This is a genomic window from Zoogloea sp., assembly GCF_044344315.1.
Taxonomy (GTDB): Bacteria; Pseudomonadota; Gammaproteobacteria; order Burkholderiales; family Rhodocyclaceae; genus Zoogloea.
Map to the genome: position 1 here is coordinate 1 of NZ_JBIJDC010000009.1, position 54,888 is coordinate 54,888.

Annotated in this window: 59 protein-coding genes (1 of these 59 only partly in view); 38 read left to right on the forward strand and 21 right to left on the reverse strand. The window is 64.5% G+C overall.

Going from position 1 to position 54,888, the window contains the following annotated elements:
* Both ACIQ09_RS03215 and map read right to left on the reverse strand, forming a co-directional pair.
* A partial coding sequence (locus ACIQ09_RS03215) for a [protein-PII] uridylyltransferase (RefSeq protein WP_398306015.1) occupies positions 1 to 2,306 on the reverse strand: 2,306 nt, incomplete at its 3' end.
* Positions 2,307 to 2,323: 17 nt separating this feature from the next.
* On the reverse strand, positions 2,324 to 3,145 hold the full coding sequence (map, locus tag ACIQ09_RS03220; protein ID WP_398306018.1) for a type I methionyl aminopeptidase: 822 nt from the start codon (positions 3,143 to 3,145) through the stop codon (positions 2,324 to 2,326).
* Between the two features lie 281 nt (positions 3,146 to 3,426).
* Here map and rpsB point away from each other — a divergent pair, with 281 nt between their 5' ends.
* From rpsB to ACIQ09_RS03305, 17 genes are read left to right on the forward strand one after another with little or no spacing between them, the layout of a single operon-like run.
* Entirely contained in the window at positions 3,427 to 4,179 is a 753-nt protein-coding gene (gene rpsB / locus ACIQ09_RS03225) for a 30S ribosomal protein S2 (RefSeq protein ID WP_398306021.1), read from the forward strand.
* 40 nt (positions 4,180 to 4,219) lie between these two features.
* Entirely contained in the window at positions 4,220 to 5,116 is an 897-nt protein-coding gene (gene tsf, locus ACIQ09_RS03230; RefSeq protein WP_296402352.1) for a translation elongation factor Ts, read from the forward strand.
* A 15-nt stretch (positions 5,117 to 5,131) separates the two neighbouring features.
* Positions 5,132 to 5,848 carry a UMP kinase gene (pyrH, locus tag ACIQ09_RS03235; RefSeq protein ID WP_296402354.1) on the forward strand — a complete coding sequence of 239 codons (717 nt, stop codon included), beginning with the start codon at positions 5,132 to 5,134 and terminating at the stop codon, positions 5,846 to 5,848.
* A gap of 10 nt (positions 5,849 to 5,858) precedes the next feature.
* On the forward strand, positions 5,859 to 6,416 hold the full coding sequence (gene frr / locus ACIQ09_RS03240) for a ribosome recycling factor (RefSeq protein ID WP_398306026.1): 558 nt from the start codon (positions 5,859 to 5,861) through the stop codon (positions 6,414 to 6,416).
* A 53-nt stretch (positions 6,417 to 6,469) separates the two neighbouring features.
* Complete coding sequence (gene uppS, locus ACIQ09_RS03245) at positions 6,470 to 7,258, forward strand: polyprenyl diphosphate synthase (protein ID WP_398306029.1); 789 nt, start codon at positions 6,470 to 6,472, stop codon at positions 7,256 to 7,258.
* Positions 7,251 to 8,075: a phosphatidate cytidylyltransferase gene (locus ACIQ09_RS03250; RefSeq protein ID WP_398306032.1), complete on the forward strand. Its 825-nt coding sequence runs from the start codon at positions 7,251 to 7,253 to the stop codon at positions 8,073 to 8,075. The genes uppS and ACIQ09_RS03250 overlap by 8 nt, the downstream gene beginning before the upstream one ends.
* A 4-nt stretch (positions 8,076 to 8,079) precedes the next feature.
* Complete coding sequence (ispC, locus tag ACIQ09_RS03255) at positions 8,080 to 9,273, forward strand: 1-deoxy-D-xylulose-5-phosphate reductoisomerase (RefSeq protein ID WP_398306035.1); 1,194 nt, start codon at positions 8,080 to 8,082, stop codon at positions 9,271 to 9,273.
* Positions 9,274 to 9,278: 5 nt separating this feature from the next.
* Positions 9,279 to 10,643, forward strand: coding sequence for an RIP metalloprotease RseP (gene rseP / locus ACIQ09_RS03260; RefSeq protein ID WP_398306038.1), 1,365 nt, complete (start codon positions 9,279 to 9,281; stop codon positions 10,641 to 10,643).
* Between the two features lie 6 nt (positions 10,644 to 10,649).
* Positions 10,650 to 12,941 carry an outer membrane protein assembly factor BamA gene (gene bamA / locus ACIQ09_RS03265; protein WP_398306042.1) on the forward strand — a complete coding sequence of 764 codons (2,292 nt, stop codon included), beginning with the start codon at positions 10,650 to 10,652 and terminating at the stop codon, positions 12,939 to 12,941.
* A 47-nt stretch (positions 12,942 to 12,988) separates the two neighbouring features.
* A complete protein-coding gene (locus ACIQ09_RS03270; protein ID WP_296572139.1) occupies positions 12,989 to 13,483 on the forward strand; it encodes an OmpH family outer membrane protein in 495 nt (164 codons plus the stop codon).
* A 12-nt stretch (positions 13,484 to 13,495) separates the two neighbouring features.
* Positions 13,496 to 14,524, forward strand: a complete 1,029-nt coding sequence (lpxD, locus tag ACIQ09_RS03275; RefSeq protein WP_398306045.1) for a UDP-3-O-(3-hydroxymyristoyl)glucosamine N-acyltransferase — start codon at positions 13,496 to 13,498, stop codon at positions 14,522 to 14,524.
* 5 nt (positions 14,525 to 14,529) lie between these two features.
* The gene (gene fabZ / locus ACIQ09_RS03280; RefSeq protein WP_398306231.1) at positions 14,530 to 14,964 is read left to right on the forward strand and encodes a 3-hydroxyacyl-ACP dehydratase FabZ; all 435 of its coding nucleotides are present in this window, start codon (positions 14,530 to 14,532) and stop codon (positions 14,962 to 14,964) included.
* Entirely contained in the window at positions 14,961 to 15,734 is a 774-nt protein-coding gene (gene lpxA / locus ACIQ09_RS03285) for an acyl-ACP--UDP-N-acetylglucosamine O-acyltransferase (RefSeq protein WP_398306048.1), read from the forward strand. The genes fabZ and lpxA overlap by 4 nt, the downstream gene beginning before the upstream one ends.
* Before the next feature lie 3 nt (positions 15,735 to 15,737).
* Complete coding sequence (gene lpxB, locus ACIQ09_RS03290; RefSeq protein WP_398306051.1) at positions 15,738 to 16,889, forward strand: lipid-A-disaccharide synthase; 1,152 nt, start codon at positions 15,738 to 15,740, stop codon at positions 16,887 to 16,889.
* Positions 16,890 to 16,946: 57 nt separating this feature from the next.
* Positions 16,947 to 17,555, forward strand: coding sequence for a ribonuclease HII (gene rnhB, locus ACIQ09_RS03295; RefSeq protein WP_398306054.1), 609 nt, complete (start codon positions 16,947 to 16,949; stop codon positions 17,553 to 17,555).
* Positions 17,552 to 18,007 carry a CopD family protein gene (locus ACIQ09_RS03300; protein WP_398306057.1) on the forward strand — a complete coding sequence of 152 codons (456 nt, stop codon included), beginning with the start codon at positions 17,552 to 17,554 and terminating at the stop codon, positions 18,005 to 18,007. The genes rnhB and ACIQ09_RS03300 overlap by 4 nt, the downstream gene beginning before the upstream one ends.
* A gap of 2 nt (positions 18,008 to 18,009) precedes the next feature.
* Positions 18,010 to 18,795: a TrmH family RNA methyltransferase gene (locus ACIQ09_RS03305; protein WP_398306060.1), complete on the forward strand. Its 786-nt coding sequence runs from the start codon at positions 18,010 to 18,012 to the stop codon at positions 18,793 to 18,795.
* On the opposite strand, the gene bioD is transcribed toward ACIQ09_RS03305, so the two are convergent.
* The 7 genes from bioD to ppk1 form a co-directional block, all read right to left on the reverse strand.
* Entirely contained in the window at positions 18,784 to 19,452 is a 669-nt protein-coding gene (gene bioD / locus ACIQ09_RS03310) for a dethiobiotin synthase (protein WP_398306063.1), read from the reverse strand. The two genes, ACIQ09_RS03305 and bioD, sit on opposite strands and share 12 nt — an antisense overlap.
* Positions 19,449 to 20,225 carry a malonyl-ACP O-methyltransferase BioC gene (gene bioC / locus ACIQ09_RS03315; RefSeq protein ID WP_398306066.1) on the reverse strand — a complete coding sequence of 259 codons (777 nt, stop codon included), beginning with the start codon at positions 20,223 to 20,225 and terminating at the stop codon, positions 19,449 to 19,451. The genes bioD and bioC overlap by 4 nt, the downstream gene beginning before the upstream one ends.
* The gene (locus ACIQ09_RS03320) at positions 20,218 to 20,952 is read right to left on the reverse strand and encodes an alpha/beta fold hydrolase (RefSeq protein WP_398306069.1); all 735 of its coding nucleotides are present in this window, start codon (positions 20,950 to 20,952) and stop codon (positions 20,218 to 20,220) included. The genes bioC and ACIQ09_RS03320 overlap by 8 nt, the downstream gene beginning before the upstream one ends.
* Positions 20,949 to 22,133: an 8-amino-7-oxononanoate synthase gene (bioF, locus tag ACIQ09_RS03325; protein ID WP_398306072.1), complete on the reverse strand. Its 1,185-nt coding sequence runs from the start codon at positions 22,131 to 22,133 to the stop codon at positions 20,949 to 20,951. Before bioF ends, ACIQ09_RS03320 begins: the two co-directional genes overlap by 4 nt.
* Positions 22,126 to 23,457 (reverse strand): adenosylmethionine--8-amino-7-oxononanoate transaminase, encoded by a 1,332-nt coding sequence (bioA, locus tag ACIQ09_RS03330; protein ID WP_398306075.1) that lies wholly within the window; start codon positions 23,455 to 23,457, stop codon positions 22,126 to 22,128. The genes bioF and bioA overlap by 8 nt, the downstream gene beginning before the upstream one ends.
* A 111-nt stretch (positions 23,458 to 23,568) precedes the next feature.
* Entirely contained in the window at positions 23,569 to 24,852 is a 1,284-nt protein-coding gene (locus ACIQ09_RS03335; protein ID WP_398306077.1) for a hypothetical protein, read from the reverse strand.
* Positions 24,853 to 24,975: 123 nt separating this feature from the next.
* Entirely contained in the window at positions 24,976 to 27,063 is a 2,088-nt protein-coding gene (gene ppk1 / locus ACIQ09_RS03340; RefSeq protein WP_398306079.1) for a polyphosphate kinase 1, read from the reverse strand.
* Positions 27,064 to 27,221: 158 nt separating this feature from the next.
* On the opposite strand from ppk1, the gene ppx reads away from it, so the two are divergent.
* From ppx to ACIQ09_RS03375, 7 genes are read left to right on the forward strand one after another with little or no spacing between them, the layout of a single operon-like run.
* On the forward strand, positions 27,222 to 28,733 hold the full coding sequence (gene ppx / locus ACIQ09_RS03345) for an exopolyphosphatase (RefSeq protein WP_398306081.1): 1,512 nt from the start codon (positions 27,222 to 27,224) through the stop codon (positions 28,731 to 28,733).
* A 9-nt stretch (positions 28,734 to 28,742) separates the two neighbouring features.
* Positions 28,743 to 29,876: an MlaE family lipid ABC transporter permease subunit gene (locus ACIQ09_RS03350; protein ID WP_398306084.1), complete on the forward strand. Its 1,134-nt coding sequence runs from the start codon at positions 28,743 to 28,745 to the stop codon at positions 29,874 to 29,876.
* On the forward strand, positions 29,873 to 30,649 hold the full coding sequence (locus ACIQ09_RS03355) for an ABC transporter ATP-binding protein (RefSeq protein ID WP_398306087.1): 777 nt from the start codon (positions 29,873 to 29,875) through the stop codon (positions 30,647 to 30,649). The genes ACIQ09_RS03350 and ACIQ09_RS03355 overlap by 4 nt, the downstream gene beginning before the upstream one ends.
* Positions 30,649 to 31,593 carry an MlaD family protein gene (locus ACIQ09_RS03360; RefSeq protein ID WP_398306090.1) on the forward strand — a complete coding sequence of 315 codons (945 nt, stop codon included), beginning with the start codon at positions 30,649 to 30,651 and terminating at the stop codon, positions 31,591 to 31,593. Before ACIQ09_RS03355 ends, ACIQ09_RS03360 begins: the two co-directional genes overlap by 1 nt.
* 29 nt (positions 31,594 to 31,622) lie before the next feature.
* Positions 31,623 to 32,246: an ABC-type transport auxiliary lipoprotein family protein gene (locus tag ACIQ09_RS03365; protein ID WP_398306093.1), complete on the forward strand. Its 624-nt coding sequence runs from the start codon at positions 31,623 to 31,625 to the stop codon at positions 32,244 to 32,246.
* A 54-nt stretch (positions 32,247 to 32,300) separates the two neighbouring features.
* On the forward strand, positions 32,301 to 33,101 hold the full coding sequence (locus ACIQ09_RS03370) for an enoyl-CoA hydratase (protein ID WP_398306096.1): 801 nt from the start codon (positions 32,301 to 32,303) through the stop codon (positions 33,099 to 33,101).
* Between the two features lie 19 nt (positions 33,102 to 33,120).
* On the forward strand, positions 33,121 to 33,897 hold the full coding sequence (locus ACIQ09_RS03375) for a TatD family hydrolase (protein WP_398306099.1): 777 nt from the start codon (positions 33,121 to 33,123) through the stop codon (positions 33,895 to 33,897).
* Here ACIQ09_RS03375 and ACIQ09_RS03380 read toward each other — a convergent pair.
* Positions 33,887 to 34,480, reverse strand: coding sequence for a TetR/AcrR family transcriptional regulator (locus ACIQ09_RS03380; protein WP_398306102.1), 594 nt, complete (start codon positions 34,478 to 34,480; stop codon positions 33,887 to 33,889). The two genes, ACIQ09_RS03375 and ACIQ09_RS03380, sit on opposite strands and share 11 nt — an antisense overlap.
* Before the next feature lie 231 nt (positions 34,481 to 34,711).
* Here ACIQ09_RS03380 and ACIQ09_RS03385 point away from each other — a divergent pair, with 231 nt between their 5' ends.
* From ACIQ09_RS03385 to ACIQ09_RS03400, 4 genes are read left to right on the forward strand one after another with little or no spacing between them, the layout of a single operon-like run.
* A complete protein-coding gene (locus ACIQ09_RS03385) occupies positions 34,712 to 35,461 on the forward strand; it encodes an electron transfer flavoprotein subunit beta/FixA family protein (protein WP_398306105.1) in 750 nt (249 codons plus the stop codon).
* Positions 35,461 to 36,402, forward strand: a complete 942-nt coding sequence (locus ACIQ09_RS03390) for an electron transfer flavoprotein subunit alpha/FixB family protein (RefSeq protein WP_398306108.1) — start codon at positions 35,461 to 35,463, stop codon at positions 36,400 to 36,402. Before ACIQ09_RS03385 ends, ACIQ09_RS03390 begins: the two co-directional genes overlap by 1 nt.
* Before the next feature lie 29 nt (positions 36,403 to 36,431).
* Positions 36,432 to 37,097 (forward strand): energy-coupling factor ABC transporter permease, encoded by a 666-nt coding sequence (locus tag ACIQ09_RS03395; protein WP_398306111.1) that lies wholly within the window; start codon positions 36,432 to 36,434, stop codon positions 37,095 to 37,097.
* Positions 37,098 to 37,149: 52 nt separating this feature from the next.
* A complete protein-coding gene (locus ACIQ09_RS03400; protein ID WP_398306114.1) occupies positions 37,150 to 38,946 on the forward strand; it encodes an acyl-CoA dehydrogenase in 1,797 nt (598 codons plus the stop codon).
* Between the two features lie 133 nt (positions 38,947 to 39,079).
* Here ACIQ09_RS03400 and ACIQ09_RS03405 read toward each other — a convergent pair whose 3' ends face one another.
* From ACIQ09_RS03405 to ompR, 8 genes are read right to left on the reverse strand one after another with little or no spacing between them, the layout of a single operon-like run.
* Entirely contained in the window at positions 39,080 to 39,859 is a 780-nt protein-coding gene (locus tag ACIQ09_RS03405; RefSeq protein ID WP_398306117.1) for a peptidyl-prolyl cis-trans isomerase, read from the reverse strand.
* A gap of 34 nt (positions 39,860 to 39,893) precedes the next feature.
* Positions 39,894 to 40,157 carry a BolA family protein gene (locus ACIQ09_RS03410; RefSeq protein ID WP_398306120.1) on the reverse strand — a complete coding sequence of 88 codons (264 nt, stop codon included), beginning with the start codon at positions 40,155 to 40,157 and terminating at the stop codon, positions 39,894 to 39,896.
* A complete protein-coding gene (locus ACIQ09_RS03415) occupies positions 40,154 to 40,456 on the reverse strand; it encodes a YciI family protein (protein ID WP_398306123.1) in 303 nt (100 codons plus the stop codon). Before ACIQ09_RS03415 ends, ACIQ09_RS03410 begins: the two co-directional genes overlap by 4 nt.
* Positions 40,456 to 40,992: a septation protein A gene (locus tag ACIQ09_RS03420; RefSeq protein WP_398306126.1), complete on the reverse strand. Its 537-nt coding sequence runs from the start codon at positions 40,990 to 40,992 to the stop codon at positions 40,456 to 40,458. The genes ACIQ09_RS03415 and ACIQ09_RS03420 overlap by 1 nt, the downstream gene beginning before the upstream one ends.
* A 58-nt stretch (positions 40,993 to 41,050) precedes the next feature.
* Positions 41,051 to 41,449 carry a group II truncated hemoglobin gene (locus ACIQ09_RS03425; RefSeq protein WP_398306129.1) on the reverse strand — a complete coding sequence of 133 codons (399 nt, stop codon included), beginning with the start codon at positions 41,447 to 41,449 and terminating at the stop codon, positions 41,051 to 41,053.
* Positions 41,439 to 42,149, reverse strand: coding sequence for an MBL fold metallo-hydrolase (locus tag ACIQ09_RS03430; RefSeq protein WP_398306132.1), 711 nt, complete (start codon positions 42,147 to 42,149; stop codon positions 41,439 to 41,441). The genes ACIQ09_RS03425 and ACIQ09_RS03430 overlap by 11 nt, the downstream gene beginning before the upstream one ends.
* A gap of 39 nt (positions 42,150 to 42,188) precedes the next feature.
* Entirely contained in the window at positions 42,189 to 43,547 is a 1,359-nt protein-coding gene (locus ACIQ09_RS03435) for an ATP-binding protein (RefSeq protein ID WP_398306135.1), read from the reverse strand.
* A gap of 10 nt (positions 43,548 to 43,557) precedes the next feature.
* Positions 43,558 to 44,286 carry a two-component system response regulator OmpR gene (gene ompR / locus ACIQ09_RS03440; RefSeq protein ID WP_398306139.1) on the reverse strand — a complete coding sequence of 243 codons (729 nt, stop codon included), beginning with the start codon at positions 44,284 to 44,286 and terminating at the stop codon, positions 43,558 to 43,560.
* Positions 44,287 to 44,477: 191 nt separating this feature from the next.
* On the opposite strand from ompR, the gene ACIQ09_RS03445 reads away from it, so the two are divergent.
* The 7 genes from ACIQ09_RS03445 to ACIQ09_RS03475 all read left to right on the forward strand — a co-directional run bounded on the left by ACIQ09_RS03445 (position 44,478) and on the right by ACIQ09_RS03475 (position 49,060).
* Positions 44,478 to 44,798 carry a hypothetical protein gene (locus ACIQ09_RS03445; RefSeq protein ID WP_398306142.1) on the forward strand — a complete coding sequence of 107 codons (321 nt, stop codon included), beginning with the start codon at positions 44,478 to 44,480 and terminating at the stop codon, positions 44,796 to 44,798.
* A 58-nt stretch (positions 44,799 to 44,856) separates the two neighbouring features.
* On the forward strand, positions 44,857 to 45,549 hold the full coding sequence (gene tsaB / locus ACIQ09_RS03450) for a tRNA (adenosine(37)-N6)-threonylcarbamoyltransferase complex dimerization subunit type 1 TsaB (protein ID WP_398306145.1): 693 nt from the start codon (positions 44,857 to 44,859) through the stop codon (positions 45,547 to 45,549).
* Between the two features lie 46 nt (positions 45,550 to 45,595).
* Positions 45,596 to 46,048 (forward strand): ribosomal protein S18-alanine N-acetyltransferase, encoded by a 453-nt coding sequence (rimI, locus tag ACIQ09_RS03455; protein ID WP_398306148.1) that lies wholly within the window; start codon positions 45,596 to 45,598, stop codon positions 46,046 to 46,048.
* Between the two features lie 10 nt (positions 46,049 to 46,058).
* A complete protein-coding gene (locus ACIQ09_RS03460) occupies positions 46,059 to 46,901 on the forward strand; it encodes a uracil-DNA glycosylase (RefSeq protein WP_398306151.1) in 843 nt (280 codons plus the stop codon).
* Positions 46,902 to 47,039: 138 nt separating this feature from the next.
* Positions 47,040 to 47,663: a LemA family protein gene (locus ACIQ09_RS03465; protein ID WP_398306154.1), complete on the forward strand. Its 624-nt coding sequence runs from the start codon at positions 47,040 to 47,042 to the stop codon at positions 47,661 to 47,663.
* A 9-nt stretch (positions 47,664 to 47,672) separates the two neighbouring features.
* Positions 47,673 to 48,560, forward strand: a complete 888-nt coding sequence (locus tag ACIQ09_RS03470) for a TPM domain-containing protein (RefSeq protein WP_398306157.1) — start codon at positions 47,673 to 47,675, stop codon at positions 48,558 to 48,560.
* 5 nt (positions 48,561 to 48,565) lie between these two features.
* Positions 48,566 to 49,060 (forward strand): TPM domain-containing protein, encoded by a 495-nt coding sequence (locus tag ACIQ09_RS03475; protein WP_398306160.1) that lies wholly within the window; start codon positions 48,566 to 48,568, stop codon positions 49,058 to 49,060.
* A 14-nt stretch (positions 49,061 to 49,074) separates the two neighbouring features.
* Here ACIQ09_RS03475 and ACIQ09_RS03480 read toward each other — a convergent pair whose 3' ends face one another.
* The gene (locus tag ACIQ09_RS03480) at positions 49,075 to 52,296 is read right to left on the reverse strand and encodes a PAS domain S-box protein (protein ID WP_398306163.1); all 3,222 of its coding nucleotides are present in this window, start codon (positions 52,294 to 52,296) and stop codon (positions 49,075 to 49,077) included.
* Between the two features lie 117 nt (positions 52,297 to 52,413).
* Here ACIQ09_RS03480 and tadA point away from each other — a divergent pair, with 117 nt between their 5' ends.
* From tadA to ACIQ09_RS03495, 3 genes are read left to right on the forward strand one after another with little or no spacing between them, the layout of a single operon-like run.
* On the forward strand, positions 52,414 to 52,899 hold the full coding sequence (tadA, locus tag ACIQ09_RS03485) for a tRNA adenosine(34) deaminase TadA (RefSeq protein ID WP_398306166.1): 486 nt from the start codon (positions 52,414 to 52,416) through the stop codon (positions 52,897 to 52,899).
* 5 nt (positions 52,900 to 52,904) lie between these two features.
* Entirely contained in the window at positions 52,905 to 53,384 is a 480-nt protein-coding gene (locus ACIQ09_RS03490; RefSeq protein ID WP_398306169.1) for a L,D-transpeptidase family protein, read from the forward strand.
* Positions 53,381 to 53,821 carry a GNAT family N-acetyltransferase gene (locus tag ACIQ09_RS03495; RefSeq protein WP_398306172.1) on the forward strand — a complete coding sequence of 147 codons (441 nt, stop codon included), beginning with the start codon at positions 53,381 to 53,383 and terminating at the stop codon, positions 53,819 to 53,821. The genes ACIQ09_RS03490 and ACIQ09_RS03495 overlap by 4 nt, the downstream gene beginning before the upstream one ends.
* Before the next feature lie 32 nt (positions 53,822 to 53,853).
* Here ACIQ09_RS03495 and ACIQ09_RS03500 read toward each other — a convergent pair whose 3' ends face one another.
* Positions 53,854 to 54,546, reverse strand: coding sequence for a dienelactone hydrolase family protein (locus ACIQ09_RS03500; protein ID WP_398306175.1), 693 nt, complete (start codon positions 54,544 to 54,546; stop codon positions 53,854 to 53,856).
* Between the two features lie 75 nt (positions 54,547 to 54,621).
* Positions 54,622 to 54,888, reverse strand: partial view of an AmmeMemoRadiSam system radical SAM enzyme gene (gene amrS, locus ACIQ09_RS03505; RefSeq protein ID WP_398306178.1) — the end only. The gene runs 807 nt beyond the window's last position; only the last 267 of its 1,074 coding nucleotides appear in the window; its start codon lies off the right edge, out of view — the gene reads right to left on this strand; its stop codon occupies positions 54,622 to 54,624.

Genomic DNA, 54,888 nt, shown 5'->3' on the forward strand with positions numbered 1-54,888 from the left:
CGTCCGCTCGATGGACGATCTATCGGGGCGTGAGTGGCCAGGCGTTCGGTGAGATCGTGCTCGAGGAGCGTGATCAGGTCACGGTAGTGCACCTCCTGGCCCGGATCGAGCAGCACGAAGCTGTCCAGCGCATAGCCGTGACGGGTGGTGTGGATCTTGGCGTCGGCGATGGAGAAGCCGAGGCGGCTGAAAAAACCGCACAGACGCATGAAGAGGTCGCCCTGATCCTTCATGTAAACCATCACCTGCAGGCCTTCGCCCACGTGGCTGAGGCGCGCCTTCACGACAGGCTCTTCGGTCTCCACCCGGTAGTACAGCATGCGGGCGTGCCAGGCGATTTCCTCGGGGTCGTGCCGCAGGAAATACACCGTATCCAGCTGGTCCCACAGGGCGTCTTCGGTACCCGGGCGCAACCCGTAGTAGCGCAGCAGGTTGCGGGCGTCGTCCTGGCGGATGGGGGTGCCCAGTGCCTGCTGGGGTGTTGCGCCGCGCAGCAGGCGCTGGGCGGCAAAGAAGAGATCTTCCAGCAGCTTGCCCTTCCATCCGTTCCACACCTTCGGGCTGGTGCCGCGGATGTCGGCGTGGGTGAGGATGTAGAGGGCGTTGAGGCGGCGCTCGTTGCCAACCAGGGTGGCGAATCGGCGGATCACTTCCAGGTCGGACAGGTCCTGCTTCTGGGCCACGTTGGACATGGACAGATGGTGCTGGACCAGCCATTCCACCAATGAAGTGTCGTTTTCTTCCAGGCCGTGGGATTCGCAGAAATCCCGGGCGTCCTTCATGCCCAGTTTTGAGTGGTCGCCGCCACGCCCCTTGGCGATGTCGTGGAAAAGGGCGGCGATGTAGATCAGCCAGGGCTTCTCGAAGCCGGTGCTCAGGCGGGTCAGCAGCGGGTACTCATGGGCATGCTCGGCCACCATGAAGCGGCGCACATTGCGCAGCACCTGCAGAATGTGCTGATCCACCGTGTAAACGTGGAAGAGGTCGTGCTGCATCTGGCCAACGATGCGTCGCCAGGCCGGCAGGTAGAAGCTCAGTATGCCGTACTGGTTCATGCGCCGCATTTCGTGCACCACCCCGCGCTTTTGCTGCAGCAGGCGCAGGAAGAGGGCACGATTGGCCGGGTTTTGCCGGAATTCGGCGTTGATCAGCTTGCGGCCCCGCCACAGGGCACGGAGCGTGCGGGCCGTCATGCCCTTCAGTTCGGAGCGCTGCTCGAGGAGCAGGAAGCACTCGAGCAGGGCGCTGGGGTGGCGGTCGAAGACGCCTTCGTCGCGTACGTCGAGGAGTTCGCGCACACACTGGAAGCGTTCGTTGATGTTGATGGCTGCCGGGTAGCGGTTGGGGAAAAACTCCACCCCGAAATTGAGCAGCAGGATGGTGTTGAGCTGGGTGACCTTTTTGGCTGTCCGGTAATACTCCTGCATGAATACTTCGGAGGCGCGCCGGGCTTCGGTGGCATCGAAGCCAAAGCGCCGGGCGAGCTTTTCCTGGTGGTCGAACAGCAGCCGGTCTTCGCGGCGTCCGGTGAGATGGTGCAGGCGGATGCGCACATGCTGCAGGAAGCGCTCCAGCTCACGCAGTTCGGTGGCTTCTTCGTCGGTGATCAGGCCGTGCCGGGCCAGGTCGCGCCAGTGGGTGCCGATGCCCGCCGAGCGGCTGATCCAGCCGATGACCTGGAGGTCCCGAAGCCCCCCCGGGCTTTCCTTGCAGTTCGGCTCCAGCGAATAGGGGGTTTCGTTGTGGCGGGTGTAGCGCTGCTCCTGCTCGAGCCGCTTGGCCTTAAAGAATTGTCCGGCATTGAGAATGCCCCGAAGGCTGACGTTAAACCGGTCGTAGAGCTGTACATTGCCGAAGATACGGCGGGCTTCCAGCAGGTTGGTCATCACCGTTACGTCGAGCGCGGCTTCCTCGAGGCAGGCCTCGACGGTACGCACGCTGTGCCCGATGTCGAGGCCAATGTCCCAGATCAGGCCAATCATCTGGGTCAGGCGTTCCTCCAGGTCGGAGTCGGGCTCGTCCTCCAGCAGGAACAGCAGATCCACGTCCGAACAGGGAAAGAGCTCTTCGCGCCCATAGCCGCCGACAGCCACCAGCGTGGCGGAGGCGGGAAGCCCGAAATCCTTCCAAAGATCGATGAGCACCTCATCCACCAGATGGGAGCGGCCCCTCAGGATGGGGTCGGTCAGCGGTCGTGCCTCATAGGCAGCGCGCAGGGCTTCACCGCCGCTCTTGAGGCGGGCCTTGCAACGGGTGATCAGTTCGCGGGCGGTGTCAGGTGGAACGATGGGCGCGGAATCGGACATCTTCGGGGCAGACGTTCTCAGGGCAGGAGGTTGGCAACGATGTCCGGACGCGGCGGGGCTGCCGTCGACAGGGTCAGTACTTCAACACCGGTATCGGTGACGAGGATCATGTGCTCCCATTGGGCTGACAGGCTGCGGTCACGGGTGACGATGGTCCAGCCGTCGGGGAGCTCGGAAATGGCGGCCTTGCCGGCGTTGATCATCGGCTCGATGGTGAAGATCATGCCCGGCTTGAGTTCGATGCCGGTGCCTGGCTTGCCGTAGTGCAGGACCTGCGGGTCTTCGTGGAAATTGGCGCCGATGCCGTGGCCGCAAAACTCGCGCACGACCGAAAACCCGCTGCCCTCTGCATGCTTCTGGATGGCGTGCCCGATGTCGCCGAGATGCGCGCCGGGCCGCACCTGGGCGATGCCGAGCCACAGGCACTCATAGGTGATCTGGCACAGGCGCCGGGCGAGGATGCTGCAGTTGCTGTCACCACCGACCAGGAACATCCGGCTGGTGTCGCCGTGGTAGCCGTCCTTGATCACCGTGATGTCCAGATTGACGATGTCGCCCTTCTTGAGCGCCTTGTCACCCGGAACGCCGTGACAGACCTGGTGATTGATCGAGGTGCAGATGGATTTGGGGTAGGGCTTGTAGCCCGGGGGGCAGTAGTTGAGGGGCGCCGGGATGCAGCCTTGCACCTCTACCATGTAGTCATGGCAGAGCTTGTCCAGCTCGGCTGTCGTGACCCCCGGCTTGACGAAGGGCGTGATGTAGTCGAGCACTTCGGAGCCCAGTCGGCCCGCGATGCGCATTTTTTCGATTTCTTCCGGCGTTTTTATGGTGACGCTCATGAGACCTGATCTTTTATTGGGGTTTCGAACGCATTAGGCTAGCTCATGCGGCGCGTGCGGGCAATCTGGCGGGAGCGCGAGGCGTAGAGCCGGCCTTGAGGGAAGTAACAGGTTGCTGCTACAATCGGCGGCTTGTCTGGTATGTGCCAGGCAAAATTCACACGTCCGGCCCAATGAGGTCCGGTGGGTCTTCCACAGGGAAGGCTCTCGGCAAGGCGTGGTTCCGCATGGGCGGGCCAGGCAGGCTGGGCGGCGGTCAAACCTCTGTATTGGAGTACAAAATGTCTGTCACCATGCGTCAAATGCTCGAAGCGGGCGTCCACTTTGGTCACCAAACCCGTTTCTGGAACCCGAAGATGGCTCCCTTTATCTTCGGTCAGCGCAACAAGATCCACATCGTCAACCTCGAGAAGACCCTCGTCAAGTACAACGAGGCCATGGATTTCGTGCGCAAGCTGGCTTCCAATCGCGGCACCGTGCTGATGGTCGGCACCAAGCGTCAGGCTCGTGAAATCGTCGCCGAAGAAGCTCGTCGTGCCGGCATGCCCTATGTCGATGAGCGCTGGCTGGGCGGCATGCTCACCAACTTCAAGACCGTCAAGGTTTCCATCAAGCGCCTGAAGGAAATGGAAGCCATGGTGGAAGACGGCTCCATTGAGCGCCTGTCCAAGAAGGAAGCCCTGATGGCCTCCCGCGAACTCGAGAAGCTGCAGAAGAGCCTCGGCGGCATCAAGGATCTGGGCGGCCTGCCGGATGCCCTGTTCGTGATCGACGTGGGTTACCACAAGATCGCCATCACCGAAGCCAACAAGCTGGGTATCCCGGTTGTGGCTATCGTTGACACCAACCACACCCCTGAAGGCGTGGATTTCGTGATCCCGGGTAACGACGATTCGTCCCGTGCGATCCGCCTGTACGCCCGTGGCGTGGCTGATGCCGTGCTGGAAGGCAAGAACCAGGTCATCCAGGAAATCGTTGCGGCCGGTTCCGACGAGTTCGTGGAAGTGGAAGACAGCGCCGAAGAGCAGGCCTGAGCCTTATTGAATCCGATCAAATAGATATTTAGGAGCAAGCATGGCGGAAATTACCGCAGGCATGGTCAAGGAGTTGCGCGAGAAGACCGACGCACCCATGATGGAATGCAAGAAGGCCCTGTCCGAAGCGGCTGGCGACATGGCCAAGGCCGAAGAGATCCTGCGCATCAAGCTGGGCAACAAGGCCTCCAAGGCCGCTGCCCGTGTGACCGCGGAAGGCATCGTGGGGGTGTACATCTCCGCTGACGCCAAGCTCGGCGCGATGGTTGAAGTGAACTGTGAAACCGACTTTGTTGCCAAGAACGACGACTTCCTGGCTCTGGTCAAGAACGTTGCCGAGCTGGTGGCGACCAAGAACCCCGCGGATGTCGAGGCGCTTTCCGCCCTTGAGCTGAATGGCCAGAGCGTGGAGGAAGTCCGTAAGGCTCTGATCGGCAAGATCGGCGAAAACATGACTATCCGCCGCTTCGTGCGTGTGGAAGCCCAGGGTGCCGTGGCCAACTACATCCACGGTGGTTCGAAGATCGGCGTGCTGATCGACCTGGTGGGTGGTGATGAAGCGCTGGCCAAGGATCTGGCGATGCATATCGCTGCATCCAAGCCGAAGTCCCTGGATGCCTCCGGCGTTCCGGCCGAGCTGCTGGATGTCGAGCGTCGTGTGGCCATCGAGAAGGCGCGCGAAGCCGGCAAGCCGGAAGCCATGCTCGAGAAGATCGCTGAAGGTACCGTGCAGAAGTTCCTGAAAGACGTGACCCTGCTCGATCAGGTCTTCGTCAAGGCCGAGGATGGCAAGCAGATCGTCAGCCAGCTGCTGAAGGCCAAGGGCGCTTCCGTTGCCGGTTTCACGCTCTTCATCGTTGGCGAAGGCATCGAGAAGAAGGTCACCGACTTCGCCGCTGAAGTGGCTGCCCAGGCTGCCGCTGCAGCCCAGAAGTAAGAGGTTCGCAGAACGATGAGTCAGCCCGCCTATAAACGCATTCTCCTCAAGCTCTCCGGCGAAGCCCTGATGGGTGACGACGCCTACGGTATCAACCGTGAGGTGGTCGCCGGTATTGTTACCGATGTGGTCGATGTGACCCGCCTCGGTGTGGAGGTCGGAGTTGTGATTGGCGGCGGGAACATCTTCCGTGGCATGGCGGGGGCTGCGTCCGGCATGGATCGCGCCACCGCCGACTACATGGGGATGCTGGCCACCGTGATGAACGCCATGGCCCTTGCAGATGCGTTCCGGGCTGCAGGGGTCAATGCGCGGGTCCAGTCGGCCCTGCGCATCGACCAGGTGGTCGAGCCCTATATCCGTGGCAAGGCGATCCGCTATCTCGAAGAGGGGCGTGTCGTCATCTTCGGTGCTGGCACCGGTAATCCCTTCTTCACCACTGATACTGCTGCAGCCCTGCGTGGCTCCGAAATCGGTGCAGATATTGTGCTGAAGGCGACCAAGGTGGATGGCATCTACACGGCTGACCCGAAGAAAGATCCCTCCGCGACACGCTTCCACAAGATATCCTTTGATGAGGCGATCTCGCGGAATCTCGCGGTCATGGATGCGACGGCTTTTGCGCTGTGCCGCGATCAGCGTCTTCCCATCAATGTTTTCAGCCTCTTCAAGAGTGGTGCGCTGAAGCGGGTGGTGATGGGCGAGGACGAAGGCACGCTGGTCTACTGCTGAGGATGAAGCAATGATTCCCGAGCTCAAGAAAACTACCGAACACAAGATGCACCGCTCCATCGAGGCCCTCAAGCAGGATCTCGCCAAGGTGCGGACTGGCCGTGCCCACGTTGGCATTCTCGATCATGTGATGGTCGATTACTATGGCAGCCCGGTGCCCATCAGCCAAGTGGCAAACATCACCCTGATTGATGCGCGTACCATTGGCGTTCAGCCTTGGGAAAAGCCGATGGTCGGCAAGGTTGAGAAGGCCATCCGTGATTCCGATCTGGGTTTGAACCCCGCGGCTCAGGGTGAAGTCATCCGTGTGCCGATGCCGGCCCTGACCGAAGAGCGCCGCAAGGAGCTGATCAAGGTCGTCAAGAACGAGGGCGAGGGCGCGAAGGTTGCCGTGCGCAATCTGCGCCGCGATGCCAATGGCGCGCTCAAGGATGCTCTCAAGGCCAAGACGATTTCCGAGGACGACGAACGTCGTGCTCAGGATGAGGTCCAGAAGCTGACGGACAAGTCGATTGTCGAGATCGACAAGCTTCTCGCGCAGAAAGAACAAGAGCTGATGCAGATCTGACCGTCAGGTCGGTTGCTGCTTTCCCGGTTCCTTTTCTTCCAGGCGGATACGATATGGTGCGATTGCCGTTTCTCAGCTCCACGCGGGCCGTACCCGAGGCTGCGAAGGTTCCTCGGCACATCGCGATCATCATGGACGGCAACGGGCGTTGGGCGCGCAAGCGGCTGATGCCCCGGGTCGCCGGGCATGCCAAGGGTGTGGATTCCCTGCGCGAGGTGATTCGCAGTTGCCTTGATCGTAGTGTTGAGTACCTGACGGTGTTCGCCTTCAGTTCAGAAAACTGGCGTCGCCCGAAAGACGAAGTGTCTTTCCTGATGCAGTTGTTCGTGAAGTCCCTGAAGGCCGAAATCGAGCGCATCCATCGCAACAAGATCCGTCTGCGGGTGGTCGGTGATCTGGCGCCGTTCGACGACGCACTGGTGAGCCTGATCCGTGACGGTGAGGCGCTGACTGCCGATAACGGTAAGATGAATCTCACCATCTGCGCCAACTATGGTGGCCGCTGGGACATCATGCAGGCCGTGGAAAAGATGATCGCCACCTCTGGAGAGGCTGGCGGGCGTCCCTATTCCGAGGAGGACTTGGCGCCGCATCTTGCGCTGAGCTTCAGTCCCGAGCCAGATCTGTTCATCCGTACCGGGGGCGAGCAGCGTATCAGCAACTTCATGCTCTGGCAGCTCGCCTACTCCGAGCTTTATTTCACCGACAAGCTGTGGCCCGAGTTCGGTGAAGCGGCCCTGGATGAGGCCATCGCGTCCTACCAAGGGCGAGAGCGCCGCTTCGGACGGACCAGCGAACAGGTCGTCTCCGACAAGCCCGATACCGCGCCCGATCATGCTTAAGGCGCGGGTCATCACCGCGCTTGTCCTGCTCGCAGGTCTTCTCGCCGCACTCTTTCTACTGCCCGCTTCGGGCTGGCTCCTGTTCGCATCTCTCATCTGCGCCGTCGCAGCCTCGGAGTGGGCGACCATGCTCGGCTTTGGCGGTGTGGCCAGGAATCTCTATGCAGTGATTCTTGGCTCCCTGTGTCTCGCTGCCGGTGCGGTGGCTGGACTGCATCAGGAGGCCACTGTCGCGCCCTTCGGCCTTGCACCTGTGTATGCGGTCAGCGCCTTGTTCTGGGTCCTGTGCGTGCCTTTTTGGCTGCGTTCCTGGTGGCAATTGCCAGGGCAGGGGGCGGCGGCGCTGATTGGGTTGGTGCTGCTTCTTCCCCCCAGTCTGGCCATTGCCCACCTTCGACTCCTGAGCCCATGGCTGCTGCTGGGGGTCATGGCGGCGGTCTGGGTCGCTGACATTGCAGCGTATTTCACCGGCCGGGCCTTTGGCCGCCGCAAGCTGGCGCCGTCCATCAGCCCAGGCAAGAGCTGGGAGGGTGCCTACGGGGCGATGGCCGGCGTGGTGATCTATGGTCTTATCTGCCTGAATCATGTGGGGCATGACGTGACAGCAAGTGGCTACCTCCTTGCGGTGCCGGTACTGGTTGCCTTCACGGCGGTGAGCATCATCGGTGATCTGTTTGAGTCATTGATCAAGCGCCAGGCAGGCGTCAAGGACAGTGGGAGTCTGCTGCCTGGGCATGGTGGTGTGCTTGATCGTATTGACAGCCTTACGTCCACGCTGCCGATTGCCGGCTTGCTGACACTCTGGATGGCGCGTTGAAGTCATGAACCACGGCAAGAAACTTGTAACGGTACTCGGCGCGACGGGCTCCATCGGTGTCAGCACGCTGGACGTGGTAGCACGGCACCCGGATCTTTTTGGTGTGTTTGCCCTCACGGCCCATCGGCAGGTGGACAAACTGCTTGAGCAGTGTCTGGCTCACCGCCCTGCCTATGCGGTTCTCGATAGCTCGGAGGACGCGTTGGCGCTGCAGTCCCGGCTCGACGCAGCAGGCTGTTGCACCGAGGTGCTGGTGGGCGCGGCTGCCCTGGCCGATGTGGCTGCTGCCCCGGAAGTGGACATGGTCATGGCCGCCATTGTCGGCGCCGCTGGGCTCGTGCCGGCCCTTGCCGCTGCGCGGGCTGGCAAGCGCATCCTGCTCGCCAACAAGGAAGCCCTGGTGATGTCCGGGGCACTCTTCATGCAGGAGGTTGCAGCGACCGGGGCAAGCTTGCTGCCCATCGATAGCGAGCACAACGCCATTTTTCAGGCGCTCCCCGCGGGTTTCGAACGGGGCCTTCACGGTAGCGGTGTCAATCGCATCCTGCTGACCGCCTCAGGAGGGCCTTTCCGGCGCAAGCCTGTGGAGGAGCTTGCCGCGGTAACGCCGGATATGGCTTGCGCCCATCCCAACTGGGTGATGGGGCGCAAAATTTCCGTCGACTCCGCCACCATGATGAACAAGGGCCTCGAGGTCATCGAGGCTCACTGGCTATTCGGCTTGCCGGCGGCAAGCATCCAGGTGGTCATCCATCCCCAGAGCGTGATTCATTCGATGGTCTCGTACGCGGATGGATCGGTCATTGCCCAGCTGGGCAACCCGGATATGCGCACGCCTATTGCCCATGCCATGGCTTATCCCCAGCGGGTGGATGCGGGTGTGCGTCCGCTTGATCTGTTCGAGATTGCCCGGCTGGATTTCGAGCGCCCGGATCTTGAACGATTCCCCTGCCTGGCCCTGGCCTACCGGGCGCTGGAAGAAGGGGGGATTGCACCCGCCGTGCTCAATGCGGCCAACGAGGTTGCGGTGGCGCGATTTCTCGATGGCGGGCTGCGGTTTGACCGTATCGCTGGCGTCATCGCCGATACGCTGGACGCAATTGCGCCGCATACGGCGGATACCCTCGAGATCGTTTTTGAGGCGGACCGACAGGCCCGGGATATCGCCGGTGATCTGGTTCGAGGGCGGTGCAGATGAGTGGCATGGGTCTGCTCGATTACGTCCTGCCTTTCCTGCTGGCGTTGGGGATTCTGATCGTCGTTCACGAGTTCGGTCATTACAGCGTGGCGCGCCTGTGTGGTGTCAAGGTGCTGCGATTTTCGTTGGGTTTCGGCAAGCCGCTGCTGATGCGTCGCTTCGGCCCTGACCAGACGGAGTGGGTGCTGTCGGCCTTCCCGCTGGGGGGCTACGTGAAGATGCTGGACGAGCGTGAGGCTCCGGTGCCAGCGCACGAGCAGCACCGGGCCTTCAATCGGCAGACCGTGTGGCGCCGGATCGCCATCGTGGCGGCGGGGCCGCTTGCGAACTTTGTCCTGGCCATCGTCCTGTACTGGGGGCTTTACGTCGGAGGGGTGGAGGAGTTGCGGCCACGTCTCGGCCCCCCGGTGGCTGCCAGCCTGGCCGAGCAGGCCGGCTTCGCCGACGGTGACGTCGTGCGCAGCGTTGATGGCCGGCCGGTACAGACCTGGCAGGAGTTTCGTTGGGAGTTGATCAACGACGCCCTGGACAAGCGGGTGGTGGTAATCGAGACCATCAACGATACCCGGGAGATCGTGTTTCGCAAGCTCGATTTGAGTGCGGCGACGGTGGATCAGGATAAGCAGGACATCGCGACACAGGTAGGCCTGACCTTGCAGCGTCCCAAGCTGCCTGCCGTGCTGGGCAAACTAAGCCCGGGTGGGGCCGCCGAAGCGGCAGGGCTGCGCGAAGGAGATCGGGTTGTCCGTATCGGAGAGAAAACCGTGGAGGACTGGACCGAGTTGGTGATGGCTGTTCGCGAGGCCCCGGGTCAGACATTGGAAGCAGAAGTCGTTCGGGATGGTGGAGCCTACGTGACCCGCATCGTCCCTGTATCGGTCGAGGAGAACGGTCGTGCAATCGGGCGCATCGGCGTCGGGGTGGCCGACGCGGAAGGCCGACGGGAGCTGATGTTCGTGACGGTTCGCTATGATTCCCTGGACGCGCTGGGCAAGGGCTTGCGTCAGACCTGGGATACTGCGGCGCTCAGTCTGTCGGTCATGGGACGCATGATTGTCGGCGAGGTTTCGGTGAAGAATCTCAGTGGTCCGGTGACCATTGCCGACTTTGCCGGGCAGTCCGCACGCATGGGTTTTTCCCATTACATCAAGTTCCTGGCGCTGATCAGCATCAGCCTCGGGGTCCTGAATCTGCTCCCGGTGCCGGTGCTTGATGGTGGGCACTTGCTGTATTATGTGATCGAGATCATCAAGGGCGGCCCGGTTTCCGAACGTGTTATGGAGATCGGCCAGCAGATCGGCATGGCCCTGCTGGCAGCGCTAATGGCTTTCGCCTTCTACAACGACATCAACCGCCTTGTTGCTAGCTGAAATCGGATGAAATCCAAGCTTCTTCCCGGGGTGATCGCTGCGCTTTTCGCTGCGTCTCCCGCATTGGCCTTTGAGCCATTCGTCGTCAAAGACATTCGTATTGAAGGTATCCAGCGCACCGAAGCCGGTACTGTATTCAACTACCTGCCCGTCAAGGTCGGAGAGCAGTTTTCCGACGACAAGGCTTCCCAGGCGATCAAGGCCCTGTTTGCCACGGGCTTCTTCAAGGACGTCCGGATCGAAGTGGATAAAGACGTGATCGTCGTCGTTCTCGACGAGCGTCCGGCTATTTCCCAGGTCGATTTTGTCGGCATCAAGGAGTTCGACAAGGAGGCCCTGAAGAAAGGCCTCAAGGAAGTCGGCCTTGCGGAGTCGCGGATCTTTGACCGGGCGGTACTTGAGCGTGCCGAACAGGAGCTCAAGCGTCAGTACCTCTCCAAGGGCTTGTATGGTGTGCAGATCACCACCACCGTCACGCCCCTTGAGCGCAATCGTGTCGGTGTGAATTTCAACGTGGTTGAGGGTGAGGCCGCGCGTATTCGCCAGATCAGCATCATCGGCAACAAGGTGTTCAAGGAGAAGGAGCTGCTTGAGCTCTTTTCCCTCACCACCCCGGGCTGGATGACGTGGTATTCGAAGAGTGACCAGTATTCGAAGCAGAAGCTTTCCGGCGATATCGAGGCGCTGCGCTCCCATTACCTGAACCGGGGCTATCTGGATTTCAACATCGATTCGACCCAGGTGTCGATCACGCCCGACAAGAAGGATATCTACATCACCCTGAGCATTTCCGAGGGTGAGAAGTACACCGTCTCCGACGTAAAGCTGGCGGGCACCATGGTGGTGCCCGAGGCCGAGCTTCAGGCGCTCATCAAGCTCAAGGCGGGTGAGACCTTCGTGCGCGACAGCGTCACGGCCACCACCAAGGCCATCAGCGATCGCCTGGGCAATGCGGGCTATGCCTTTGCCAACGTCAATGCTGCCCCGGAAGTGGACAAGGCGAAACGTGAGGTGGCCTTCACCTTCTTTGTCGATCCGGGCCGCCGCGTTTATGTGCGAAAAATCAACTTCGCAGGCAATGTGCGTACCCGTGACGAGGTGATTCGTCGCGAGATGCGTCAGATGGAGGGTGCGTGGTACGACGGTGCCGCGCTCAACCGTTCAAAGGTGCGCCTGGATCGCCTCGGCTACTTCGACGAAGTCTCCATCGAGACACCGGCGGTCACGGGCTCTACCGACCAGGTCGATGCCAACTTCACCGTCAAGGAGCGCGCCACCGGCAACCTGATGCTCGGCGCGGGTTTCTCCAGCTCCGAAAAGGTCATCCTGTCCGCGTCGATTTCCCAGCAGAACCTGTTCGGCACCGGCAATGCCATGACCCTTCAGGTCAATACCGGCCGGATCAACAAGACGGTTGCCCTGTCCTTCACCAATCCTTACTGGACCATCGATGGGGTCAGTGTGGGTTGGGACATCTATCAGCGCAACGTTGACCCGACCTCCCTGTCGGTGGCGACCTACAAGAGTTCGTCTATCGGTGCTGGTGTCCGCTTTGGCTACCCGATTGCAGAAGACGACCGGATCAATTTCGGCCTCGCCATCGACCAGACCACCATCAAGGTCTACGACTCCAGCCCGGCGCCCTACGTGAACTTCGTCAACACCTTCGGCGATACGGCGCGGAGTCTGCTGGCGACGGCGGGCTGGGCCCGGGATCGTCGGGACAGTTTCCTGTATCCGACCTCGGGGGTGTATCAGCGGGCATCGGTTGAAGTTGCCACGCCGGTTCTCGACATGCGTTATGTCCGCGCCAATTACCAGCATCAGTACTGGATTCCCTTTGGTGGTGGCTACGCGTTGATGCTCAATGGCGATGTGGGCTATGCCCACGGCTACGACGGGAAGGCACTGCCGTTCTACAAGAACTTCTACGCGGGTGGTATCGGCTCGGTGCGGGGATATGAACAGAGCACCCTCGGCCCCCGTTATACGGACAGCTCGGGTTTTGTGCGTTCCCTGGGTGGCAACCGGCGCGTGGTAGGCAACGCGGAGTACTATTTCCCCATGCCCGGCTCCCAGAAAGACAAGTCCATGCGGCTGTCCTTGTTCGCCGATGCGGGTTATGTGTGGGGTTCGGACGACAAGGTCCGGGCTTCCGATTTGCGTTACAGTGCCGGCCTGGCGTTCTCCTGGAGTTCTCCTGTCGGCCCGCTCAAATTCAGTCTTGGTCAGGCGCTCAAGAAGGAAGAAGGCGATCGAACGCAGAAATTCCAGTTCCAGTTGGGTACGGTTTTCTGATCGCGACCGAACCGTATTGCAAGCAGATGGAGGTTTGAGTGAAGGGTATTGGCATTTCCACGCTGGCAGCAGTGCTGCTGGCAGCGTTTGCACAGACGGCCGTAGCCGAGGTGAAGGTTGGCTTCGTCAATTCCGATCGGGTCATGAAGGAAGCGACGCCTGCCAAGAAGGCGCAGCAGAAACTCGAGAAGGAATTCGAGAAGCGCGACCAGGACCTTCAACGCATCGCCAAGCAACTGCAAGGCATGCAAGAGGCGCTTGAGAAGAACACCATGACGATGGGCGAGGGTGAGCGCCGCAACAAGGAGCGTGAGTTCAACGACCTCAACCGCGAGTTTCAGCGTAAGCAGCGTGAGTTCCGGGAAGACCTGAACCAGCGTCGCAACGAAGAACTGGCGGGGGTGCTTGAGCGAGCCAACAAGACGATCAAGCAGATCGCCGAGGCTGATAAGTACGACATCATCTTCCAGGAAGCCGTGTACGCAAGCCCGCGTATCGATATCACCGACAAGGTGATCAAGGCCCTCAGCGAAGCCAAGTAGGCGTCCGTCCCCATGGAAGTCTCTCTTGGTGCCCTGGTAGGCAGGCTTGGAGGCGAACTGCTTGGTGACCCGGATGTGATGGTCAGGCAGATCGCCACCCTTGAGAAGGCGGGCGACGGAGACCTCGCCTTTCTCGCCAACCCCAAGTATCGCCAGGCGCTTGAAACCAGCCGGGCCGCGGCTTTCATACTGGCGCCGAAGGCTGTGTCGTTGACCGATAGACCGCGCATCGTCACGCCCGATCCCTATCTCTATTTTGCCCGGGCGGCCCAGTTTTTCAATCCACCGCGGCGCGCACCGGCAGGCATTCACCCCAGTGCTGTAGTCGCGTCGTCGCTGCCGCCTTCCGTCTCTGTTGGTGCCAATGCGGTGATCGGCGAGAGCTGCGTGATTGGTGAGAACTGTGTGATTGGGCCGGGCAGCCTGATTGGTGATGGCGTGCACATCGGAGCTGACAGCCTGTTGCATGCCGGGGTCACCATCCATTTCGATTGCGTGGTTGGCAAACGGGCCATCCTGCACTCGGGTGTCGTCATTGGTTCGGATGGTTTCGGTTTTGCCCGGGATGCAGATCGTCATTGGGTAAAGATTCCCCAGATCGGTCGTGTGCTTGTTGGTGATGACGTGGAGATTGGCGCCAATACCACTGTCGACCGCGGTGCGCTTGGGGACACGGTGATTGGCAATGGGGTCAAGCTCGACAACCTGATTCAGATCGCCCACAACGTGAGCATCGGTGACGACAGCATCATGGCGGGGCATTCGGGCATTGCCGGCAGCACCCGGGTCGGGGCCCGGTTGATGGTTGGTGGGCAGGCCGGGATTGCCGGTCATCTGAAGGTCTGTGACGACGTCGTAGTGTCAGCCGGGACCATCATTTCCAAGTCCGTGGACAAGCCCGGGGTATACACCGCGATGCTTCCGCAGATGTCCCATGCGGACTGGATCCGCAATTTTGCCCACGTGCGTCGCCTTGATGCGATGGCCGACCGGGTGCGCGAGCTGGAGAAGAAGCTCGCTGACATGGAAAAGAAATCATGAGCGAAATCATCGACATCAACGAAATCAAGCAGTACATCCCGCATCGATATCCCTTCCTGCTTGTGGATCGGATCGTCGAGATCGAGCTCGGCAAGCGTGCCGTGGGCCTCAAGAATGTGACCATCAACGAGCCTTTCTTCCCTGGCCACTTTCCCCACAATCCGGTCATGCCCGGCGTGCTGATCATCGAAGCGCTGGCCCAGGCTGCCGCCGTGCTGGCCTTCAAGACCGAAGGGACAATTCCGGACAAGGATGCGATGGTGTATTTCGCGTCGGTGGACAACGTGCGCTTCAAGCGCCCCGTGGTGCCTGGCGATCAACTGATGCTCGAGGTCGAGATCGTTCGCACCATCCGCAACATCTGGAAGTTCAAGGGGGTTGCCCGCGTCGCCGGCGAGGTGGCAACCGAAGCCGAATTCATGTGTGCGATCAAACGATGACGATTCACCCGACTGCCATTGTCCACCCGGGAGCGCGCCTTGCTGCTGACGTGCAGGTCGGGCCGTTTTCGGTCATCGGCGAGCATGTCGAGGTTGGTGAAGGTACGACGATTGGCCCCCATGTTGTCATCGAGGGGCACACCCGCATCGGCCGTGACAACCGGATCTTCCAGTTCTGCTCCATCGGCTCCGAGCCCCAGGACAAGAAATACGCCAACGAGCCGACCCGCCTCGAGATCGGCGATCGCAACACCATTCGCGAGTTCTGCAGCTTCAGCACCGGCACCATTCAGGACGGTGGTCTGACCCGCGTCGGCAACGACAACTGGATCATGGCCTATGTCCACGTGGCCCACGACTGCACGGTGGGCAACAACACCATCTTTGCCAACAATGCCACCCTTGCCGGCCACGTCTCGGTGGGTGACTGGGCGATTCTGGGTGGCTTTACCGGTGTGCATCAGTTCGTGCGTGTGGGTGCCCACAGTTTCTGTGGCGTCGGCACCGTGCTGCTGCAGGATCTCCCGCCCTTTGTCACAGTGTCGGGCAACCCGGCCTCGCCCCACGGCATCAACAGCGAGGGGCTGAAGCGGCGCGGTTTTTCCAGCGAAGGCATTGCGGCCATCAAGCGCGCCTACAAGACGCTCTATCGCAACGGACTTACCCTCGACGAGGCTCGCCAGCAGATTGCGGCCGTCGCCGCCGATGTTCCCGAGCTCAGGCAGTTTTCCGACTTCATTGCCGACTCCGGTCGTGGCATCGTTCGGTAGTCCATGGCTTTGCGCATCGCCATGGTGGCGGGCGAGGCGTCCAGTGACCTCCTCGCCAGCCACCTGATCCGGGCGCTCAAGCGCCATCTGCCGGACGCAGAGTTCTTCGGTATTGGTGGGCCCAAGATGCAGGCCGAGGGTTTCAAGGCGCTCTGGCCTGCCGAGAAGCTGGCTGTCCACGGCTACGTGGATGCGCTGAAGAACTACCGGGAGCTGTCCGGCATCCGCCGCACGCTGCTTAAGCGCCTGCTTGCCGATCCGCCGGCGGCCTTCATCGGGGTGGATGCGCCTGACTTCAGCCTGTGGCTCGAGAAGCGCCTGAAGGACAAGCATATTCCGGCGATCCACTTCGTCGGGCCGTCCATCTGGGCCTGGCGCAAGGGACGCATCAAGGGTATCGCGCGCTCTGTCAGTCACATGCTGTGCCTGTTCCCCTTCGAGCCACCTCTCTACCAGGCGGCCGGCGTACCTGTGAGCTACGTGGGGCATCCGCTGGCCGATGTTTTTCCGCTGGCACCCGATCGTGCTGCCGCCCGGGAGATGCTGCAGATCCCAGACGGGGTTCCGGTGTTCGCCCTTTTGCCGGGCAGCCGCCAATCGGAAGTGCGCAATCTCGCCGACACTTATATCGCCACCGCGGCCGCGCTCCATGAGCGTCACCCGGACGCCCGTTTCCTCGTGCCCCTGGCCACGCGGGAAACCCGCCTGCTGTTTGAAGAAGCCCTGCGTCGCCATGCCAACATCGACCTGCCGATCCGCATCCTCTTCGGCCACGCCGTCGATGCAATGATCGCAGCCGATGTCGTGTTGGTGGCAAGCGGTACTGCGACGCTCGAGGCGGCCTTGCTGAAGCGCCCGATGGTGATCACCTACAAGATGGGCAAGTGGTCTTTCCGCCTGATGCGGAGGATGGCCTACCTGCCCTGGGTCGGACTGCCCAATGTGCTGGCCGGACGCGAGGTGGTGCCCGAGATCCTCCAGGATGCAGCTACGCCTCAGGCTCTCGCCGATGCCCTTGATGCCTGGCTGACCGACAAGGAAAAGGTGGCCGAGCTGACCCGTACCTTCACCGACATGCATCTGCAGTTGCGCCAGGACACCGCCGCCAAAGCCGCTGCCGCCATCCTCCCCTACCTGCAGGGGCGCGGGCGATGAAAGCGCAACGTGAAGAGGTGCCGTTTTTCCTCCGGGAAGGATGTCGCGGAGCGTCCGGTGGGTAGTTCTCCAAGCCTGCTTTGCGGGGTTGATGAGGCCGGGCGCGGCCCCCTGTGCGGGCCGGTTGTCGCTGCGGCGGTCATTCTCGATCCCGCGCGGCCGATTGCCGGTCTGGCCGACTCCAAGAAGCTCTCCGAGAAGCGCCGTGATGCGCTGGCCCTGGAGATCCGCGAGAAGGCCCTGGCCTGGTGCATTGCCGAGGCCAGCGTCGAGGAGATCGACCGCCTCAACATCCTGCACGCCTCCATGCTCGCCATGCAGCGGGCCGTTGCGGGCTTGCAGCAAGTACCGGACAGGGTGGCTGTGGATGGCAACCGCTGCCCGCACCTGCCCATGCCCTGCGAGGCCATCGTCAAGGGGGATTCCCTGGTGCCGGAGATCTCGGCTGCATCCATACTGGCCAAGACCGCACGCGATGCCCTACTGGTGGCCCTGGATACGCAGTATCCCCAATACGGGCTGGCCGCTCACAAGGGCTACCCGACACCGGCCCATCTTGCCGCCTTGAAAGCCCACGGGGTGTGCGCGATCTACCGGCGCAGTTTTGCACCGGTGCGTGCCATCGTGGCCAACCCACCCCTGTGGACCGACGAGGACTGCCTGTGAAACTCCATCATTTTCTGCTGTTCATCCACCTGGCCGGTGTTGTGATCTGGGTTGGAGGCATGGCTTTCGCCCATTTCTGCCTGCGTCCGGCGGCTCTCGCCTTGCCGCCTGCCCAACGTCTCAGTTTATGGAGCGCGGTGCTGGGGCGATTTTTCCGCATTGTTTGGGGGTGCATCGCCGTGATCGTGGCGTCAGGTTTCGCGATGCTGCTTGAGGTCGGGTTTGCCCAGGCGCCCCGCTCGTGGCATGTCATGGCTGCCGTCGGGCTGGTGATGGCGGGCATCTTCGCCAGCATCTGGTTCGGCCCGTGGCGGGCCCTGCAGCAGGCCGTTGCCGCCGAGAGCTGGGCTCAGGGCGCGCAGGCGCTCAACCTCATCCGCCAGCGGGTCACCCTCAACCTGGTGCTGGGTACGTTGACCGTCGCCCTGGCCACCCTCGGCCTCGCCTACTGATCGTGAAGCTCATCACCTCCCGCGACAATCCGGCGGTGAAGCACCTGCACGCCCTGGCCACGTCCGCCCGGGACCGGCGCAGGGAGGGGGAAACCCTGCTCGACGGCGCTCATCTGCTGGAGGTGGCGTTGGCACGGGGCATTGCTCCACTGCAGGTGGTGGTGAGTGAAAGTGGCAAGGCCCTGCCGGAGATTGCGTCCCTGCTGGCGCGCTGTGCACCGGGTGTCCTCATTGAAGTTCCCGACCGGGTGTTTGCCCACATCAGCCCGGTGGACTCGCCCAGCGGCGTGCTGGCCCGGATCGCCATCCCGGCGCAACCCGACGCGGGGCCGCTGGTGGATACCTGTGTAGTCCTCGACGGTGTGCAGGATCCGGGCAATCTCGGCACCATCCTGCGCACGGCGGCGGCGGTCGGCGTGGAGGAGGTGCTGCTGACGCCGGGCTGCGCCCAGGCCTGGTCGCCGCGGGTGCTGCGGGCCGCCATGGGGGCGCACTTCGGCCTGCGTCTGCGGGAAGGTTGCGATGTCGCCCTCGCCCTCGCCGGTTATCCGGGGGCGATCCTGGCGGCGGATCTGCGCGATGCGGTTGAGCTTTACGACATGGACCTGCGTCTACCGGTGGCCTGGCTGTTCGGCTCGGAAGGGCAGGGGCTGTCTCCTGCGGTGGCCGCCCTGGCCACCCGCCGGGTGCTGATTCCGATGCCGGGCGGGATGGAGTCCCTGAACGTGGGGGTCGCCGCCGGGGTATGCCTGTTCGAGCAGCTGCGCCAGCGCCGTTCAGGCCGGTAGGCTGACGTTGGCCGCTGCCCTCGCGGCTTCGCCGTCAGCCTGAAAGGGAACGACGCCGAGCAGGGGCGCTTCCATGCGCAGGCGCAGGGCATCCAGATTCTCCTGAAAGCGCAGCATGGCCGGATCCACCTGATTGGCGATCCAGCCCGCCAGCCTCAGGCCCCGGGCCTGGATGGCCTCGGCGGTGAGCAGGGCATGGTTGATGCAGCCCAGGCGCATGCCCACCACCAGGATCACCGGCAGACCCAGGTCACAGGCCAGGTCGGCGGTGTCGTAGCCGGCATCCAGGGGTACGCGAAAGCCCCCTACGCCTTCCACCAAAACCACGTCCGCCTGACGGTTGAGTTCGTCAAAGGCCTCGAGGATACGTCGGGCCTCGATGCGCACGCCTTCCTCGGCCGCGGCGATGTGCGGGGCAATCGGGCTGGTCAGGCAGTAGGGGTTGAGCAGGGCGAGACCGGGGTCGAAGCTGCCGGCCGCGCGCAGGCGGGCAGCGTCCTCATTGATGAACTGACCCTGGATCGTTTCGGCGCCGGCGGCCACCGGCTTCATGCCCACGGCCTTCAAGCCGCGGGCCCGGGCCGCGTGGAGCAGGGTGCAGGTGACGAAGGTCTTGCCGATCTCGGTGTCGGTGCCGGTGATGAAGTAGGCGCTCATGTCTTTTCCGCGAGGAGCCAGAGAGTGTCGTAGGAGGCCGGCAGTCCGGCCGGCGTGCGGTGTATCTCGTAGGCCTTGACCAGCTTGTGCCAGGCCGTCTTGCCCAGAAGCGTTCGGCGCGGGGCTCCGGTCTGATGGGCCCCGAGGGTCTTGATGTCGGAGAGCAGACCACGCAGGTTGGGGGCCCAGGCCTGGAGGGTGTCGCGCTCGCTGGCCAGGATGCGCAGCCCGGCGTCTTCGGCGGCGTCCTCGATCACTTCCGGGGGCTGGAAGGGTAGAACGTGCTCGTGGGCGTCCACCAGCCGGAAGGCGTCGCGCAGCTCGTGCAGGGTGCCGGGGCCGAGGGTGGCGATCCACAGTTGGCCACCGGGGCGCAGGCTGCGCGCCAGTTCGGGCAGGGCCTTGCGTGGGTGACACCACTGCAGGGCGTAGCTGGACCACAGGGCGTCGATGCTGGCGTCGGCCAGGGGCAGTCTCTCGAGGTCGGCGCACAGGGGCAGGGCCAGACCAGGGGGCTGGCGGCGCAGCATGGCCGGGGCGAAATCGAGGGCGATCAGGTCGGCATCGGGGAAGTGGCGCCGCAGTCCCGAGAGGGCATAGCCCGTGCCGCAGCCGGCATCAACGATGCGGTGGGGCCGAAGCGCCTGGGCCGCGACCATGCTGAGAAGGCGGTCACAGGCGCTACGCTGGACGGCGGCGACGGCATCGTAGGCATCGGCGGCCTTGTCGAAGGCGGCACGGACGGCGCGCTTGGGGGCCGGTGCATCAGTCACGGGCGAAGCCCTCGATCAGGCTGGCGCAGTCTTGCGGGCGTGACAGGAAGGGCGCGTGGCCGGCATCGGCGAAGATGCTCAGGCGCCCGTCGGGCAGGGTGTCGGCCAGCCATTCGGCGGCGGCGGTGGGCATCAGGGTGTCACCGGCGCCGTGGAGCAGGCGGACGGGCTGCCGGATCTCCGGCACCGCGCTGCGCAAGTCGATGCTGGCGAGCAGATCCAGGCCGTCGGCGAGGGCTGCTCTGCGAGCGTCATCCGGTGGCGTCGCGGCACTGCCCAGACCATTGACCACCTCGCGCCGGCGCGCGTCGCCGAGCCCCTGCAGGGCGATGAAGCGGCGCTGGGTGCCGGCAGGCTCTGCATCAAAGCTGCGTCGGAAGTCGGCCAGGGTGTCGGCGGGCATGGCGGCCTGCCAGTCCTCGGCCTGCACGAAGCGCGGCGTGGCGCTGATGAGGACGAGTCGGGCGATGTGGTCGGGATGGTGGCGGGCCAGATGCAACGCCAGCTGGGCACCCAGGGACCAGCCGACCAGCAGACTGTTCCCGGGGAGCTGCGCCAGCACGGCGTCGGACCAGCTTTCAAGGCTGTCCCCGGCAGAGGCCGCGTTGCCATGGCCGGGCAGATCGATGATCCGCACGTCCAGGCTTGGGTCCAGGGCGGCTCGCAAGGGGGCCCACACTGCGGATGACAGCCCCCAGCCATGGAGGAGAACAATGGGGTGGGTCATGGCTGTGCGGCCTCCAGACGCTGGAGGGTGGCCACGAGTCGATCGACCTGCTCATTGCTGTGGGCCGCCGAGAGCACGATGCGCAGGCGTGCCGAGCCCTTGGGTACGGTAGGCGGGCGGATCGCCGGGACCCACAGCCCCTCGGCGTCGAGGGCCCGGGAGACGGCCAGGGTCTCGTGGTTGTCCCCGATCACCAGGGGCTGGATGGGCGTGTCGGAGGGTAGCAGCTGCCAGCGCTGCAGGCGCAGACCGGTCTTGAAGCGGGCAATCAGGGCGTTGAGGTGGGCCCGTCGCCCGTCGCCCTGTTCGATCAGCTCGAGGGCGGTGAGCAGGCCTTCGGCCAGCATCGGCGGTGCACCGGTGGTGAAGATGTAGCTGCGGGCCTTGTTGAGCAGCCAGTCGATCACGTCCCGCTGGCCGGCCACGAAGGCGCCGGACACGCCCGCGGCCTTGCCCAGGGTGCCCATGTAGATCAAGCGCGGTGAGGCCAGGCCGAAGTGGGCCAGGCAGCCACGCCCCTGGGGGCCGAGCACGCCGAAGCCGTGGGCGTCATCCACCAGCAGCCAGGCCTGGTGGGCTTCGGCCAGGGCGAGGAGCTCGCGCAGGGGCGCGATGTCACCGTCCATGCTGAACACCCCGTCGGTGACGATGAGCTTCCGCTGGGCGTCGGAGGCGGCCAGCCGTGCTGCCAGGGCTTGCAGGTCGCAATGGGGGTAGCGGATCAGTTCGGCCCGGGAGAGCAGGGCGCCATCCACCAGGGAGGCGTGGTTGAGCTTGTCGGCGAAGATGGCATCGCCGCGGCCGACCAGGGCCGGCATGACGCCGATGTTGGCCATGTATCCCGTGGAGAAATAGAGTGCATCGTCCATGCCGGTGAAGGTGGCGAGGCGCTGCTCCAGGGCTTCGTGGGCGGCGTAGTGGCCGCTGACCAGGTGCGAGGCGCCGGAGCCGGTGCCCCAGCGCTGGCTGCCGTGGCGGACGGCTTCGGCGATGGCCGGCTCGGCGGCGAGGCCCAGGTAGTCGTTGGAGCAGAAGGCGAGGACGGGCTCCGCCCGGTCGGCCAGGCGCGTATCGGGCCGGCAGGGCGTGGTGACAACGCGGCGGCGGCGGCGCAGGCCGGCGGCGTCGAGTTCGCCCAGCCCGGCGCGCAGTTCGTCCAGCGGGTCGATGTGCTCAGCCAAGGCTGGCCTCCAGAGCGGCGGCGCAGCGGCTGGCGAGCAAGTCGATCTCCTCGTCGGACAGGATGTAGGGCGGCATGGTGTAGACCGTGTTGCCGATGGGGCGCAGCAGCAGTTCCCGGTTCAGCGCCTCGGCGAAGAAGCGGTGGGAAAAGCCGGCGGGCGCATCGGCCACGTCGAAGGCCAGAATCATGCCCTGCTGACGCAGGTGGCGTACCTTCGGGTGGCTGCCCACTGCGGCCCGGAAGGCCTCGCCAAGGCGGGCGGCCTTGCGCCGGTTGGCGAGGATCACATTGTCCTGGGCGAAGATGTCGAGGGTCGCCAGGGCGGCCCGGCAAGCCAGCGGGTTGCCGGTGTAGGAGTGGGAATGCAGGAAGCCTCGGGCGGTGTCGTCGTCGTAGAAGGCCTCGAAGACCCGGTGGGTGGTGAGGACGATGGACAGAGGCAGGTAGCCGCCCGAGATGCCCTTGGACAGGAGCAGGAAATCGGGCCAGATGCCGGCCTGCTCGCAGGCGAAGAAGCTCCCCGTGCGGCCGCAGCCCACAGCAATCTCGTCGGCAATGAGGTGGACCTGGAAGCGGTCGCAGAGCTGGCGGGCCAGACGCAGGTATTCCGGGTCGTACATGACCATGCCGGAGGCACCCTGCACCAGGGGTTCGACGATCAGGGCTGCGGTCTCGTCGGCGTGGGCCACGAGGTGAGCTTCGAGGGCGGCGGCGGCGCGACGGGCCACATCGGCAGCGCTTTCACCGGCTGCGGCCAGGCGGGCGTCGGGGCTGGGCACGCAGGTGCCACCGCGGACCAGGTCGGCATAGGCGTCACGAAACAGGGCGACGTCAGTGACGGCCAGGGCGCCGACGGTTTCACCGTGGTAGCTGCCGGCCAGGCTGACGAAGCGGTTCTTGCCCGGTTTGCCCTGGTTGCGCCAGAAATGGACGCTCATCTTGAGAGCGATCTCGGTAGCCGAGGCGCCGTCGGAGGCGTAGAAGGCGTGGCCGAGCTGGTGGCCGGTGAGGGCGGCGAGGCGTTCGGAGAGTTCGACCACCGGCTCGTGGGTGAAGCCGGCAAGCATCACGTGCTCCAGGGTGTCGAGCTGGGCCTTGAGGGCGTTGCCGATGCGCGGGTTGGCGTGGCCAAAGAGGTTGACCCACCAGGAGCTGATGCCGTCCAGGTAGCGCCGCCCGTCCATGTCGAAGAGCCAGGCGCCTTCACCCCGGGAGATGGGGATCAGCGGCAGCTGCTCATGGTGTTTCATCTGGGTGCACGGGTGCCACACCGCGGCGAGGGAGCGGGTCAGGAGGCGGGTGTTGTGCGGACTGGACGACATGGGTGGATCGGAGGCGACTCGGAAAGTGAAAAGTGGAGCGGCCAGGGCATGGCGGCTCCACTCGGCGGACCGGCCTGCAGCGCCTGGGGCGCTGCGTGCAGGTGCCAATGCTCAGTAGGCGTAGATGCTGGCGCTGCCGGCACCGACGGCCGTGTAGATGCTCTGGGCATTGATCAGACCGTACAGGGTGCTGCCCGCCAGCGGCGAGGTTTGTGCTGTCCAGGTGGTGCCCGTGATCTCCCGGGTGTAGATCGTTCCGTTGGTGCCCAGGGCCACCAGTCGCGAGGCCGCAGACACGGCGGTCAGGTTGCCGGCAAGGACGGTGCTGGTCCAGGTACTGGCATCATTGCTGGTGAGCACGGTGCCGTCGGCACCGACGGCCACGAAGGTGTAGGTGGTGACGCTGTTGCTGGTGGTGGCTACGGCCGCCACTGCGGTGAGGTCACCGGTCTGGGTGGTGGCCGTCCAGTTGACGGCGTCGGTACTGGTGAGCACGGTACCACCGCTGCCAACAGCCACCCACACACCCTTGGTGGAGTAGGCCACGCCGCGCAGGTTGGCGGTGACGGCCGGCGTCACCGAGGTGGCGTTCCAGGTGATGCCGTCGTTGGAGTAGCGCAGGGCGCCGTTGTCGCCCACGGCCACCACGGTGGAGCCGTTCGTGGCGATGGCGTTGAGGGTCTGGGTGGTGCCCGTGGCGCTGCCGGGGACGGTGGTCCAGGTGTTGATGTCGGCGCTGTAGGCGGCGGTGCCGTTGCTGCCGACGGCCACGTACTTGGCGATGCTGCTTGCGTACACCACACCCTTCAGGTGGACGCTGCTGTCGACGAGCGTACCGGTCGGGGTGATCCAGCTCAGGGGCTCGGACGAAACATAGTTGCGGCCGGTGGTGGTGTCGGGGGTGCGGAAGATTGCCCCATCATCGCCAACAGCCACGTACGAATAGGTGCTGGCACCGCTGGCGGTGAGGCCATAGGCGACGCTGCGCAGGGTCTTGCCCGCGCCCAGGGTGCCCCCCGTGTACCAGGTCGAGCCAGCCAGGCGGGTGGTGGCCGTCTGCACTGTGGCGCCAGGCCCGCCCTCGCCGCCGTCCTTGCGGGCATTGACGGTGAAGGCGTACTGGGTGGCATCGGTCAGCCCGGTGAGCACGTAGGGCGGTGACACCTTGAGTCGGTAGCTGGCGGTCTTCTCGCCTGGAGAAACGCTGGTACCTGCCTTGAACCACAGCCAGTAATCCACGCCCGCTTCGGCAGTCCAGTTGATGAAGGCCTGGTTTTCACCCGCCACCACGGTGAAGTTGGAAGGTGCCGGAGCGGAAGAACCTCCTCCACCGCAGGCGGTGAGGAGTGCGGTCAGGGTGGCAGCAAGGATCAGGCGGCGTTGGGGCAGGAACATGGAGGCAGGACCATCAATGAATGGGGCGATCCCGGATTCTACAGCAGGGGGGCTGTCCTGCCAGCGCTCCCGTGCATGGCGCGCTGGCAGGGGGCGGCCTCAGACCGAGGCTCATGCCGCAGATCAGACGATGGGTACGCCGCTGAGTTCCTTGAGCAGGATTTCCTGGGCAGAGCGGCGCGTGGTGCGCGGGTTCTTGCGGCGATACTGGTTGTCGTTGCCCAGCTCCCAGGCCTGGCAGTTGTCGCCCAGGTAGGGGCGCAGGCCTTCCTTCATTACACGCCGTTTCACTTTCGGGTCGAGGATGGGGAAACCGATTTCGATGCGCTTGAAGAAGTTGCGCTCCATCCAGTCGGCACTGGACAGATAGAGCTTGTCGGCACCATCGGCCCCGAAGTAGAAAATGCGGTGATGCTCCAGGAAGCGTCCAACGATGGAGCGCACCCGGATGTTCTCCGAGAGGCCGGCGACACCCGGCTTGAGGGCGCACACGCTGCGGGCGATCACGTCGATCTCGACGCCGGCCTGGGAGGCTTCGTAGAGCGCTTCGATGGTCTCCGGTTCGAGCAGGGCATTGACCTTGACGATGATGCGGCCCTTGCGCCCGGCCCGGGCGATCTCGGCCTCATCCTTGATGGCCTGTACCACGTTGGGCTGCAGTGTGAAGGGCGCCTGCCACAGGTGGCGCAGGCGTCCGGCCTGGCCGAGGCCGGTGAGCTGCTTGAAGACTTCGGCCACGTCGGCGCCGATCTCTTCGTTGGCAGTGAGCAGGCCGAAGTCGGTGTAGAAGCGGGTGGTGCGCGGGTGGTAGTTGCCGGTGCCCAGGTGCGCGTAGCGGCGCAGGGTGCCTTCCTCGCGGCGTACCAGCAGGAGCATCTTGGCGTGGGTCTTGTAGCCGAAAACGCCGTACACCACGTGAGCACCGACCTCCTCGAGGCGGGCGGCCCAGCTGATGTTGGCCTCTTCGTCGAAGCGGGCCATCAGTTCGAGCACCACGGTGACTTCCTTGCCCTTCTGGGCGGCCCGCACCAGGTGTTCCATCAGCACCGAGTCAGTGCCGGTGCGATACACGGTCATCTTGACGGCAACCACGTCGGCATCGTCGGCGGCGGCCTTGAGCAACTCGATGACCGGCTCGAAGCTCTGGAAGGGGTGATGCAGCAGGATGTCCTGGCGGCGGATGGCGCGGAAGATGTTGTCCTGCTTTTCCAGGCCGCGGGGCCGGGCGGGCCGGAAGGAGCGGTACTTGAGATCGGGGCGCTCAACCCAGTCGGGTACCTGATTGAGGCGCACCGGGTTGACCATGCCGGGGACCCGATAGACGTCCCCGCGGTCGAGACCAAACTGGGTCATCAGGAAGTCCGCCATGGCCTCTGAGCAGTTGTCGGCGATCTCCAGGCGCACGGCATCGCCATAGTGGCGCTGCTGCAGTTCGCCTTTCAGGGTGGCGCGCAGGTCCTTGACCTCTTCCTCGTCCACGAACATGTCGGAGTTGCGGGTGACCCGGAACTGGTAGCAACCGAGCACGTTCATGCCTTCGAAGAGCTCGCCGACATGAGCGTGCAGCATGGACGACAGGAACACGAAGCCGTAGTCCACGCCGGTGAGGTCCTTGGGCAGGCGGATGACCCGGGGCAGGGCACGCGGGGCCTGCACGATGGCGGCGCCGGAGTTGCGCCCGAAGGCATCGCGGCCTTCCAGCTCGACGGCAAAGTTGAGGCTCTTGTTGAGCACCCGCGGAAAGGGGTGGGCCGGGTCCAGGCCGATGGGGGTGAGGACCGGCATCACTTCGCGGACGAAGTAATCCCGCGCCCACAGGTGCTGGGCATCGGTCCATACCGACCGGCGCAGGAAGACGATTCCTTCGGCGGCCAGCGCCGGCAGGATGGTGTTGTTGAGCAGGTTGTACTGGTCGGTGATGAGGCTATGGACCTCGCGACTGATCCGTGACAGCAACTCGGCAGGGGCCAGCCCGTCGGTGGTCAGGACAAGGCTGCCGAGGCGTTGCTGTTCCTTGACCCCGGCAACGCGTACTTCAAAGAACTCGTCGAGGTTGCTGGAAACGATGCACAGGAAACGGAGCCGCTCCAGCAGTGGTACCGACGTGTCTGCCGCCTGGGCGAGTACCCGGCGCTGGAACTGCAGCAGGGACAGCTCGCGGTTGATGAAGTGATCGGTGCTGAAATGGCGGTCGGAATGAGGGTGCGGCATGCTTCGTCCTTGTGATCGTCCGGATTCGTCCGAAGTATGTGACGGTAGTGTTTCAGGCAGATGACGATGAGGGCGAGGGATTGAATCCGGTAGGCCGACGGGTCGCCGGTGCTAGAATTCCGGGCCTTGGCGCCCTGGGCGTATCTTGTGTGTGATTCATGAACCGTGAGTTGATTGCTGCCATTGATCTTGGCTCCAACAGTTTCCGTCTGCAGGTCGGGCGGATCGTCAATGACCAGATCTATCCCCTCGATGGTATCAAGGAGTCCGTGCGCCTTGCGGCCGGCTTGTCCCCTGATCGCATGCTTGATGCCGCTTCCCAGTTCCGGGGAATCAGCGCCCTGCGCTGCTTCAACGAGCGTCTGCGCGATTATTCGCCGGATGCCGTGCGGGCGGTGGCGACCAACACCCTGCGCGTGGCCAAGAACGCTGCCCACTTTCTGGTGCAGGCCGAGGCCGCCCTCGGCTTTCCGATCGAGGTTATTGCCGGTCGGGAGGAGGCGCGTCTGATTTACGTGGGCGTCGCCCACACCCTGCCCAATCCCCATCGGCAGCAGCTGGTGGTGGATATTGGCGGTGGTTCCACCGAATTCGTGATCGGCAAGAGTTTCCAGCCGATTGCCCTGGAATCGCTGTACATGGGCTGCGTGAGCTTCTCCCTGCGGCATTTCCCCGACGGGCGGGTAGACAAGCGCGGCCTGCGTGATGCCGAGCTGGCGGCGATGAAGGAGATCCAGACCATCTCCCACGCCTACCGGGAGATCGGCTGGCAGGAGGCGGTGGGGTCCAGCGGATCGGCCAAGGCCCTCGTGGATATCCTGGAACTCAACGGTCTGTCGGACGGGGGTATCACCCGCAGCGGCCTGGAACGGCTGCGTGCCTTGATGCTCAAGGCCGGCAACGTAAACAGCCTGCAGCTCGAGGGGCTGCGCCCCGACCGCCTGCCCGTGCTGACGGGCGGCTTTGCCATCATGTGGGCGGTGTTCGAAGAGTTTGGCCTGGAGCGTATGACCTTCTCCGAGGGAGCCCTGCGTCTCGGTGTGTTGTACGACCTGCTCGGTCGCTACCACCACCATGATCTGCGGGACGCCACGGTGGCGGCCTTTGTGGCCCGTTATGACGTGGATGGCGCGCATTCCCGCCAGGTGGCCGAGACGGCCCGGGCCTTCCTGCTGCAACTCGATCCGACAGCAGCCGAAGAGGAAAACGTGGACCGGCGCTTCCTGGAGTGGGCTGCCCAGCTCCACGAGATCGGCGTGTCGGTGGCGCACTCCAGCTATCACAAGCACAGCGCCTACATTCTGGGCAACGCCGATATGCCCGGCTTCTCCCGTATGGATCAGGGGCGTCTGGCGCGCATGGTGCTGGCCCACCGGGGCAAGCTGTCGCGGGTCGGTGCCCTTGAGCCGGAGAGCCCGGAATGGCGTTTGATCCTGTGCCTGCGCCTGGCAGCCGTGGTGCACCGGGCGCGGGATGGTCGCGGCGTGCCACCGCTGCGCCTGAAGCGCGAGGGGCGTGGTCATGTGGTGGTGGCCGATGCCGAGTGGCTGCGTAACCTGCCGCTCACGGCGGCGGCGCTGGAGGAGGAGGAGCGCCAGTGGCAGGCCATCGGGCTGCCCCTGAAGGTGCGCGTCGAACGTGCTTCGGCGCGTAGCCCGGCAGCCACCTGAGGCTTGCCGGTGACCCAGTCCACCCGCCCGCTCCCGGCCATCCGGATCGATGCCGGCGGTGATGGAACAGAGGTTGTTCTGTCTGGCGACTGGACCTTGCACCTGCTGTGCCCCTTGCCCCCTGACATCCAGCGGCAGTTTGCCCTGATCCCGTCGGGGGCCGGATGGAGCCTGGCGGCGGTGAGCCGTCTGGATAGTTTCGGGGCGCTGCTGCTGTGGCGGCGCTGGGGGCGGCAGCGTCCGCTGCGGCTTGAGCTGCCCGAGGCCCTCGCGCCGGTGTTGGCGCGGGCAGAGGCGCTACCCGCGGATGCCCTGCCGGTCGAACCCGGGTATCGCTTTCTGGACGGCACCGCCCAGCTTGGGCGAGGCCTGCATGCGGTCGCGCACCATGTGCTTGGCTTCGTTGCCCTGGTGGGGCACATCCTGATCAGCTTTGGAGGCCTGCTGCGCAATCACGACCGCTGGCCGCTGCGCGAGATCTCGGCCAATTTCTACAAGGTCGGGGTGCGGGCCATGCCGGTGACAGCCTTGGTCGGCTTTCTCATTGGCGTGGTGATGTCCTATCTGTCGGCGCTGCAGTTGCGGGCCTTCGGGGCGGATACCTTCATTGTCAACATTCTCGGCCTGGGCATCATCCGTGAGCTTGGCCCTGTGCTCGTCTCGGTGCTGGTGGCGGGCCGCTCGGGCTCGGCCATGACTGCCCAGCTCGGGGTGATGAGGGTGACCGAGGAGATCGATGCCCTGACCGCCATGGGGATCTCCCGCCATGTGCGCCTGGTGCTGCCCAAGGTGGTGGCCCTGACCCTGGCCATGCCGCTGTTGACTCTGTGGGGGTCGGCGGTGGCGATCCTCGGCGGCATGGTGTCAGCCAAGCTGCAACTCGATTTGAGCTTCGACTTTTTCCTGAATGCACTGCCCCGCGCCGTACCGGCGGCCAACCTGGTGATCGGGCTGACCAAAGGGGCCGTGTTTGGTTTGTTGATCGCCCTGGTGGCCTGCTATTTCGGCCTGCGGGTCCGCCCCAATACCGAGAGTCTTTCCGCCAACACCACGGCGTCGGTGGTGGCCTCCATCACCGTCGTGATTCTGGTGGATGCGGTCTTTGCCATCGCCACCCGTTCTGTCGGTCTGCCCTACCGATGAGTTCCTTTCCCGTCGAACTGCAGGGCGTGTCCACCCGCTTCGGCAAGCAGTGGATCCACAAGGGCATCGATCTGGCGGTACCTGCCGGGGAAGTGGTGGCCTTGGTGGGAGGCTCGGGAAGCGGCAAGACCACCCTGCTGCGCCAGATGGTGGGCTTGCTCACGCCGGCAGAGGGGGAGGTGCGGGTCTTCGGTGAGCCGCTGTTTTCCGGTTCTCATCAGGCACAACTGGCCCGGCGGCGGCGTTTCGGTATGCTCTTCCAGCAGGGCGCGCTGTTTTCCGCGTTCACCGTTTTCGACAACATCGCCTTTCCCCTGCGCGAGTTCGGTGTTCGGGACGAGGGCCTGTTGCGGGATCTCGTCCTGCTCAAGATGGCCATGGTCGAGCTCGCGCCGGACGTGGCCCTGCGCATGCCGGCGGAGCTCTCGGGGGGCATGGTCAAGCGGGTCGCGCTGGCACGTGCCCTGGCGCTGGAGCCGGAGCTGCTGTTGCTCGACGAACCTACTGCCGGCCTCGACCCGGACCTGAGCGCCGCCTTCGTGGCCTTGATCCGCTCCCTTCACCAGGCCCTTGGCCTGACCGTGATCCTGGTGACCCACGACCTGGATACCCTGGCTGCCCTGGCCACCCGGGTGGCCGTGCTTGCCGCCGGGCGTATACTGGCCTTTGGCCCCCTCGACGAAATCATGAACGTGCAGGATCCCTTCATCGACCGCTTCTTTCATAGTGCCCGCAGCCAGGCAGCATTGGCCCGGGGCCACGGGGCCGGCTGATGGAGAACCGTGCCCATGCCATCGCCACCGGCCTGTTTGCCATTCTGCTGAGTGCCGCCGTGGTTCTTGCCCTGTGGTGGTTCTCGGATAAGCGCGAGACCACCCGCGATCTGATACTGGTGAGCGCCGGTAGCGTCAATGGCCTCAACCCCCAGGCGACGGTCCGTTATCGCGGCATCGTGGCAGGCAAGGTGGCGCGCATCGCCCTTGATCCGGCCGATCCGCGGCAGGTGCTGGTAACGGTGCGCATCCGTGCCGACCTGCCCGTCACTACGGCAACGCGGGCTCGGATGGCAACCCAGGGCGTGACCGGGCTGGCCTTCATTGCCCTGGATGATCCGGGCACTGCCAGCCAGCCGCTGGCCGGCGAGGAGGGCATGCCGCCGCGGATTCCTCTGGCGCCGAGCCTTTTAGAGGAGTTTTCCGACACCGCCCTGCAGACTCTCCGGCAGCTGCGCGACATGACAGAGCGTCTTGCCACACTGACCCGGCCTGACAACCTCAAGCGGGTGGAGGGCACCCTGGCCAACCTCGAGGCGGCAAGCCGTGGCCTGGACCTGACCTTGCAAGAGGCCCCGCGTACTTTGGCTGCCGTGCGCCAGGCCTTCAGCAAGGACAAACTCGCACGGGTTGACCGGACCCTGGAGAACCTGGAGCGGGCAAGCGCCGAAGCGGCGCCGATGGTGGTCGAGGGACGCAAGCTGCTGGTGCGGCTGCAGACGCTCAGCGAACGCATCGATAGCCTTGCCGGCACGGCCGGGGAGGGCCTGGCCGGCAGCACCCTGCCGCGCTTCAACATGCTGCTCCAGGAGCTGACGTCCACCTCGCGGCAGCTGTCCGAGCTGCTCGACGAGATCGATTCCTCGCCCCAGATGCTCATCCTCGGGCGCGGCCGGCCCCAGCCGGGGCCCGGCGAGGCCGGTTTCCGCGAGCCCGCGCGATGAGCCTTTTTCGACCGGAATCCTGCCCCGCCATGCCGCGCCTCTTCCCATCCCTGATGCTGCTTGCCGCCCTGGGCGGATGCACCGCCCTGCCGCCTTCGACAGCCGGGGTCGCAGTGCATGACTTCGGCCCCCTTGAGGCGGCGACGCTGGCGCCGGTGGGCATTCCGCTACGTAATGTGGAGGTGGTGCCGGCGCCCTGGCTGGCCTCCAATGTCATGGCCTACCGGCTGGCCTATGCCCAGTCCACCCGCCGTCAGGCCTTCAAGGACAACCGCTGGGCGGCCCAGCCGGCACAACTGGTTGAGCTGGTGCTCAAGCGCGCTTTGCGCGCCGGCGATCCGGCGACCCCTGCCGGCGGCTGCCGGCTGCGTGTGGACCTGGATGAATTCACCCAGCGTTTCGATTCACCACAGGCCAGTCGGGGCGTGATCGAGGCCCGGGTTACCTTGCTGGCCCCGCGCACCGAGCAGCCCCTGGCAGTGCGGGCCTTTGCCCTCGATCATGAGGCGCCTACGGCTGATGCGGCGGGGGGCGTTGCCGCCCTGCGTGCTGGCACGCTGCAGCTGAAGAGCGATATCCGTAACTGGCTGCAGGGCCTGGAGGCTGCTGCCCCCGGCCCCGCAGGAAGCCTGCGCACCCGTTGCGGCAGCTGATTTTTCACGACCGGCAGGTACTTGCCGGCATTTCATCAACTGGAGGAGAACACCATGAACGCCGTCCCCGAAACCAATACCGAACCCATGCTGCTGCGCGTCGATGCCGATGGGGTCAGCACCCTGACCCTCAACCGGCCGGGCCAGTTCAATGCCCTGTCCCGGGACATGCTTGAAGCCCTGCTGTCCGAGCTGGAGGCCATTGCCGCCGACAAGTCGGTGCGGGTGGTGGTCCTGGCCGGTGCTGGCAAGGCCTTCTGCGCCGGCCATGATCTCAAGGAGATGCGCGGCAACTACACCAAGGCTTTCCAGCAGGCGCTGTTCCGCCTGTGCGGCAAGGTGATGATGCAGATCGTGAACATGCCCCAGCCGGTGGTTGCGCGCATCCACGGCATCGCGACGGCGGCGGGGTGTCAGCTGGTCTCCATGTGTGACCTGGCGGTGGCCTCCGATGTGGCCCGCTTTGCCGTCTCGGGGATCAATGTCGGCCTGTTCTGTGCCACCCCAAGCGTCGGTCTGTCCCGCAACATGGGGCGCAAGGAGGCGTTCGAGATGCTGGTGACCGGTGATTTCATCGATGCCGCCGAAGCCCGTCGTCGCGGCCTGGTGAACCGCGTGGTGCCCCTGGAGGCCCTGGACGAGGAGGTGGCCCGCCTGACCGCGTCCATCTGCGCCAAGTCCCCGGCGGCCATTGCCATGGGCAAGCAGATGTTCTACAGCCAGCTTGAGATGGGCCTTGATGCGGCCTACCAGCACGCTGCCGAAGTGATGGCCTGCAACATGATGTGTGAGGATGCGGCCGAGGGCATCGACGCCTTCATGTCCAAGCGCAAGCCGGTGTGGACCGGTAAGTAAGGCCCGGGCGGCTCCCCTCGTGCTGATCGACACCCATTGCCACCTGGACGCCGCCGAATTCGACGGGGACAGGGCGGCGGTGCTTGATGAAGCCCGCCGGGCCGGTGTGGGTGCCTTTCTGGTGCCGGCGGTGGGAGCCGCCAATTTCGACGCCGTGGCAGCGTTGAGTGCCGACAACCCGGACTGCCGGCACGCTTTCGGCATTCACCCGATGTACGTACGGCAGGCGCAGGCCACGGATCTGGAAAGCCTGCGCCAGCGGCTGGCCGCAGGCGGTGCGGTGGCGGTGGGTGAGATCGGCCTGGATGGCTTCGTCCCCGACGGCGACATGCCGCTGCAGCTCCACTACTTCGAGGCCCAGCTCAGGCTGGCGCGGGATTTCGATCTGCCGGTGGTGCTGCACATCCGCCGTGCTCAGGATGCGGTGCTCAAGCAACTGCGTCGCTTTCGCCCCCGTGGCGGCATTGCCCACGCCTTCAATGGCAGCCGTCAGCAGGCTGAAGCCTTCATCAGCCTCGGTTTTCACCTCGGCTTTGGCGGGGCGATGACCTACACCGGCTCCACGCGCATCCGGGAATTGGCGGCAAGCCTGCCCATAGAGCACCTCGTGCTGGAAACCGATGCACCAGACATTCCACCGGCCTGGGGGGCAGGAAAGCGCAACACGCCAGCCAACCTGCGCCGTTTTGCCGAGGTGCTGGCCGCATTGCGGGGCATGGAGGTCGAGGCGCTGATTGCCGCGACGGGGCGCAACGCGCGGAGCGCCATTCCAGGCTTGGCAGAGTTCAGGGTTTAGGGCTCGCCAGGGGCGTGTGGCTGCGGGCAATGAGCTCGCGGATGTCGTCCTTCATGCGTGTGATGTCGCCGTCGAACTTTTCGCAGTTCATCATCGATACGCCGAAAACGTAGGCATAGAGGAGCATGCTGCGGGTCGAGGCTTCGTGCATCGGCACCCCGCAGGCCAGGAACAGCTCCCGGGCGCAGCGCAGCCGCCAGGCGTCCACTTCCTCGACGATGAGCGCGGCGGCGGGGTCGCGGCGGGCCCATTCGCGCATGGCCAGCTCGATCAGGATGCCCTTGCGGTTGCGGCTGGTGCTGTAAACATCGATGACGCGGAAGATCTGCGCTTCCTCGCCGCCGGCCTCCGGCCGGGTCTGCTTGATGATGTCGCGGATGCGCCCGTCCTTCCAGGTTTCGAGAATGCCCGAGAGGAGATCCTGGCGGTCCTTGAAATGCCAGTAGAAACTACCCTTGGTCACATGCAGGCGTTTGGCCAGGACTTCGACACGCACGCCTGTCACGCCCTCGTCGGCGAGGGTGTCGAGGGCGGCCTGGATCCAGGCTGCACGGTCAAGCTGAAGGCGGGGGGGCTTTTCCATACGGCGTAGTATTGACGGTTCGAAGGCCATACGCTACCGTACGGAAAGTGACAAAGCAAGGTGGCCTGTGAGAAGCTGCCACCTGCTGTACCGAACTGCCTCCCGCGCGTCTTCGCGCCATGGGTCGGGTGGTCGGAAAACAGGTTTGCGGGCAGGTCTCTTCGCGGGACTCGCCTTCGGTCGCAAACCCATAAAACTGGTGGAGAAAATCCAATTTCAAGGAGCGCAGCATTGAAGATTCTGGTTCCCGTTAAACGTGTGGTCGATTACAACGTCAAGGTCCGCGTGAAGAGCGACGGTACGGGCGTGGATATTGCCAACGTCAAGATGTCCATGAACCCCTTTGACGAAATCGCCGTCGAAGAGGCCGTCCGCCTGAAGGAAGCTGGCGTTGCCACCGAAGTGGTGGCTGTGTCCTGCGGCGTGGGGGCATGCCAGGAAACCCTGCGTACCGCCATGGCCATTGGCGCCGACCGGGGTATCCTGGTCGAGACCGATGCCGAGCTGCAGCCCCTGGCCGTGGCCAAGCTGCTCAAGGCCCTGTGCGACAAGGAACAGCCCCAGGTGGTGATCTGTGGCAAGCAGGCTATCGACGACGATGCCAACCAGACCGGCCAGATGCTCTCGGCGCTGATGGGCTGGCCCCAGGCCACCTTCGCCTCCAAGGTGGCGGTAAGTGCCGGCAAGGCCACGGTGACCCGCGAGATCGACGGCGGCCTCGAGACCCTCGAGATTGCCCTGCCGGCGGTGGTGACCACCGACCTGCGTCTCAACGAGCCGCGCTATGCGACGCTGCCGAACATCATGAAGGCCAAGAAGAAGCCCCTCGAAACCGTCAAGCCGGCGGATCTGGGGGTGGATGTGACGCCCCGCCTGACCACCCTGAAGGTGGTTGAACCGGCCAAGCGCAGCGCCGGCGTGATGGTGGCTGACGTGGCTCAGCTGGTCGACAAACTCAAGAACGAAGCGAAGGTGCTGTGATGACGGTTCTGGTTATTGCCGAGCACGACAATGCGTGCCTGAAGGGCGCGACCCTCAACACGATTACTGCGGCAGCCCGGCTGGGTGGTGACATCGCCGTGCTGGTGGTGGGTTCCGCTGCGGGGGCCGCCGCTGAGGCCGCCTCGAAGGTTGCGGGCGTGACCAAGGTGCTGGTGGCCGATTCGGCTGCCTTCGCCGACCAGTCCGCCGAAAACGTGGCGGCGCAGATCCTCGCCGTCGTCGGTGCTTCCGCGGGTGCGATCAGCCATGTGCTGGCTCCGGCCACCACCTTCGGCAAGAACGTGCTGCCCCGTGTGGCCGCCCTGCTGGATGTGGCCCAGATCTCCGAGATCGTTGCCATTGAATCGGCCGACACCTTCGTGCGTCCGATCTACGCAGGCAATGCCCTGGCCACGGTCAAGTCCGCCGATGCCGTCAAGGTCATTACCGTCCGCACCACGGCCTTCGAAGCCGCGGGGGAGGGTGGCAGTGCTGCGGTCGAGCAAGTGTCGGCGGTGGCCGATTCCGGCTTGTCGAAGCTGCTGGGCCGCGAGCTGACCAAGTCGGCACGTCCCGAACTGGGCGCCGCCAAGATCATCGTTTCGGGTGGTCGTGGCATGGGCAGCGGTGAGAACTATCACGCGGTCCTGGAGCCCCTGGCCGACAAGCTCGGTGCTGCTCTCGGTGCCAGTCGTGCGGCGGTGGATGCGGGCTACGTGCCCAACGACTACCAGGTTGGTCAGACCGGCAAGATCGTCGCGCCCCAGCTTTACCTGGCTGTGGGCATCTCCGGTGCCATCCAGCATCTGGCCGGCATGAAGGATTCCAAGGTGATTGTGGCGATCAACAAGGATCCTGAAGCTCCCATCTTCCAGGTGGCTGACTACGGTCTGGTGGCCGATCTGTTCGAGGCGGTTCCCCAGCTCACGGCCGCGGTCTGAGCGCGTTAACGGGTCCGGGGCCTGCCTGAATGAACTTTCAGCCCGACCTCTTCTCCACAGCGTGGCATGTGTTTGCCGCACTGTGTGGGGCAGGGGTCGGGCTGTGGATCCTTCGTACGGCCCCATGGCGTCGCCTGCTCGACGGGCATCAGCTGAATGCTGTTCTCGGCGCTGCCGTCATCCTGACCCTGCTGTGGAGCCTCAATGCCGGCGTCTATCCCGGACTGAATCTCCACCTGCTGGGGGCCATGGCGACGACGCTGATCTTCGGGCCGCAACTGGCTCTCGTCGTGCTTGGCCTGGCCCTGGCCGGTGTGACCCTCAACGGCAGTGTCGAGTGGGGCGCCTACCCGATCAACTTTCTGGTGATGGGGATCATCCCGGTGGCGCTGGGCAGCCTCTATTTCACGCTCATCGAGCGCTGGCTACCGCGGCACTTTTTTGTCTATATCTTTGTCAATGCCTTCATCGGCGCTGCCGTGATCGTCCTGCTCCAGGGCCTCATCGCATCGCTGACCCTCTTTGCTGCCGGCGCTTACCCGGCGGACAAGCTGCTGTCCGAGTATCTGCCTTTCTTTCTGCTGCTGGGCTTCGCCGAAGCATGGCTGTCGGGCATGGCCCTGACCCTGCTGGTGGTGTACTGCCCGGAGTGGGTGGCGAGCTTTGATGACAGAAGTTACCTGATGAACAAGTAAGCCGGCCTGCCTGGTCGTAAAACCTAAAACAACATTCCGTGGAGAAAAAACAATGAGCAGCTACACCGCACCCCTTCGCGACATGCAGTTCGTGCTGCGCGAACTCGCCGACCTCGACGCCGTAGCCGCCCTGCCGGGTTGTGAGGATGCGTCCCCCGATGTCGTCGACGCCATTCTTGAAGAAGCCAATAAATTTGCCAGTGGCGTGATCGCGCCCCTCAACTGGACCGGTGACCAGGAAGGCGCCACCTGGGATAACGGCGAGGTGCGTACCGCCACCGGCTGGAAGGAAGCCTACAAGCAGTTCGCCGAGGCCGGCTGGACAGCACTGGCCTGCGAGCCGGAGTTCGGTGGTCAGGGCCTGCCCAAACTGGTTTCCACGGCTGTGATGGAAATGTGGAAGTCGGCCAACATGGCCTTCTCCCTGTGTCCGATGCTGACCAATGGCGCCATCGAGTCCATCAAGCTGCGCGGTACCGACGAACAGAAGGCCCAATACCTGCACAAGATGGTGAGCGGTGAATGGACCGGCACCATGAACCTCACCGAGCCCTCTGCCGGCTCCGACCTGGCCGCCGTGCGCACCCGCGCCGTTCCCCAGGGTGATGGCACCTACAAGATCTTCGGTCAGAAGATCTTCATCACTTACGGCGAGCATGACATGACCGACAACATCATCCATCTGGTGCTGGCACGTCTGCCGGACGCACCGGAAGGGGTGAAGGGCATTTCCCTGTTCGTTGTGCCCAAGTTCCTGCTCAAGGCCGACGGCAGCCCCGGCGAGCGTAACGACGTGCACTGCGTGTCCATCGAGCACAAGCTCGGCATCCACGCCAGCCCGACAGCCGTGCTGGCCTTCGGCGACAAGGGGGGTGCCATCGGCACTCTGGTGGGCGAAGCCAACCGCGGCCTCGAGTACATGTTCATCATGATGAACGAAGCCCGCTTCGCCGTCGGCATGGAAGGCCTGGCCCTGTCCGAGCGTGCCTACCAGCAGGCCCTGGCCTACGCCAAGGACCGCATCCAGGGTACCGAGGCCGGCGTGCGCGGCGGCCCGAAGGTGAGCATCATCCATCACCCCGACGTGCGTCGCATGCTGATGAGCATGAAGTCGCAGATCGAGGCCCAGCGCGCCCTGGCCTACGTGGTTGGCGCTGCGACCGACATGGCCCACTATCACCCGGACGAGGCCGTGCGTGCCCAGAACCAGGCCTTCATGGATCTGATGATCCCGGTGGTCAAGGGCTGGCTCACCGAAGCCTCCATCGAGATCACTTCCACCGGCGTGCAGGTGCATGGCGGCATGGGCTTCATCGAGGAAACCGGTGCGGCACAGCATTTCCGCGACGCACGGATCACGTCGATCTACGAAGGCACCACGGCCATCCAGGCCAATGACCTGATCGGTCGCAAGATCGCCCGGGAAGGTGGCCAGACCGTCAAGCTGGCCATCGCCGAGATGCGCCGGGTCGAGGCCCAGTTGTCGGAGGCGGCCGGCGAAGAGTTCGCCGCGATCCGCAAGTCCCTTTCCGCCGCCGTGACGGCACTGGAAGAGGCGGTTGCCTACATCGTCGCCACCTACGGTGCCGACATCAAGTCGGCGTCGGTGGGTTCCGTCCCCTTCCTCAAGCTGCTGGGCATTGTTGCCGGCGGCTGGCAGATGGGACGTGCCGCGCTGGTGTCGGCCCGCCGTCTGGCCGAGGGCGGTGGCGATGCATCCTTCTACAAGGCCAAGATCACCACGGCGCGCTTCTATGCCGACCATGTGCTGGCTCAGGCGCCGGGCCTGGCCTACTCGGTGGTCAGCGGTGCCGCGGGCGCCCTGGCGCTGACGGAAGACCAGTTCTGATCGATGGCTCGCAGCGATAGGTAAGGGCAGGGGCCATCCGGCCCCTGTTCCGCAGCTCACCGCAAGGTGGGGCGCGGAGAATGACAAAGGCCGACGGCGAACCGTCGGCCTTTGTCATTCTGCCCAGGCCGTCTTACTTGACGGTGGCCTTGGTGCGCAGCTCGGCGATGTGACGCTCGACGCGCATCTGCTCCAGGCGCTGCTTCAGCTGGCCCTTGGCTTCGTCGAAGGACGGCGCCTTGACCGGACGGCTGTCTTCGAGCTTGATCACGTGGTAGCCGAAGTCGGACTTGACCGGGGTGGTGGTGTACTTGCCCTTCTCGAGCTTGGTCAGGCCGTCGGCAAACGGCTTGACGAAGCCGGCCGGGTTGGCCCAGCCCAGGTCGCCGCCCTTGTCCTTGGAGCCCGGGTCCTTGGACTGCTTGGCCAGCTCGTCGAACTTCTCGCCCTTGTCGAGCTTGGCGATGATGGCCTTGGCCTCTTCTTCCTTCTCGACGAGGATGTGGCGAGCCTTGTATTCCTTGTCACCCAGCTGGGACTTGATCTTCTCGTACTCGGCCTTGATTTCGGCGTCGGTGACCGGGTGGGCTTTTACGTAGTCCTGCAGGTAGGCGCGAATCAGCACCGCCTGGCGGGCGAGCTCGACCTGGGCCTGCACGTTGCCGGCCTTCTCGAGGCCCTTCTTGCGGGCTTCCTGGGCGAGTACTTCGCGGCGGACCAGCTCTTCCTTGACCGCGTTGCGCAGTTGTTCGGAGTCCGGCGCGCCCTGGGCCTTCTGCTCGCTGATCATCACGTCGGCGCGGGCTTGGGGAATCGCGGTGCCGTTCACGGTGACGACGGTCTGAGCGAAGGCGGGGATCGCGACGAAGGCCGCGATGAGGGACAGAGCCAGACGGCTCGGGACGATCTTCATCAGGTTTCCTTGCTTGGGTGTTGCGGTTTGAAAGTCAGTTTTCTTCGGGACTGCGTGCCTGGATGGCCAGGGCGTGGATTTCCTTGCGCATCAGTTCGCCCAGGGCATCGTAGATGATCCGGTGGCGGGCGACGGTGTTCTTGCCCTGGAACGCAGTGGACACGATGGCGAGGCGATAGTGCCCGCCACCGGAACGCGCGCCAGCGTGACCCGCGTGCAGATGACTGTCGTCGATCAGTTCGAGGCTGACGGGCTGAAGGCTCGCCAGGCGGGCGCGGATCTCATCCATCACGTTCATTGGGGAAAGACCTTCTTGAAGGGCTTGACCGTGCAGCGGGCAAACACGCCGGTGGTGCTGTAGGGGTCGGCATCGGCCCAGGCCTGGGCATCGGCGAGGGAGGCAAATTCGGCAACGATGACGCTGCCGGTGAAGCCGGCAGCACCGGGGTCGGGGGAGTCTACCGCCGGGCAGGGGCCGGCCAGGATCAGGCGGCCGTCGGCCTGCAGGGCCTGCAGACGGGCCAGGTGCTCGGCACGCACGGCCATCCGCTTGTCGTGGGAGTTGGGGGCGTCTTCACCGATCAGGGCATACAGCATTACTTGGGTTCCTCTTCAAGGTAACGGGACAGCAGCATTCCCTGGGCCAGGACGAACACGAGCATCAGCCCCATGCCGCCGAACAGCTTGAAATTGACCCAGGTGTCTTCGGAGTAGGTGTAGGCAACAAACAGGTTGAGGACACCCATGCCGGCAAAAAAGGCCGCCCAGGCAAGGTTGAGGCGCCCCCACAGGGCGTCGGGCAGCTTCAACTGTGCTTCCATCAGGGTGCGGATCAGGTTCTTGCGCAGTACCAGTGCCGAGAACAGCAGGGCGCCTGCAAAGAACCAGTAAAGCACAGTGGGCTTCCACTTGATGAAGGTGGGGTTGTGGAAGAGGAGGGTGGCACCGCCGAACACGGTGACAATGCCGAAACTCACCCACAGCATGGTATCCACCTTGCGATGGCGGAACCACACCCACGCGATCTGCCCGATGGTGGCGACGATGGCCACTGCCGTGGCGGCGAAGATCCCCGAGAACTTGTAGGCAACAAAAAACAGGATGATGGGAAACAGGTCAAAAAGGAATTTCATCGGTCGGAGAGCGGAAGGCGAGGAACGAGACGGGGAAGGTTGTCCGGAGGAGGGCGGGTCAGGCCGGTTCGGCGCGATTGCGCATGTGGTCTGCCAGACCCTCGATAGCGCCCCACAAGCGTTCGCGCAGGGGGCTGGCGGGGATGCACTCGTCAAAAGCCTGCTGCATGCACATAAGCCACTGGTCCCGCTCGGCGCTGGCGATGGCAAAGGGCAGATGGCGCGCGCGCAGCCGGGGGTGGCCGAACTCCTGCTCGTACAGCGGCGGGCCGCCCAGCCAGCCGCTTAAATATTTGAAGAGCTTCTCCTCGGAGCCGGATAGATCTTCCGGGTGCATCTGGCGTACGTCCCAGGCCTCCGGGAGGGTGTCCATCAGGGTGTAGAAGCGATGCACGAGGCGGCGGATGCCTTCGGCGCCACCCAGGTCGGAGTAGGGCGTAGCTTGCTCAGGCACCATGGATGTCGTGTTCTCCAACGTGGCCACAGCGAAGATTGGCGGACAGGGCCTCGTCGATCATGTGCGGGCGGGGCAGGTCGAGCTTAGCCATCAGTTCGATGAATTCATCCCTGCTCCGGCCGGACAGGCGCGGGTTGCTGGTTTTTTCCTGACCGATGCACGAGACGCGGGCGCCGCGGTAGTCATGGCCCGGATAGACCAGGGTTTCGTCGGGCAGCACGAAGAGGCGTTCAGTGATGCTGTCGTAGAGGGTCCCTGCATCGCCACCCTGGAAGTCGGTCCGACCGCAGCCGCCGATCATCAGGGCGTCGCCGGTGAACAGCCGGTCGCGCCAGTGGTAGGTGACGCAGCTGGGGGTGTGACCGGGCGTCGGGATCACGCGGATGAGTTCGTTGCCGAAGATGATGGTGTCGCCGTCGGACAACAGGCGGTCGGCGCAACCCACACCACCACCGGCACCTATGGCACTGCGTGCGCCGGTCAGTTCGCACAGCCCGGCGGCTCCCGTGATGTGATCGGCATGGATGTGGGTCTCCAGAATCCAGGCCAGCTGGAGCTCCTGCTCCTGCAGAAAGGTGATGTAGGCGCCCACGTGCTCCTTGACCGAGTCGATGATGACCGCGTCGCCCGTCAGGGGATCTGCAAGCAGATGGCTGAGGGTGCTGCTGGTGGGATCGAAGAATTGATGGAACAGGATCATGGGAACACTAGGAGGAGGGAGACGGACCTGATTCTAGCTTCAACTCAGGCTTTTGGTATGACCGCGCAGCAGGATGCTGGCACGCAGGCCGCCGCCTTCGCGGGGGAGCAGGCGAAACTCACCATGCTGGCCGCGGACGATGCGGTCAACGATGGCCAGCCCCAGCCCGGAGCCCTTGGTGTTGCTGCGGGCAGATTCCAGACGGGTGAAGGGGCGTTTGACTTTCTCGGTCTGGGCGGCGGGAATCCCGGGGCCACGGTCGAGCACCTCGATCATCGGGCGGCCGTCGAGCATGCCGACGGCGAGCTCCGGCGGGTGGCCGGCGTAATGGAGGGCGTTTTCGATCAGGTTGGTGACGGCCCGGCGCAGGGCCTGGGGGCGTACTTGCGCCCGGGCTGCTGTTGTGGCCAGCACGGAGATGGGAAATCCCCGGCGGGCGTAGAGCCCGGCCAGTTCATTGGCCAGTTCGGCCAGATCCATGGTTTCCAGGCCTTCATCCCCGTCGGCCTTTGAGAAGGCCAGGAACTGCCCGATGATACGGTCCATGTCTTCGATGTCGGAGACCATCGCGTCCACCTCGGCCGGATCTGCGCCGCACATTTCAATACCCAGGCGCAGGCGTGCAAGGGGTGTGCGCAGGTCATGGGAGACGCCGGCCAGGATCAGGGCCCGGTCGGCGTCGAGCTCCTGGAGGTCGTGGGACATCTGATTGAAGGCGTGGGCCAGGTCGGCCATTTCTGCCGGCCCGCTCTCGCTGAGGTGGGGTGGGACTTCGCCACGGCCCACCGTGCGCGCGGCGGCGGCCAGGGCCTTGAGGGGGCGATTGAGGCGCGAGACGATCATGTAGGCGCCCAGCATGGCCAGGCTGAGCGCGGCCGTACCCCACCACATCCACTCCAGAGCATGGGGGCGCATGATCCGCTCGGCCGGCAGCATGAGCCAGAATTCGCCCGTGTCTTCCGGATCGTCGGCCTGAATGCGGAAACTGACCCAGAAGCCGGCCAGCCCTTCCCACGACGACGCAAAGCGGGTGTCCGGCCCGAGCTGGTGGCGGACGTCGGCGGTGAGCTTGCGCACCAGGTTGCTGTCTTCCAGGGGTGTCGTCCTGTCGTCGGCTTCGGCCGGATAGATGCGGATGCCTTCCTGGGTCGCCAGGTCAAGGAGGAGGTCCTTGCGTAGCGAGGGGTCGGCATTGAGCAGGGCCGTGCGCGTCAGGTTGATGATGCTGACGACCGCCTGGGCTGTTTGTGCGGCCCGGCTGGCCTGGTCGAAATGGCTGAAGATCGCCGACCAGACGGCCACCGAGGCGAGCATCAGCAGGGTGACGACCAGGAAGATCCGCCACAGCAGGGTGCGCGGAGCCCCTACTAGGAAAGAACGATAGCGGGCAGGCGCCATGGGGGCGGGGTCAGGGGGTGTGCTTGTTGCCGTCCGGTATGAAGACGTAGCCAAAACCCCACACGGTCTGGATGTAGCGGGGCTTGCCGGGATCTTCTTCAATCAGCTTGCGCAGGCGCGAGATCTGCACGTCGATGGAGCGGTCGAAAACGTCGTATTCCCGGCCTCGGGCCAGTTCCATCAGGCGGTCGCGGGAGAGGGGCTGGCGCGGGTGCTGCAGCAGAACCTTGAGCAGCGCGAATTCACCCGTGGTGAGGAGAGTTTCCTCGCCATTGCGGATCAGGATGCGGTTGCCCAGTTGCACGACGATCTGGCCGAAGCTCACATCCTCGTCATCGGCAACCGGCGCGCCGGGCGGCGTCTGGGGCTGACGGCGTAGCACGGCATGGATGCGGGCCACCAGCTCACGGGGGTTGAAAGGTTTCGGCAGGTAGTCGTCGGCCCCCATTTCCAGGCCAATGATGCGGTCCACGTCGTCGCCCTTGGCCGTCAGCATCACGATGGGGATCTGGTTGCCAGTGCCCCGCAGGCGCCGGCAGATCGACAGGCCATCTTCCCCGGGCAGCATCAGGTCGAGCACCATCAGGTCGAAGTGTTCACGCAGAATGGCCCGATCCATCTGGGCGGCGTCATTGACCACCTTGACGTTGAAGCCCTGCTCGCCGAGATAACGCTTGAGCAGGTCACGCAGGCGAAGGTCGTCATCGACGACGAGAACGCGATAGGTTTCTTTTTCCATGGCCCAATCCTAACGGCTCACCGCCCGCCCGGCTAGGCCGGCCGTACTGGTCGGGTAAGCAAACGTAAGTCCTTGTGGGGGTCTAACATATTCTTACAAAGGCGGATTCCAAGTCACACGCGGGCTGCCAGAATCAATTCAGGGCCGGGTGGGGATGCCGAAAAACGCCGGTCCGGGTTAGGATAGGGACTATGCGCCACGGGATAGATTCACCGAAATGGATTCGTCACGGCCTGCCCATCGGGGTGGTTGTGCTTCTGTCTTCGCTGGTTGCGGGCAGTGCCATCGCTGATCAGGGTGAGCGTCTCACGCCCTTTCTGCGTCAGTATGCGGCGCCCCAGGATCGCCCCGTCCGCCAGATCCCCGCTTTTGCCGCCGAGCCGGCGCGTCGTGGTGAGCTGGATGAGCGCAACCCCCGTCGCTGGTCGCCGGAGGAGCGTCGCCAGTTACGCCGCGATGTGCACGAGGCCGGTCGCGATGTCTACGGCAATCCGCCGCGCCGCCCCGATTGAGGCCTGAGCCTCTGCCCGCAAGGACCGCAGGCCCGGAGGGCGGTAGAATGCGGCCGCTATGAAGATTCTTGCCCTCGAAACATCTACCGATTCCGGCTCCGTGGCCCTGCTTGACGGAGACGTCCTGACCGAACGTCCGGTTGTCGGTCGTCCAGGCCACTCGGAAACCCTTCTCCCCGAAGTTGTCGCCCTGCTGGAAAGTTGTGGTGTGGCCCTGGCCCAGCTTGACGCAATCGCCTTTGGTGCCGGGCCAGGTGCGTTCACCGGTCTGCGCCTCGCGTGCGGTGTTGCCCAGGGCCTGGCCCTGGGCCTCGGCAAGCCGGTGATCCCCGTCGGCAACCTTGAGGCCCTGGCCAGTCAGTGCCGTGAAGGGGCGGTTTTCGTGGCCGCCGATGCGCGCATGTCGGAAGTCTATTTTGCCGCCTACCGGCGTACGCCTGCGGGGCTGGAGGAGGTGATGGCGCCGGCCTGCGCCACACCTTCGGAGGTGCGCCTGCCGCCGGAGGGGACGTGGTTCGGCTTCGGAACGGCCTTCCGGGCCTATCAGGGGACTCTGGTGCCGGGACTCGGGGCGCGTCTGGATGGGTTTGATGAGGCGCCGGTGCCCCTCGCCTCCAGCATCGCGCGTTTGGCGGCGAAGCGATTTCTTCGTGGCGAAGTGGTGGACCCGGCCTTGGCCGCACCGCTGTACGTGCGCGACAAGGTTGCCCTGACGACCGCCGAGCGCCTGGCCCGCGGAGGCAAGGCGTGATCGTGTGGACCATCGCGGGGGCAGCAGTGATACCGGGAGTGGTACGGTGAGTGTCCTTGCCCTGGATTTCGTGCCCATGGAGACCGCCGATCTGGAATGGATCGCGGCCCAGGACCGAGAGCTTTATCCTTTTCCCTGGTCGGCACAGAACTTCGCCGATTCCATCGTTGCCGGATATGGTTGCTGGACCCTGTTCGAGAGCGGGGAGCGCGCCGGCTACGCGGTGCTGATGATGGTGCTGGACGAGGCTCACATCCTGAACATCAGTATCTGCAAGGCGCGCCAGGGCTTCGGCCTGGGGCGTCGCCTGCTCGATCACCTGGGGTCCGTGGCCCGGGCTGCGGGAGGGCGGCAGATGTTCCTGGAGGTGCGTCCCTCCAACGCACCGGCCCTTGCGCTGTACGAGAAGGCCGGCTTTGCAACCATCGGTCGGCGCAAGGGCTACTACCCGGCTGCCAACGGTCGCGAGGACGCGCTGGTTATGAGGTTGCCGCTGTGAGGTGCATGGAATGAGCCTGCGGCGTGATGCGATCCTGCGCGAGATGGGGCTGGGGCCCTTGTGGCGCCTGCGCGGCAGCGAGCCGCTGGAGGCAGCGCCTGCTCTGGTCGCAGTGCCGCCGGAGCCTGCCACGAGGCAAGCCGAGGCCGTGCCGGCTCTCGAGCGCATGCCCGTACCCGAGCCGCGCCGCGTGCGGCCCGATCTGCGGGAGGGCATGCAGCAGGCTGCCATTGAGGCCCTTGCGCCGGCGCTGCCCGTGCCGCGTTCCGATGTGGGCGACGCGGTGTCCGGACTGGACTGGGAGACCCTGGAGGCGCGCATCCGCGACTGCGAGGCCTGCGGCCTGTGCAAGCGGCGCAAGCAGGCTGTTCCCGGGGTGGGAGACCGTCAGGCCGACTGGCTGTTTGTCGGTGAGGGGCCGGGGGCGGAAGAGGATGAGCGTGGCGAGCCCTTTGTCGGCCAGGCCGGGCGTCTGCTTGATGCCATGCTGGCGAGCATCGACCTGAAGCGCGGCGAAGATGTGTACATTGCCAATGCCGTCAAATGCCGCCCGCCCAACAACCGCACGCCAGAGGCCGCCGAGCTGACAGCCTGCTTCCCCTATCTACAGCGCCAGATTGCCCTGATCCGGCCCCGCCTGATCATTGCCCTGGGGCGACCGGCGGCCCAGGCCCTGCTCAATGAAGAGGTCCGCATCGCCGCCTCCCGTGGCAAACTCTTCTCCCACAATGACATTCCGGTGGTCGTGACCTACCATCCAGCCTATCTATTGCGCAATCTGCAGGACAAGGCCAAGGCTTGGGAAGATCTCTGCTTTGCCCGCCGGACCATGGTTGGCCTGAAGGCTTCCTGAACCGGAAGTGCAAGATTTCAATACGTGGGGTGGCAAAGCCCGCGTCTGCCCCGGGCGCCGCTAGAATGGCCCCGACCTTGCCCCGGGTTGGCTGACCGCGGGCTTCAACCCGATTTCTCCTCTACGAGGGCGTGCTCCATGTCCATCAAGCATTTTCTGTCCCTGCTCCTGTCGGTCTTCCTGCTTTCCGGTTGCGGATACAACCAGATCCAGATCAACGATGAGCAGATCAACGCCTCCTGGTCGGAGGTGCTTAACCAGTACAAGCGACGTGCCGACCTGATCCCGAACCTGGTGCAGGTGGTGCAGGGCTATGCCGCCCATGAGAAGGAAGTGCTGACCCGTGTGACCGAAGCGCGTGCCAATGTGGCCGGCATGAAGGTGACCCCCGAACTTGTCAATGATCCGGAGGCCATGGCCCGTTTCCAGAAGGCCCAGGGCGAGCTGTCCGGTGCCTTGTCCCGCCTGCTGGTGGTGTCCGAGAACTACCCCAACCTCAAGGCCGACGCCAACTTCCGTGACCTCCAGGCCCAGCTCGAGGGTACTGAGAACCGCATCACCGTTGCCCGCAATCGCTACATCAAGGCCGTCCAGGACTACAACATTTCGGTGCGCACCTTCCCCAACAACCTGACCGCCATGGTCATCGGGGCCAAGGCCAAGGCCAACTTTACGGTGGAGAACGAGCAGGCCATCAGCGAGCCGCCCAAGGTCAATTTTGGCGCGCCCGCTCCGGCAGCCGCGCCGACCAAGGCGCAATAAGACATAGCCGTGCCCCTGGCCATGGGCCTTACCGTACTTCTGCGCGTGCTCCTGGTGCTGCTGTGCAGCCTGGTCGGGGCGCTCCACGCCCAGGAATTACAGCCGCTTCCGACTCTGTCGGCCCATGTCACCGACACCCTCGGGCTGTTGCCTGAGGCCCGTCGCGAGGCCCTGGAAGCGCGTCTGGTCGCCCTCGAGAAGGACAAGGGCGCCCAGGTGGCCGTGCTCGTCGTGGCCACCACCAAGCCGGAGGCGGTCGAGTCTTACGCCCTGCGTGTGGCCGAGGCCTGGCGACTGGGGCGCCAGGGGGTTGATGACGGGATCCTGTTTCTGATCGCCCGGGATGATCGCCGAATGCGTATCGAGGTGGGGCGTGGCCTGGAAGGGGCCGTGCCTGACGCCATCGCCAAGCGCATCGTTGCCGATGTGGTGGCGCCGCATCTGCGGGGTGGCGATTTTGCCGGCGGCATCGAGGCCGGGGTTGAGGCCATTGCGGCCCGTATTTCCGGTGAGGCCTTGCCGCCCCCGACGGCTGCCAACGCAGGGCAGGAAGCCGGTTTCGAAGAGCTGCTGGTGCTCGGGATCATCGGCACCATTGTGGTAGGTGGCGTGCTGCGGGCCATTTTTGGTCGCCTGCTCGGTGCGGGCCTGGCCTCGGGTATCGTCGGGTTTGGCGCATGGACTCTGTCCGGGATGCTGGCGATCGGCGTGGTGGGAGGCCTGCTGGCTTTCGTGTTTGTGTTGGCCATGGGCGCAGGTGGCGGAACGCGCGGGGTCGGCGGCCCGTGGATCGGAGGCGGAATGGGGGGGGGCGGTTTCGGGCGGGGCGGCGGAGGTGGCGGCTGGTCCGGCGGAGGGGGCGGATTTGGCGGCGGCGGCGCCTCGGGGGGGTGGTGATGTCCATGCTGCGCATCCTGCGTCACCTGCTCACGCCGGCCTGGGTTCTTGATCGGGTTTTTTCGGCGCAGGTGCTGGCTACCATCGAACAGGCAGTCAAAGCCTCGGAAGCCCGTCACCGGGGCGAGCTTCGCTTTGCTGTGGAGGCGGGTCTGGATTTTGCCGATCTGCGCTCGGGGGCTTCAGCCCGAGAGCGGGCTGTCGAGGTTTTCTCACAGCTTCGGGTGTGGGACACGGAGGAGAACACCGGTGTTCTGGTGTATGTCCAGTGGCTCGATCATCGGGTCGAGATCGTGGCCGACAGGGGCATCACCGCACGGGTTACCCAAGCTGAATGGGATGGCATCTGCCGTCGCATGGAAACTGCCTTCCGGGATGAGAGATTCGAGCAGGGGGCGGTGGACGCCGTCAAAGCAGTGGGTGATCTGTTGGCAAAGCACTTTCCTGCCCGGCTAAAAAACCCCAACGAACTGTCAGATCGCCCGGTTCTGCTGCGCTAGCGCCATACCGGAAGTCAGTTGACGTTCTGCACGGGTGGCTGGCCGATGCTGAAATAGAGTGCGGCTCCCTTGCCAACTTCTCCCTCGGCCCATACCTCGCCGCCATGGCGACGGACGATACGTGCAACCGTCGCCAGGCCGATCCCGGTTCCGGGAAACTCCCGATCGGAGTGGAGGCGCTGGAAGGGGCGGAAGAGATTTTCCCGGTAGCGCATGTCAAAGCCCGCGCCGTTGTCCCGGATCATGAATGCGTCCACGTCCTCGTGGCGGGCACAGTCGAATTCGATGCTCGGGTGTTCGACCCGGCCGGTGAATTTCCAGGCGTTGCCGAGCAGGTTCTCCAGCACCGTGCGCATCAGGCTGGGATCGCCCTCGACTTGCAGCCGGGGAGCGATGCGTACGCTGACTTCCCGCTCGGGCTCTTGCTGGCGCAGTTCATCGCAGATCACCTGGGCGAGGTGGGAGAGGTCCACCGGGCGGCGTTCCAGCTCCTTGCGGCTGACCCGTGACAGGGTCAGCAGGTCGTCGATCAGTTGGCCCATGCGGTGTACCGCGGCACGCACCCGGCGCAGCAGCTCCTTGGCTTCGTCGTCGAGTTTGTCACCGTAATCAGAGCCCAGGATGGCGCTGTAGCCCTCGATCGCGCGCAGCGGTGCGCGCAGGTCGTGGGAGACCGAATAGCTGAAGGATTCCAGTTCGCTCAGGGCGGCGCTGAGCTGGGAGGTCCGCTCGGCTACGCGCCGTTCCAGCTCGGTGTTGAGGCGTTTGATTGCCCGCTCGGCAAACTTGCGTTCGGTCAGGTCGGTGCCCACGCCGACAATGTGGGGCTTGCCGTCGAGGATGACCCGGCGGCCCACAACCAGGAAAGGCACCGGCTCGCCGCCATTGCGCCGGAGCATGACCTCGGCCGAGGCTTCTCCGGAGATCAGCGCCGTCTCGATGCGGTGGGCCATCAGGGGTTCCTGTTCGGGAATCACGAGGCTCTGGGCTTCGGCATGCAGCAGGATGTCATCGGCCAGCCCGGTCAGCTCGCTGACAAAGCGGTTCCACAGCAGCAGATGACCATTCTGGTCGAACAGGAAGAAGGGGGCCGGCAGGCTGTCGATGAGACCGCGGGAGAAGTCGCGCTCGGCCTTGAGCTGCTCCTCTGCCAGCTTGCGGGCGGTGATGTCGCCGATGGAACCGACGACGCGCACGGCTCGCCCCTGCTGGTTGCGATGGGCGAGGCCGCGGGCCAGCACCCAATGGAACTTGCCATCCTTGTCGGCGATGCGGTACTCGGACTCGAAGTGTTCGGTTTCTCCGCGCAGGTGGGCGACGAAGTCGGCCCGGTAGCGTGGCCGGTCGTCCGGATGGATCAGTTTCAGCCATTCCTCGCCGGTGGTGCGCAGGGTGTCACTGTGCAGCCCGAGGAGGGACAGCAGGCGGGCGGAGAGATAAAGGTAGCGGGTCTTCGGGTCCCAGTCCCAGAGGCCTTCATTGGTGCCCCGCTGAGCAAGCACATAGCGTTCCCGGGTGTCGCGTAGCTGCTCCTCTGCTTCCAGGAAGGCGGTGCGGTCCTCGACGATGCCCACTCCGCCGAAAACCTTGCCGGCCGCGTTGTACTCGGGTGCAACCCGGATCGACAGAATCTGCATGTCGGTGGACAGGGGTGATACGAAGGGGCCGTCGTAGGCGCCCCGTTGGCCCAGCAGGGCCTTGCGGAGTACCGACAGGATGGCCTGATCACCAAGGGAGTGCAGGTCCATGCCGGCCAGCTGGTCAGGGGTGGACTTGAAGAAGTCGGCCAGCCGGCTGTTGCAGTAGCTGACAAGCAGGTCGGAGGTGAAGTGGAAAATCCCGACCGGTGCGTTCTCGACGAGCGCCCTGTAACGGGCCTGCTGATCGGCGACGGTGCGAGCGATGCTTCGCTCTTCGGATTGGTCCCGGAACACCAGCACGACCCCGAGGGGCGTCGTGTGGGATGCCATCATGATGGGCGCGCCGCTCTCTACGATAGGGCGGCGGCGGCCTTCCCGGTCGATCAGCAGGGTATGGTTGGCCAGCCCGACCCTTCTGCCCTCACGCATGACTTTGTCGGTCGGGCTTTCCATCGGCTCACCAGTGTCCTCACTGATGATCCGGAAGACCTTGGCCAAGGGCTGGCCGCGGGCCTCGTCCTCGGACCAGCCGGTGAGGGCTTCGGCCACCGGGTTCATCAGGGTGATCCGGCTGTCTTCGGCGGTGGCAATCACCGCATCGCCGATGCTGCGTAGGGTCACGCCGAGATATTCCCGCGTGGCGCGCTGGGCTGTCTGATCCGAAGCGGCGCCGATGATGGCGCGCAAGCTGCCGTCGGGATGGCGGAGCAGGGTCATCGAATCGTGTATCCACAGGTGGCCGGAGCATGAGTTGAGCTGGTATTCGACGCTGATCTCGACGGGATCATCCCCTGGGGTCTTGAGGGCATCGCCGATGGCAGCCCATACCCGACCAAGATCTTCCGAGGTGGTGCGACGGGCAAAATGTTGCCAGCCGCCCGGGGCACACAGGATGTCTATCGGCGTTTCGAGCCAGTCTTCTGCCTTGGCCGAGATGTAGTCATAGCATTCATGGACCGGGTCGAAGCGGTACAGGATGTGCTGGACCTTGGCCAGGGCTTCGGCGAAGCGCGATTCGGCGCGCAATTGGCGGCTCTGCTGATGGACTGTCACCAGGCGGCAGCTGCGGCTGGCGAAGCGCTGTTCGTGAATGCGGGTTTCGAGCTCCACCGCCAGGCCACCTGCGGGTTGATGGGTGAGCAGCATGGGATCTGCCGAAGGTAGCGGCAATGGGCTGAGCAGGGTGTCTGCGCGCAGTCCCGTCAATGTCTCGGGCGAGAGGCCGTAGAGCCGGGCGGCGGCGGCGTTGGCTGCCTGTACAAGGCCGCTGTCTACGTCGTAGAGCCATTGGGGGTCGGGGCTGGCGTCGAAGAGTGCCCGGTAGTCGTCGTCCGAGGCTGGCGTAGCGGCTGCTGTCGCGTCAGCGTTGATACGGCTCAGGGCGAGGAATACGAACAGGGCTGACGCGGCAATGAACAGCAGGAGCCAGGGGGTAGTGAGGACCAGAGAGGCGTCTTTGTTGCCGGTCATCAGGCTCCCTCCGATCACCATCGTCAGGGCAACCAGAAGATAGACTCCCGCCACCCGTGCAGCAGGCGTGATGCGCTGGAGCGACCGGGTATCCACCGACCGCGTACCGGAGCCGGAACTCGGCATGGAGCTCATCGGACCGGCCCTGCCGGGGGCGTGTCTGTTGTCGTTGTACCGGGTTTTTCCACGATGCTGCTTTAAAATCCCTAGACGAACCTGTGAAATAACATTCCGTACATCACCATGAATCTTCCGAGCCCAGAGCAGGACATGTTCTTCATGCGGGCCGCCATTGAGCTTGCCCACGAGGCAGGCCGCTGTGGCGAAGTACCTGTTGGCGCCCTGGTGGTCTCTGCCGATGGCATCATCGTCGGTCGGGGCTTCAACCAGCCCATCCTCCGGCATGATCCCACAGCGCATGCCGAAGTCATGGCCCTGCGCAGCGCTGCTGAAGTCCTCGGTAACTACCGTCTTCCTGGTTGTACGCTGTATGTCACCCTTGAACCATGCGCCATGTGTTCCGGGGCAATCATGCACGCACGCATCGGCCGGGTCGTTTTTGGTGCCAACGACCCCAAAACGGGGGTTGCCGGTAGCGTAATCGATCTTTTTGCCGAGGCACGCCTAAATCATCACGCCCGGGTCGAGGGAGGCCTGTTGGCTGGCGAGTGCGGCGGAATTTTGTCCGATTTCTTTGCTGCCCGGCGTAAACGGGCAGTGGGAGCCTGAGCGCCGTGTACATCCGCATCCATATTTCCAGCCAGACGCTGCAACTCTTCGGCGACGATGGCGCTTGCGTACGTCGCTACAGCGTGTCCACGGCCCGCAACGGAGCCGGGGAGGAGAAGGGCAGCTACCGTACGCCTCGCGGGCGCCACATCATCCGGGCCCGGATCGGGGCGGGGGCGCCCCTCGGCGCTGCCTTCCGCGGGCGCCGGCCCACCGGTGAGGTATGGACACCGGCGCTCGCCGGCAGTGCCCCGGACCGTGACTGGATTCTGACCCGCATTCTGTGGCTGTCGGGCACCGAGCCCGGGCGCAATCGCCTCGGTGCCGTGGACAGCATGCAGCGCTACATCTACATCCACGGTACCCCGGATACGGAGCCCATGGGCATTCCTCTGTCCATCGGTTGCGTGCGTATGCGCAACCGGGATGTCGCTGAACTCTTCGATCTTGTGCCAGCGGGTACGGTCGTGGAGATCGAGGAATGAGCGGCGCTGAGACGGTGCAAGTTGTGCTGGGTAGCTGGGACGAACTCGCCGAACGTGCTGCGCCCATCCGCTTTCGGGTTTTCGTGGACGAGCAGGGCGTGCCGATGGAGATGGAGCTCGACGAGTTTGATCCCTTGTCCTGTCACGCCCTGGCGCTGCTTGGCGAGCACGTAGTGGGCACCGGGCGCTTGCTGCCGGATGGGCACATCGGCCGCATGGCGGTGGACGCCGAATGGCGTGGCCAGGGTGTGGGGGCGGCCTTGCTTGGCGCACTCATCGACGAGGCCGGGCGGCGCCATGTGTCGGTGCTGGCTCTCAGCGCCCAGACCCATGCGCTGGGCTTCTATACCCGTTTCGGCTTTGTGCCAGTGGGGTCGGAGTATGAAGAGGCAGGCCTGCCCCATCAGGCCATGGAGCGGCGCCTGGTGGCTGACTGAGGGTTCGCTGAGGGCCGATTCAAACCCGGCACTCAGGCCTCCGGTGGGCTGCCGGGGTTGCTTTCGGCAGCGGGGAGGGTGCGGATGAGGTGGCGGTGGAACCAGTCGGTCGTCTGGGTGGCCGCATCGTCCAGAGCGCCCGGTTCGCGGAAGAAATCATCGGTGCCCGCAATGCTGCGCCAGTCCTTGGTGCAGGTCATCAGATCGTAGGCCTGGCGGATGTTGGGCAGCCCTTCGTCGCGCTCGCCGACGATCTGCCGGGTCGGGCAGGCTACTTGGCGCAGGGGTGAAATGCCGGCCAGCCCGGGGCGGCCGCCGCGGCATACCAAGGCGCTCACTGCATCCTGCTCATGAGCCAGGGCGCGGATCGCTGCACCGCAGCCCGTGCCGCTGGCCACCAGCCCCACGGGCAGGGTGGTAAGGGGTGGCTGGTGGCGCAGCCATTCGAACACGGCGCGGATGCGCTGGCCGAGCAGCGGGGTGTTGAAGCGGGTGTCCGGGTCGCGGGACTCTTCGTAGTGGTTGAGCAGATCGAAGAGCAGGGTGGCGAAGCCGGCTTCCTGCAGGCGCCGGGCGAAATGGGCTTCCCTGGAGTCCCGATGGTTTCCCACCGCGTTCTGGGCAATCAGGATCAGGCCGGCGGCATCCGGCGAATGGGCAAGCAGGGCTTCCAGCCAGACGGGGCCGGCGGCAATGCTGAGGGCGCTATGGCGCAGTTTCATCATGATCGAAGGAGTCGGGCGGTACTCTGCCGTTCACAATCGCATGCACCGCCGGACACGGCAAGGCTGTGCCGGGGGCTAGTGGCCGCCGATGTGCACTGGAACACGGCGCGCCCCGAATGCGCTGACAAATTTGCCGAAACGCCCGGCCAGCCTGTGGCCGCAACCCGTGCACGCGCCGCTGGCATCGAGGCGGTAGGCGAGGATCCGGTACCAGTCCCGTTCAATCAGGAGACTGTCGCAGGAGGGGCAGCGGGTGCTGCCGCCCTCGGTGTCATGTACGTTGCCCGTGTAGACGTGATGCAGTCCGGCCGCCCGGGCGATCCGTCGGGCCCGGGTGAGGGT

Bases quoted from the DNA above. Each gene is read 5' to 3' on its own strand.
- ACIQ09_RS03445 (WP_398306142.1), top strand. From the start codon at position 44,478: ATGCGCCACGGGATAGATTCACCGAAATGGATTCGTCACGGCCTGCCC.
- rseP (WP_398306038.1), top strand. From the start codon at position 9,279: ATGGGTCTGCTCGATTACGTCCTGCCTTTCCTGCTGGCGTTGGGGATT.
- ACIQ09_RS03460 (WP_398306151.1), top strand. From the start codon at position 46,059: ATGAGCCTGCGGCGTGATGCGATCCTGCGCGAGATGGGGCTGGGGCCC.
- ACIQ09_RS03355 (WP_398306087.1), top strand. From the start codon at position 29,873: ATGAGTTCCTTTCCCGTCGAACTGCAGGGCGTGTCCACCCGCTTCGGC.
- ACIQ09_RS03435 (WP_398306135.1), bottom strand. From the start codon at position 43,547: ATGGCGCCTGCCCGCTATCGTTCTTTCCTAGTAGGGGCTCCGCGCACC.
- ACIQ09_RS03410 (WP_398306120.1), bottom strand. From the start codon at position 40,157: ATGAACGTGATGGATGAGATCCGCGCCCGCCTGGCGAGCCTTCAGCCC.
- lpxB (WP_398306051.1), top strand. From the start codon at position 15,738: ATGGCTTTGCGCATCGCCATGGTGGCGGGCGAGGCGTCCAGTGACCTC.
- ompR (WP_398306139.1), bottom strand. From the start codon at position 44,286: ATGGAAAAAGAAACCTATCGCGTTCTCGTCGTCGATGACGACCTTCGC.
- ACIQ09_RS03500 (WP_398306175.1), bottom strand. From the start codon at position 54,546: ATGATGAAACTGCGCCATAGCGCCCTCAGCATTGCCGCCGGCCCCGTC.
- ppk1 (WP_398306079.1), bottom strand. From the start codon at position 27,063: ATGCCGCACCCTCATTCCGACCGCCATTTCAGCACCGATCACTTCATC.
- ACIQ09_RS03495 (WP_398306172.1), top strand. From the start codon at position 53,381: ATGAGCGGCGCTGAGACGGTGCAAGTTGTGCTGGGTAGCTGGGACGAA.
- bioD (WP_398306063.1), bottom strand. From the start codon at position 19,452: ATGAGCGCCTACTTCATCACCGGCACCGACACCGAGATCGGCAAGACC.
- ppx (WP_398306081.1), top strand. From the start codon at position 27,222: ATGAACCGTGAGTTGATTGCTGCCATTGATCTTGGCTCCAACAGTTTC.
- ACIQ09_RS03250 (WP_398306032.1), top strand. From the start codon at position 7,251: ATGCTTAAGGCGCGGGTCATCACCGCGCTTGTCCTGCTCGCAGGTCTT.
- ACIQ09_RS03465 (WP_398306154.1), top strand. From the start codon at position 47,040: ATGTCCATCAAGCATTTTCTGTCCCTGCTCCTGTCGGTCTTCCTGCTT.
- rpsB (WP_398306021.1), top strand. From the start codon at position 3,427: ATGTCTGTCACCATGCGTCAAATGCTCGAAGCGGGCGTCCACTTTGGT.
- tsf (WP_296402352.1), top strand. From the start codon at position 4,220: ATGGCGGAAATTACCGCAGGCATGGTCAAGGAGTTGCGCGAGAAGACC.
- uppS (WP_398306029.1), top strand. From the start codon at position 6,470: ATGGTGCGATTGCCGTTTCTCAGCTCCACGCGGGCCGTACCCGAGGCT.
- ACIQ09_RS03405 (WP_398306117.1), bottom strand. From the start codon at position 39,859: ATGAAGATCGTCCCGAGCCGTCTGGCTCTGTCCCTCATCGCGGCCTTC.
- ACIQ09_RS03395 (WP_398306111.1), top strand. From the start codon at position 36,432: ATGAACTTTCAGCCCGACCTCTTCTCCACAGCGTGGCATGTGTTTGCC.
- ACIQ09_RS03430 (WP_398306132.1), bottom strand. From the start codon at position 42,149: ATGATCCTGTTCCATCAATTCTTCGATCCCACCAGCAGCACCCTCAGC.
- ACIQ09_RS03425 (WP_398306129.1), bottom strand. From the start codon at position 41,449: ATGGTGCCTGAGCAAGCTACGCCCTACTCCGACCTGGGTGGCGCCGAA.
- ACIQ09_RS03415 (WP_398306123.1), bottom strand. From the start codon at position 40,456: ATGCTGTATGCCCTGATCGGTGAAGACGCCCCCAACTCCCACGACAAG.
- ACIQ09_RS03360 (WP_398306090.1), top strand. From the start codon at position 30,649: ATGGAGAACCGTGCCCATGCCATCGCCACCGGCCTGTTTGCCATTCTG.
- bioA (WP_398306075.1), bottom strand. From the start codon at position 23,457: ATGTCGTCCAGTCCGCACAACACCCGCCTCCTGACCCGCTCCCTCGCC.
- ispC (WP_398306035.1), top strand. From the start codon at position 8,080: ATGAACCACGGCAAGAAACTTGTAACGGTACTCGGCGCGACGGGCTCC.
- frr (WP_398306026.1), top strand. From the start codon at position 5,859: ATGATTCCCGAGCTCAAGAAAACTACCGAACACAAGATGCACCGCTCC.
- ACIQ09_RS03380 (WP_398306102.1), bottom strand. From the start codon at position 34,480: ATGGAAAAGCCCCCCCGCCTTCAGCTTGACCGTGCAGCCTGGATCCAG.
- lpxA (WP_398306048.1), top strand. From the start codon at position 14,961: ATGACGATTCACCCGACTGCCATTGTCCACCCGGGAGCGCGCCTTGCT.
- bamA (WP_398306042.1), top strand. From the start codon at position 10,650: ATGAAATCCAAGCTTCTTCCCGGGGTGATCGCTGCGCTTTTCGCTGCG.
- tsaB (WP_398306145.1), top strand. From the start codon at position 44,857: ATGAAGATTCTTGCCCTCGAAACATCTACCGATTCCGGCTCCGTGGCC.
- lpxD (WP_398306045.1), top strand. From the start codon at position 13,496: ATGGAAGTCTCTCTTGGTGCCCTGGTAGGCAGGCTTGGAGGCGAACTG.
- pyrH (WP_296402354.1), top strand. From the start codon at position 5,132: ATGAGTCAGCCCGCCTATAAACGCATTCTCCTCAAGCTCTCCGGCGAA.
- ACIQ09_RS03390 (WP_398306108.1), top strand. From the start codon at position 35,461: ATGACGGTTCTGGTTATTGCCGAGCACGACAATGCGTGCCTGAAGGGC.
- ACIQ09_RS03320 (WP_398306069.1), bottom strand. From the start codon at position 20,952: ATGACCCACCCCATTGTTCTCCTCCATGGCTGGGGGCTGTCATCCGCA.
- ACIQ09_RS03480 (WP_398306163.1), bottom strand. From the start codon at position 52,296: ATGCCGAGTTCCGGCTCCGGTACGCGGTCGGTGGATACCCGGTCGCTC.
- ACIQ09_RS03400 (WP_398306114.1), top strand. From the start codon at position 37,150: ATGAGCAGCTACACCGCACCCCTTCGCGACATGCAGTTCGTGCTGCGC.
- ACIQ09_RS03475 (WP_398306160.1), top strand. From the start codon at position 48,566: ATGCTGCGCATCCTGCGTCACCTGCTCACGCCGGCCTGGGTTCTTGAT.
- ACIQ09_RS03365 (WP_398306093.1), top strand. From the start codon at position 31,623: ATGCCGCGCCTCTTCCCATCCCTGATGCTGCTTGCCGCCCTGGGCGGA.
- tadA (WP_398306166.1), top strand. From the start codon at position 52,414: ATGAATCTTCCGAGCCCAGAGCAGGACATGTTCTTCATGCGGGCCGCC.
- ACIQ09_RS03335 (WP_398306077.1), bottom strand. From the start codon at position 24,852: ATGTTCCTGCCCCAACGCCGCCTGATCCTTGCTGCCACCCTGACCGCA.
- ACIQ09_RS03370 (WP_398306096.1), top strand. From the start codon at position 32,301: ATGAACGCCGTCCCCGAAACCAATACCGAACCCATGCTGCTGCGCGTC.
- map (WP_398306018.1), bottom strand. From the start codon at position 3,145: ATGAGCGTCACCATAAAAACGCCGGAAGAAATCGAAAAAATGCGCATC.
- ACIQ09_RS03420 (WP_398306126.1), bottom strand. From the start codon at position 40,992: ATGAAATTCCTTTTTGACCTGTTTCCCATCATCCTGTTTTTTGTTGCC.